Below are 57,671 nucleotides of genomic sequence, written 5' to 3'. Positions count from 1 at the left end.
CCACCTTTCCCCTACGTTGGTTTTGGCTCACTGTATTTAGTATGACACATTTATTATATATGACATACTAAAGAGAGAGCAATCATTTTCTAGTGCTGATTTCTATTTATCTGGAAACGCTTTCAGCATTAACAGTTTAACATCTCTTTCAAAAAGTTTCGACTAGAATTTGAAACCTTGCTTGACAGAGTAGTTACAACTTTATATCATGTAATTCGTAACGGATACTCTTATTCTGAGCAGGTGGAGGGAACAAGGCCCGAAGAAACCCGGCAACCGTCCTACATTAATTCACATATTAATGAGGGAAAAGGTGCTCTCCTGAAGCGAAGTAAACACTTCGAACGATAAGAGGGTAAAGGAAGAACGCACAACCTTTCCCTGACCATTTTTTGGACTTGGAAAGGTTTTTTTCATTTTACCGTCCCACTCAACTAGGGGAAATGAGTACACCGTCAAATTCTTTTTTGGGAGGGTCATACATGACAAACCTTAATCGCCGACTATTCACGTCGGAGTCAGTCACTGAAGGTCATCCAGATAAAATCTGTGACCAAATTTCGGATTCAATTCTTGATGCAATCCTCGCAGCGGATCCAAACGCGCGTGTTGCGGCAGAAACTTCTGTTACAACAGGTCTCGTTCTCGTTGCAGGTGAGATCACGACATCCACTTACGTCGACATTCCAAAAGTCGTTCGTGAAACGATTCGTGAGATCGGTTATACACGCGCGAAATACGGTTTCGACGCGGACACATGTGCTGTATTGACATCAATCGATGAGCAATCAGCAGACATCGCTCTTGGTGTAGACCAAGCGCTTGAAGCACGTGAAGGTAGCATGTCTGATGCAGAAATCGATGCAATCGGTGCAGGAGACCAAGGTCTCATGTTCGGTTACGCAACGAAAGAAACACCAGAACTCATGCCACTTCCAATCTCGCTTTCACACCGTCTCGCACGCCGTTTGGCAGAAGTGCGTAAAAACGGTCAACTCGACTACCTTCGTCCGGACGGAAAAACACAAGTCACGGTCGAATACAACGAGAACAACGAGCCGGTTCGTGTCGATACGATCGTCATCTCGACACAACACGCGGAAGAAGTTACGCTTGAGCAAATTCAAGCTGACTTGAAAGAACACGTCATCACACCGGTCATCCCGGCTGAATACATCGACGCAGCAACGAAATTCTTCATCAATCCAACTGGTCGTTTCGTCATCGGCGGACCACAAGGAGATGCTGGATTGACGGGTCGTAAGATCATCGTTGATACGTATGGTGGATACGCACGCCACGGCGGTGGAGCATTTTCTGGTAAAGATCCAACAAAAGTCGACCGTTCAGCTGCATACGCAGCACGTTACGTCGCGAAGAACCTCGTTGCTGCAGGTCTTGCAGACAAAGCAGAAGTTCAACTCGCGTACGCAATCGGTGTCGCGCACCCGGTATCAATCGCGGTTGATACATTCGGTACAGGAAAACTTCCTGAAGCACAACTCGTCGAATTGGTTGCTGAAAACTTCGATCTTCGTCCGGCTGGAATCATCAACATGCTTGATCTCCGTCGTCCGATCTATCGTCAAACAGCTGCATACGGTCACTTCGGTCGTACAGATGTTGAGCTTCCATGGGAGCAAACAGATAAAGCAGCAGTTCTTGAAGAACAGGCAAAACGTTTCGCATAATCAAAAAGTCCGAGAACCCTACGCGGGTTTTCGGACTTTTTTGTTTACGTGGAACTTTGCAGGAAACGAATGTTTTTTCTAGAAGAGGGTAAAAGTACATGAGTCGATTCGTATGAATACAAAGGGGGGTTCCGATTATGGAAATACGCGAAGCTATTCCAGCCGATGCAGGACGTATTCATGACATTGCCGTCACATCCTGGTTGGATACGTACGCAGAAATCTATTCCGAGCGCTCGAAAGCGCATTTCGTGCAGGAAGCGTATCCGCAAGAGGAGGTTGTTCGTGCGATTCGGACGGCAGAAGAAGCACGGGGAGAGTATTTTTATGTCGGAATCATCGATGAGGAAATCGTCGGTTTCATTCATGCTGTTGATGTTGAGGGAACGTGGGAAATCATTCGTCTGTACGTCTTACCGAAATATCAGCAAAACGGAATCGGACGACGATTGATCCGTGAACTCGAACGACAAGGAGCCGTCCCACTCGAAGTATATGTGGAGGCACGTAACTATAAAGCGCGTCAGTTCTTGACCTCATTCGGTTTTGAAGAACTCAGTGAGATGACGGAAGAAGTCTTTGGGCAAGTAGAATCTGTCATTCGCCTTCGCCATGTCGCCTCGTGAAATCCGTCTTGGGACGGTTTTGTGTGCGTTTGAAATAAGGTATCGTAAATAGGAAGTATGAAGTGAAGAGGTGAGTTTGTGGTTGAACAACCAACAGGAATCATCGTATTAGTCTATCCGTTACAACTGCGTGCCCGTCCGAGTGAAGCTTTGATTCGGGTACTCGAACGAGAGTATGAAATATTGCTCGTCGACGCCCCACGTCGTATCTCGTTTGAAGAACATGGTCAACTGTTAAAAGAAGCATTACGTGAAGCCGGGAAACGCAAGCTACCGATTCATATCGTCGCCTGTAGCATGGGCGCACTCGTCGTCAATCGTCTGTTGCAAGAATATGAATTACCGGTAGCAAGCCTTGCATTCATTTCACCGTTGTTTGATTGGCACCCTTCGAAACAACTCGGAGGCGTCAAACAAGTCTTCGCAAGTGCGTTCGATCGTTTCCGGCCCGATGCGCCACTCGGTACGTTGCCGTTTGGTCAAAGTACGGAAGATACCGTTCGCATCGGTGAACTGACCTATGCACAGTACCGGGAAATCGAAGAAGAGATCGTCGTACATGACGAAGAACGAAAAAAACTGCCGCGTGTGAACTTGGCTTGTTTTTATGCACCGGACGATCAGTTCGCAGACGTCAAGCTGACACTTGAAGTATGCCGGAAAATGGGTGGCGATCAGATTTACTTACAACGTCTACACGGTTTTCCGCATTTTAGTTTCGAACGGTTGAACACACGGTTTGCAGAAAAATTAATGTTGTTCTTTAAGCTTGTTGAAGAATGAAATAACAAAAGTGATGCCTCTAAAAAAGGGGCATCACTTTTTTGTGCCCATCATCCGCGTACTTTTTTCTCGATCGCGATGATGAACGGGGGATGATTTTGTTGGTTCAAGAAGCGATACTGGAGAACGGCATAATCTTGCTGATCAAGGGCTGTGACGTAATCGAGGACAGCGTCACGTTCTCGTTTTCCTTCCAAGTGACCGTGATAGACGACGAGGACGACAAGACCGCCGGGAGCGAGGACCGGGAGGAGGGCATCGAGTGCTTCAAGCGTCTCTTCTCCGGTCGTCGTGATTGATTTGTCGCTTCCAGGCAGGTATCCGAGATTGAAGACACCAGCGCGGACAGGACGTTGTTCGTCCGAAAGACGGGCACCGACATGGATGTGGCTTTCATGGTAAAGGTCGACGCGTGCTAACATTCCGGCTTCGTCGAGACGTCGCGTCGACTCCTCAATGGCTTGTGCCTGGACGTCGAACGCAAGAACCCTTCCTTCTGGACCGACACGTTCTGCTAAAAACTGTGTATCATGTCCATTTCCGGCAGTCATATCGACGACGCAGTCTCCGGGCTCGATAACGGACTCGAGTAATTGTTTCGTATAAGGTAATACACGGGCAAGTGACATGGCATAGACTCCTGTTCCTATAGTCTGTTTTTCTAGTAATGGTTCAGTATGTGCAAGATTCTTTCTGCATTATATCATTTTTTGATTCGTTGACGAAAAGCGAAGTAGCTTGACAGTTAGGGGACGGATTGCGTAAAGTGGCAAGGTTGAGAATGAAATAGGAGGACCACAGGTATGCCAAAATTACCAAAAGCGGTCTGGATCCTCGTCCTTGCGATGGCCATCAATACGACGGGATCCTCTTTTTTATGGCCGTTTAATACATTATATATTCATGAATATTTAGGAGAGTCGATGACAAAAGCAGGGATGGCATTGTTCGTCAACTCTGCCTTAGCAATCGTCGGAAACTACTTAGGTGGAAAAGCGTTTGACCGTCTCGGTGGCAAGAAGACGCTTGTCATCAGTGTCATCGGACTTGTCCTGTCTTCCGTTGGCTTGTTGCTATTTCATCAGACGTACCTCGGATACGTCGCGATGCTTGGATTGATTGGATTCGTCGGTGGGATGGTTTTTCCGACGATCTACGCGATGACGGGTGTCATCTGGCCGGAAGGCGGGCGCCGTGCCTTTAATGCGATCTATGTCGCACAAAACGTCGGTGTAGCGCTCGGGACAGCAGTCAGTGGTCAAATCGCTGCCTTTTCGATTCAGTACATCTTCATCGCCAATCTCGTCCTCTACATCGCCTTTGCCATCATTTTGTTAGTCGGTTTATCCTGGATTCAGGCACCAGCGCGGATGCATGCGGCACATGACGAGATCGAAACGACACGCACACCCCTTGCGCGCGGTGCGGCACGGACGATGTTGCTCGTCTCGATCGGGTATGCCTTACTTTGGTTCGTTTATGTGCAATGGCAAGGAACCTTTGCCGTACACACGAAATCGCTCGGTGTCACGATTTCCGAGTACTCGATTCTTTGGACGATCAACGGAGCACTCATCGTGTTCGCACAACCTTTATTAACACCAATTCTCCGGTGGTTTGGAGATGACTTGAAGCGACAATTGATGACCGGTACAGGAATCTTCCTCTTGTCTTATCTGATCGTTCCGTTCGCAGGCGGCTTCAAGATGTTCCTCGTCGCGATGATCATTTTGACGATTGGTGAGATGTTCATCTGGCCAGCGGTTCCTGCTATGGCGGCGAGACTCGCGCCAATCGGAAAAGAAGGAGAGTTCCAGGGATACGTCAATATTGCCGCTTCAGCGGGACGGATGATCAGTCCGACCGTCGGAGGGTTGATCTACGATTTATCCGGTATGTCAGCGGTCTTCTTGACATTGATTGGATTGATTCTGTTAGCAGGCGTCGTATTCCTTCGTGCCATTCCTAAAATCACATCATGAGCATCATCTGTAAGACAGCGGACATTAGATTCGCTGTCTTTTTTTTACATCATTAATGCGCTAATTATAAAACAAATCATTATTAATATGGAATATTTCGGCAAAGAAACGGGTACTTTCTAATCAAGAACTTGAAAAGAAAGTTCATGTGAACGTTGCTTCTTTTTGACTGGAGGTGCACGAATGGAAAGGTGTCAATTCATCACAGATGCCGCAACTTGGACGACACACGTACAGCAACAGCCTCTTGATATCTTCTACAGTCACCAATACGTCACGCTTAACGCTAGACCGTCTGAGCAAGCGGTGTTATTCCGTTATGAAGGTCATGCGGGAACACTGTTCTATCCCTTTTTAAAGCGTCGGATTTTTGATACGCCTTATTCAGATCTCATCACGCCGTATGGCTACGGCGGACCGGAAATCGTCGGTCGCTTAACCGCAACTGAAATGCAGCATGCACGTCTATCGTTTGAAAGGTGGGCGGAGCAAGAATCGGTCGTCTCGGAAATGATTCGCTTTAATCCGTTGACGGGCAATGAACGACTCATGCGTAACTGGACGGAAGCTTCTTTCATCCGTCATACGACGAGCATTGATTTGCGCCCCTCACTAGAAGAAATCATGCAGACGTTCCATAAGAAAACGAGAAGTATGATTCGTAAATCGCTCGCTTCACCGTTAACCGTTAGAACAGGAACACGAGACGATTTATCTGTTTTTTTGGCGTTGTATCATGAAACGATGGACCGGAAGAATGCTTCGGCTCATTACTATTTTACGGCGAGTTATTTTGAGCAATTATTTGAAGCGAATCCACTCTGTGAGCCATTGTTACTGATTGCGGAAATCGACGGAGAACCTGTTGGTGGATACTTCGTATTGCTCGGAAAAGAATATGCCCACGGTCATTTGATTGGTTGTAAGCGGGACGAAGCGAAGATGTTCCCGAATCAACGACTTGAGTACGAAGCGATTCTTCAGGCGAAAGAACGCGGTCTCGTCGAACAACATCTCGGAGGTGGATATCAAGAACGAGATAGTCTCTTTGAGAGTAAATGTCGTTACACCGGGTACCGTTTATTTGAGTATCATCAAGGAAAATCGATTCTTCAACCAGCCATATACGATCAGTTGTGTACACGATACGGGTCAGATGCTAATTCGGATTATTTTCCGGCTTACCGACAAACCAGTGTCCAAATGGCGACAAGTTAAACAGTAACTAAATGAAGAAGGTGAAACGACTACATCGTGTAGTCGTTTTTTTGATATGCTGAAATCATGATAGATCAATTGAGGGGGATGTGTCTTGAAAAAACGAGGTCTTATTTTTGATATGGATGGGGTCATCTTAGATAGTGAAATCCGTTACTTTGAGGTCCACCAGCAGATGTTCAAAACGTTATCGATTCCGCTCGATCCGGTTCAGTATGCGACATTCATGGGGAAAACAGGAGATGAGATGTGGGAAGAACTTGTCGCGCAACACGAGCTCCGAGAAACAGCGAGTGCTTTACTTGAGGAAGAACATCGCTTGTTTCAAATTCATGCAAAACCAGAGGCGTGTGGTTTAAAAGAGGGAGTCAAACAAGTCATCGAACAAGCGACGTCTCTTGGTTACGATATCGGGATCGCTTCTTCGAGTTCGCTTCAAAAAATCGAACGCGTCATCCGTCATTACGAGCTTCCAATCACGCATTACGTCAGTGGGGAAGAAGTCGTGCGTTCGAAGCCGGATCCCGCGATTTTTCGACTTGCGGCATCACGAATCGGGCACGCACCTGAGAATTGTCTCGTCATTGAAGACGCTGCAAACGGGATGATCGGCGCAAAAGCAGCAGGTATGGAAGTGATTGCGCTTCTTGATGACCGGATGCCAGCGCAACGCTTAGAACAAGCAGATCATATTGCGCGATCGCATGCGGAAATCGAGGAAATTTTACGGAAGCGTTGACGCTTGAGGAAGAAACAGATTACACTAGGAAAAGATAGTCAAATGCAGGGAACTGAAGTAGTAGGGGAAAGGTGCCGTCAAGAGAGCTGGTGGAAGGTGCGAACCAGTCGGTAACAACCGTGAACTCGTCAGGGAGCACGATTCGTGAAGTCGTAGTAGCGAATCCGGTCCTTCACACCGTTATCTGTGAATCAAGCGGTCTGTCATAGACAGACAACGTGGGTGGTACCGCGGAAGCCAAACCGGTCTTTCGTCCCTATTCCTAGGGGCGGAGGACCGGTTTTTTTTAGATTAGAGGAGGAAAAGACATGCCGTACAATCATCGCGAAATTGAACCAAAATGGCAGGCGCGTTGGGATCAAGACAACGCCTTCGTCACGACAGAAGATCCAGAAAAAGAAGGGTTTTATGCCCTTGATATGTTCCCGTATCCGTCAGGTGCTGGACTCCACGTTGGACACCCGGAAGGCTACACGGCAACGGACATCCTCGCGCGGATGAAACGGATGCAAGGATACAACGTCTTGCACCCAATGGGTTGGGATGCGTTCGGGTTACCAGCAGAACAATACGCCCTCGATACAGGGAATGACCCACGTGAATTCACAGCGAAAAACATCGAGACGTTCAAGCGTCAGCTGAAAGAACTTGGATTCTCCTATGACTGGGATCGTGAAATCAACACGACGGATCCGAAGTACTACAAATGGACACAGTGGATCTTTACGAAGTTGTATGAAAAAGGACTTGCGTTCGTGGACGAAGTCGCGGTCAACTGGTGCCCGGCACTTGGAACCGTTCTTGCGAATGAAGAAGTCATCGACGGATTATCTGAACGCGGAAATCATCCGGTCGTGCGTGTTCCGATGCGTCAGTGGGTCTTGAAAATCACGGAATATGCGGATCGTCTTCTTGAAGATCTCGATGACCTCGATTGGCCGGATTCTGTTAAAGAGATGCAACGGAACTGGATCGGGAAATCAGAAGGTGCTGAGATCGATTTCACGATTGATGGACATAAAAAACAAGTCACGGTCTTTACGACACGTCCGGACACAATCTTTGGTGCGACGTACCTCGTGCTTGCGCCGGAGCATCCATTCGTAGCTGACATCACGACAGCGGATCACAAGGAAGCCGTCGATACGTACATTTCGCAAGTCCAAACGAAGTCAGACCTCGAACGGACGGATTTAGCGAAGGAAAAAACAGGCGTCTTCACGGGTGCTTTCGCCGTCAATCCAATCTCAGGTGATCGTCTTCCGATCTGGATCGCTGATTATGTCCTTGCTTCTTATGGAACGGGTGCAATCATGGCAGTTCCAGGACACGATGAGCGCGACCATGAATTCGCGAAACAATTCGACTTGCCAATCGTTGAGGTCGTCGCGGGTGGGAACGTCGATGAAGCAGCCTATACAGGAGAGGGCGAACACGTCAACTCGCATATGCTTGATGGTCTTGGAAAACAAGAAGCAATCGAGACGATGATTGCTGAACTCGAAACGAATCAAGTCGGACGCAAGAAAATCACGTATCGTCTCCGCGACTGGTTGTTCAGTCGTCAACGGTATTGGGGTGAGCCAATCCCAGTCGTTCATATGGAAGATGGTTCGATGAAGACGCTTAGCCAAGAGGAATTACCGCTCGAACTTCCAATCATTCCGGAGATCAAGCCGTCTGGTACAGGCGAATCACCACTTGCGCTTGCGGAAGACTGGTTGGATTATACGGATCCTGAAACAGGAATGAAAGGGCGTCGCGAGACGAATACGATGCCACAATGGGGCGGAAGCTGCTGGTATTATCTTCGTTTCATCGATCCGCACAATGAAGAGGCGATCGCGGATCCAGAAAAATTAAAATACTGGCTTCCAGTCGATATTTACATCGGTGGTGCGGAACACGCCGTTCTCCACTTATTGTATGCACGCTTCTGGCATAAAGTCTTGTATGATGCAGGCGTCGTGCCAACAAAAGAACCATTCCAGAAGTTATACAACCAAGGGATGATTCTTGGAGAGAACAACGAGAAAATGTCGAAATCACGCGGTAACGTCATCAATCCGGATGAAATCGTTAAATCGCATGGTGCGGATACGTTACGCTTGTATGAAATGTTCATGGGTCCACTCGATGCATCAGTTGCCTGGTCTGAGAACGGACTTGACGGTGCGCGTCGTTTCCTCGATCGTGTCTGGCGCTTGTTCGAACGGACAGCAGACATTCAAGATGTCACAGAAGTCGATGCTGACTTCGAACGGACATACCACCAGACGGTCAAGAAGGTTACGGAAGACTTCGCGAACATCCAGTTCAACACCGGAATTTCGCAACTCATGGTCTTCGTCAACGAAGCAAACAAACAGCCGGTGCTTCCGCGTCACTTCCTTCGTGGATTCATCCAATTGTTAACACCAGTTGCACCGCACCTTGGTGAGGAACTCTGGGAACAACTTGGATTTGAAGAGACATTGACGTATGCGGCATGGCCAACATTCGATGAATCGAAACTCGTCAGCGATACGATGGAATTCGTCATTCAAGTGAACGGAAAAGTTCGCTCGAAAATCGAAATCAACATCGACGCGACAAAAGAAGAAATCGAGGCACTTGCCTTTGCCGACGAAAAGACACAAGAATGGATCGGCGACAAGACGGTTCGAAAAGTCATCGTCGTACCGAAAAAACTCATCAATATCGTCGCGAACTAAGTCATGACCCCTTCCGTTCACTTGATACGAATGGAAGGGGTTTCTTCATTTCCGTCGCAAGTCCGCTTTTTTTTTGAACGTCCTTCTGATACACTGAATCAGAAACCGAGAAAGAAAGGCGATTACCATCAATGAAACGATCTTATATAGTCTATACAACGATTTTTGCCGTCGTTTCGGGTTTGATTCTTTGTGTACTGCTCGTCTTCTCAAAACCAGAGACGATGTCGCGTATTCAGGAAACGTTCGCGAAAATCGAGACGCAATCGAAGCATCAGGCAGCTGTCAAACAGGTGCCGACGAAAACGCCTTCAGCCATTCCGAATCCGGAAGAACCATTAATTAAGAATGTCCAGCAGATGTTATATGATGATTCCATCGGGTCGTACCTCGTCGTCACAGACGATTATCGTTTCTTTGAAATTAGTGGAACAGGTGAGAGGATCAATGCCTCCTTCCAATTAGAAGAAGGGAAATTACTTCTTTCTGGCCTCGATGGCATGACACTCGTTGACGGAGAGACCGTCGCTTTATTGACATCGAATCAGATTCTCGTGACAATCACGCGAAAAGATGGTGTCTGGAGCGAAGAAAAACGTGAAAAAGTACAGGGGACGACGATTCGAGACAGTTTCCATGGGCTTGGATATGATTCGAAGAAAAAGGAATTCTATACGATCAATCATATCCGTGCAATCGGACGTGTGGAATTGACTCGTTTCGCCATGAAAGAGGATAAAATTAAGATTGATCCAGATGCGTCGGAAAAGAAAAAACGCGCTTTAAAGAAAAAGCAAAAGCCGCCGTATTTATCGATCGTAGAACGAAGTAAAATTGAACCGGCGAATGGGATGCGAAGTGATGCGAAGAAAGTATTCGAATCAGACTTCCGACCAATTGGTCTTGCGGAACGACAAGGACGCATCTACACACTTGATTCAGAAGCACTCTATCTCTATTCGATTGATCAGAAAGATCAGACGATCACGGGAGAGACGGCAAGTCCAAAGGTCTATGGTTCAAAAGGGATTTTCGTACAGGATAATGAATTGTTTGCCTTAGTCGAGACAGATAAGTTTTCGAGCCGATCGTTCACACCGATTGACTGATGCATAAAAAGAAAAGACCCGATTCTTCTGATTAACACAGACGAATCGGGTCTTGTTCATATTAAGAGACAGTGTCACGTGCCATTTCTGCAGCGTGGCTACCGGCGCAATGACCCGTCACGAACGCGGCTGTAATGTTGTATCCACCCGTATAGCCGTGAATATCAAGAATTTCACCAGCGAAGAATAACCGTTCGGCTTTTTTTGACATCATTGTTTTTGGATCAATCTCTTTGATCGAGACGCCGCCACCCGTGACGAAGGCTTTATCAAAATCGAGCGTTCCCGTTGCTCTGAGTGGGAATCGTTTCAATTGTTGGAGGAAGTCCGTCCAGTCTTGTTTCTTCACTTGTGTACAGACTTCATCGCCAAAGCCGATTCGAGCGAATAGGAGTTCAAGCAACCGTTCTGGTACGAAACCACGAAGAGCATTGCGGACTGTTTTCTTGGGATTTGCGGCAATGGCTGCTTGGAAACGTTCCGTTAAGGCACCGAGGGATTCGTCCGGGAAGAGATCAATCGATAGATGAACGATCGTTTCTTTCGAACGTTTGCGTTCTTTGATCGTATATTGGCTACACCGTAAAGCAATCGGACCACTTAAACCGAAGTGTGTGAACAGTAGATCACCTGTATGTGTCTTGATCGCCTTATCTTTTTTACCGTGGACCGTTAGAGCGACGTCACGCAGCGACAGCCCTTGTAATGTTTTTTCGTGAATGAACGTATCACCTAACAGAATCGGAACTTCCGTTGGGAAGAGTTCCGTGATCGTGTGACCCGCTTTTTCAGCCCACGGATAGCCGTCACCCGTTGAACCGGTATGCGGAACAGATTGACCACCGACCGCGACGATACAACTTTTCGCTTCAAGACGCATGCCATTCTCTAATATGACAGCTGCAAAAGCACCGTCTGGATGGAAATCGAGCGTAGCGACTTGCGCATCCGTTTGAATCTCGGCACCATGCGCACGGATTTGATCAATCAATACACGAACGACATCCGCTGCCTTATCTGAGACAGGGAACATCCGACCGTTGTCCTCTTCTTTAAGTGCGACGCCAAATCCTTCGAAGAGTTCGATGATCGATTCATTGTTGAATTGAGAGAAGGCGCTATATAAGAAACGTCCGTTTCCCGGAATCGACTGGACGAGCTCGTCGAGTGGTTTTCGATTCGTGACGTTACAGCGTCCTCCGCCAGAGATTGCGAGCTTCCGTCCTAATTTATTCCCTTTATCGAGCAGGAGTGTTCGAGCTCCAGCTTGTAAGGAGGCGAGCGTTGCCATCAAGCCGCTCGGTCCGCCCCCGATTACGATTACATCGTACATATGGTCACCTCATTCATAGAATTCTGCTTGTTTCACTTTAGCAGAAGTTGCGACTGTAAACAAACCGTCTCTTTCAATTCCAGAAAGACAGCGGTATAATGATTTGCAATTGTGTACGAGAGAACTTGTATAATGAGACAGTCATGATTAGAGTGTCGAGTTTAAAAATTAGAAAGCGTGAGGGATGTTACCATGTCCACAGTCAACAATAAACAGTCCACTTCTCCCGGTAATGCGGGATTCGTTCGTGGGACGATGCTCCTATCCGGTGCGTCACTGATTTCCCGCGCACTAGGTTTGATCTACCTCTTTCCATTCCAGTTCATGGTCGGTGCTACAGGTATCATGTTTTATACGTATGCCTACAACTATTACACGATCATGATTGGTGTCGCGACAGCGGGAATTCCCGTTGCCGTCTCAAAATTCGTCGCCAAGTATAATGCGCTTGGGGAATACGATACGAGTGAGCGATTGTATCGATCGGGTTTGAAAATCATGTCCTTGACCGGCGTTGTTTCTTTTCTCGCCTTATTCTTCCTCGCTCCGTATTTAGCCCACCGAGCGATTCCGGGTGGGGACGTCGATTCAGCGGCATACGTCGATGCCGTCACGATGACGATTCGAGGAGTCAGTTTTGCTTTACTCTTGATTCCGCCGATGAGTATGACGCGTGGATACTTCCAAGGATATCAATCGATGGGACCGACCGCGATTTCACAAATCTTAGAACAAATCGTCCGAATCATTTTCTTGCTCGCAGGAGTCAGCATCGCCATCTATCTCTTTGATTCTGGGGTAGCATGGGCAGCGACGATTGCAACATTCAGCGCATTTATTGGAGCAATCGGAAGTATAGTCGTTCTGATTTACTATTTCCGTAAACGTGCGAGTGGATTACGAGAACTCCGTGCAACTCAAACCGTCCGTTCGCCGGATCGCCCGTTAACGGATTTGTACAAAGAGTTGTTAGCCTATGCGATTCCAATCGTCATGGTAGGCGTTTCGACGCCGCTTTATCAAGTCATCGACCAGAATACGATGAATGCAGCATTACAAAGTATCGGTTATACACTCGAAGCTGCTGGAAATGCAACGGCCTATCTGATTGCGGATAGTCATAAAATCGTTCTGATTCCAGTATCTGTTGCGACTGGATTATCGCTTTCTGCGACGCCACTGTTGACAGCGTCATTCACACAGGGAGATATGCGGAAAGTACGGGCTCAAATCTCGCAGATTTATCAACTCGTCTTCTTTATTACGATTCCGGCAGTCGTCGGGATGATTCTCCTCAGTGAAGAAACGTTCCATGTGCTCTTCCCGAAAGATCAGGCAGCATGGGTCTATCTCTTAAGTTATGCGCCAAGTGCGTTGTTCCTCGCCTTGTATTCGGTCACAGCGGCAGTCCTACAAGGAATCAACCGGCAATACTTCACGATTGTTGCGACGATTGCCGGACTACTTGCGAAGTATCTCTTGAATGCACCGTTGATTCATTTGACAGGTGACGGGACAGGTGCCGGTTATGCAACGATCATCGGTTACCTTGTTGCGACGGGATTGATGTTCTTCCGAATCACACAAACAGTGAAGTTTCCATTCAGTACCGTCTTGCGCCGGACATCGTTAATTCTAATCATTAGTGCGTTGATGGGGGCGGTTGTCGCGCTCGTGAAGTGGGGAATGGTGTCCTTCTTACCAGAGACGACATGGGCATCTCTGTTGATCCTGATCATCGGTGCGGTAGTTGGAATCGTGATTTTCGCTGGACTTTCGATTTGGAGTGGTTTAGCAGAGGTCATATTAGGGCGTAAATTTTCATTGAAACGAGGACGAAATCATGCGTCTAGATAAATTGTTATCCAACATGGGGGCAGGCTCCCGAAAAGAAGTAAAACTTTTGCTCAAGGCAGGGGCAATTCAAGTCGATGGTGAGATCGTTCGTGATCCGAAACAACATGTCGATGTCGAGTCACAACAGGTTCTGATGTACGGCGAACCGGTCACGTATCAAAAATACATCTACTTGATGATGAATAAACCACCGGGTGTCATTAGTGCGACGGAGGATAAACGAGATGAGACCGTCATCGATCTGTTGTTTGAAGACGTGACGTATTTCAAACCGTTTCCGGTCGGACGACTTGATAAGGATACAGAAGGTTTGTTGTTACTGACAAACGATGGAGCGTTCAATCATGCCTTGATGTCTCCGAAAAAACACGTTGAAAAAACGTATTACGCGGAAGTGACAGGTGTATTGACGCAAGAAGACGTCGAGGCAATTGCGGCAGGCGTTACCTTAGAAGACGGTTATCAGGCAAAGCCAGGAAAACTCGTCATCTTATCGACGACAGAAACAGATTCAACGCTTGAATTGACGATCACGGAAGGGAAGTTCCATCAAGTCAAACGGATGATGCTTGCCCTAGGTAAAGAGGTCACGTTCTTGAAACGGCGCTCGATTGGTCGTTTAGAGCTTGATTCGGCACTTGCACTCGGGGACTACCGTGAACTGACACAAGAGGAATTGTCGTTATTTGATTGGCAACCTGAATAAGCAAAGCAAAAAGGCGGTGGAATGAATGTACATTCCATCGCCTTTTATTGTGGGATTTAATTATTGATTACGTAGTGCTTCTGCGATCGGATAAGGACCGCTGAGTACTTCGAATACACGAGATTGTGTCGGATGATCAATCAAGTGAACGAACAGCGCTGCTACATCGTCACGAGACACCTTACGATCTTCGTATGAATCAAAATGCTCTTTCGTTTCAACAGTACCTGTTGGGTCATCGTAGCTGAGCGGACCAGGACGGACGATTGTATAGTCGAGTCCACTTTCTTTGAGGTGAGCGTCTGCTGCTGCTTTCGATTCAAGATACACTTTTAGTTCGCCTTTCGGTTCTTCCGTACCGACTGAACTGAGCATCAGGAAACGATCGATCCCGTTGGCTTTTGCTGCATCGATGACTTTGATCGCACCTTCCTGATCGACGGCGCGTGTCAATTCGTCCGATGCGCCACCAGCACCCGCTGCAAAGATGACGACGTCCGCGTTACTGATAACGCCACTGACATCCTTCGTCAAATCCCCAAGTCTGACTTCAGATGCGCCGAGTGCAATCAAATCGTTGATTTGATTTTCTTCCCGTACGACCGCGATCGCTTGGTGATCTCCTTGTTTAGCGATCAATTCGACCATCTTGCGTCCTGTCGTTCCGTTTGCTCCAATGATTAAAATATTCATTCTCATCATCTCCTTCTCCCAATAGCTATACCCCACGTTTTAAAAAAGATAACAAAAAAAGACGCGAAGAATCGCGTCATCGAAAGATATACATAGTGAAACAGTGGATCAACCCGCTTGCTTTTGTTTCTTACTCGACGTCCATGTACCGCGTCGAGGGCTCACAATGAGATTGTTGTATTCAAGCACGTTCAAATCCCGCTGGACGGTCCTTGAAGTGATGCCAAACTCTTCAACCAACTCTGCTGTCGTAGTAGCTCCGTTCTCTTGGATGTAGAGATAGATCGATTTAATCCGGGTCAACATACGGTCTGTAGAATCTTTCATTGGTATAACCACTCCCCCAATGGATAGAATAGTGTTCTAAAGCTTCGGGTGACAAAAGACAATGCAATATCCAGTTGTTTCGCCTTTAGTATAACGTTTTGATATTAAAATGCAAGTAATTTAACCGAACGTTTTCATAAAAAATATATTCAAATGGTTTGTAAAGTCGATGATTTAGGTTTTATTTTAGATTAATGTTCGTCATTTCAATAAATAAAAAAGAAAACAGAATTTGGATGTTCGTATCTGAACGAATATTCGCTATACTAGGAAGGTGTATAGGAAACGAATCCAAAACCCGTAATGAAGGAGCGAAATCAGATGGTGAATTGGAAAGAGGAAGTACTCGCACGTCGCGAGGACTTATTAGAAGATTTAAAAGAATTATTACGGATTCCGAGTGTACTCGACGAATCCACGATCGAAGAGGGCGCGCCGTTTGGTCATGAAGTCAAACGTGCCCTCGATTGGATGCTCGCGACAGGGGAACGCGATGGGTTCACGACAAAAAATGTCGATGGGTATGCAGGACATTTGGAATATGGTCAAGGGGAAGAGTTACTCGGTATTCTTTGTCACTTAGACGTTGTACCAGCTGGTGGCGATCACTGGACATACGGTCCATTCAACCCGACGCTTGTAGATGGAAAACTGTATGCACGTGGAGCAATCGATGATAAAGGACCGACGATGGCAGCTTATTACGCTTTGAAAATCGTCAAAGAACTTGGCTTACCACTCTCGAAGCGCATCCGTCTGATTGCAGGAGGGGATGAGGAGAGTGAATGGCGTTGTGTCAATCATTACTTCAAACATGAAGAGATGCCAACACTTGGTTTTGCACCAGATGCCGACTTCCCGATCATCAATGCGGAAAAAGGACTCTATGATGGGTTATTGATTCAAGGGAAACCAGCGCAAGCATCTGATACAGGCTACCATCTCGTTCGTTTTGAAGGTGGCGAACGTCCGAACATGGTTCCAGGTCATGCCCAAGCGCTTCTTCGTGTCGTCGAAGTAGGAACGCTTGAGACGGATTTCCATGCTTATCTTGAAGAACAAGGTTTGACGGGAACAGTCAAGCAAGAAACGGAAGGTCTCATACTTGATGTCAATGGTGTCGCAGCCCATGCGATGGAGCCGGACAATGGTAAAAATGCTGCTTTACATTTGGCACGTTTCCTCAATACGCTTCACTTGGATTATAACGGTCGTCGTTACATTCAACTCGTGACGCATATGTTCCGGGATTCTCGCGGTGTAGCGATGGGTGTCGCTGCTTCAGACGAGACAGGTGACTTAACGATCAATGGCGGTGTATTCCGTTACGCCGAAGAGCAAGGAACGGCATCAATCAATATCCGTTACCCGTATACAGCAGACTTCACGGAACGTTTGCAAATCATCAAGGAAGCCGCGGCAGGATATGGTTTTGAATTGCAGACGCGGACGCACATGACACCGCACCATGTTGATCCAAACCATGAATTGATCAAGACGCTAAGTGCCGTCTATGAGCGCCATACGAACCAATCAGCTGATCTGATAGCAATTGGTGGCGGCACATATGCGCGTTCATTGACGGCGGGAGTTGCTTTTGGTCCAGTCTTCCCGGGTGGTCCTGAAGTTGCCCACCAAGTCGATGAATATGTTGATTTTGATGAACTATTGCTTGCTGTCGCAATCTATGCAGAAGCGATTTATGAGCTCGCAAAATAATGATTGATGATCCCCGCATCGTAAAGATGGGGGGATTGCTTCTTGAAAGGAAGTTCCGTGTGAAAAATCGTCAAACCTATCATTTCCAAGCCTTATATTTCTTTATTTTCTTTGGACAAGGAGCACTCATTCCGTATCTCGCACTTTATTTCTCGAACGATGCGTTCGGACTGTCGGCTTCAGAGATTGGAACAATCGTTGCGATTGGACCGATTCTCTCCATTTTTCTACAACCTGTCTGGGGAATCGCGGCAGACCGACTCGGAAAACCAAAACGACTCTTACTCGTCGCGATGCTTGCTGCCGGTATTTTTACACTCAGTTACTTACTGACGTCTGCTTATCTACTTTTATTATTGATTTCTTGCGTTTGGGCGTTGTTCCAGTGCGCGCATATTCCGCTCGTGGATACATTAGCGATCGAGTACACGCGAAAGCGTAAAGTGGATTACGGCGCTTTACGTCTTTTTGGCTCAGCAGGGTTCGCTTTAGCTGTTTTTGTTCTTGGGCAAATCACTGAGGGTGGCGGACTAAATTTGATTTTTTACGCAACTGGTGCAGCATGGGTGCTCGGTTTCCTTGTGCTGATCGGCATTGAAGAGACGGGCAGCGTCCATGTTTCACATCAGCAACCAGTACCGTTAAAACAACTCTTCTCGAATCGGCGCTTCTTGTTGTTCCTAGCAGGGGGGAGTTTGATCTTTGGACCAATCTTCGCCAACAATTATTACTTTGGCAGCTACGTCACGATTCGTGGTGAGACGACGGCACTCGTCGGAACATTATTCTTTGTCGCCGTTCTGTGCGAAATTCCGTTCATGCGCATCGCCTCGCGTCTGTTATTACGATTCGGAGCGATTCCGGTTCTGGTATTCGTCTCCTTGTTGTCGGCTGCGCGGACGGCGATGATTGCTTTAGAACTTCCAATCGTCATGCTGTGGGTATTATCTGCGATGCAAGGAATGATCGTTGGTCTGTTGATCCCTGTCGCCTTAGATTATGTGCGATCGCTCGTTCCAGAGACGATGGTCGCAACAGCCGTCAGTACATATATGGCGACGACGACGGGACTCGCGACCGCGTTGTTTAATCTGATGAGTGGTTTTGTACTCGAGGAGAGTACAATCTATACCGTCTTTTGGGTATATACAAGTAGTAGTATCCTAGGCGCGATTCTGTATGGTATCAGTGGTCGTATGAAGGAGTGAGCGCGACGATGAGACAAGAACGACACTTTTTCATTGCTTTGCCGATCCCTTCTAAAGATTTGGCAAATCTTGCTGAACGGTTATCGCTACCTGAGTACTTTCGTAACGTCTATACGTTAGAAGAGTATCATCTAACACTTCGTTTTTTCGGTCCATTGGAGGAAAAAGAACAGCAGTCGTGGAAACAGCAGTTACAGCAGATCGCGCGTACGATGGAACCGTTCGTGCTACGATTCGATCGTTTGATCACGTTCGGTCGGGATGAACGACCACGCGTCGTTGGATTTGGAACGGAATCGGAAGAATTGTTTCAATTAGTGGAACAGATTGATCCGAATTCGACCAGACCATTCGTTCCGCATGTCACGATCGCGAAAAAGTGGCGCGCTGAGGCAGCCGAATGGAAGACGAGTCCGATCCGATCAATAGAGTGGACTGTTCGTGAACTCGTTCTATTTGAAGTACGACCAGAGGTTTCACCGCGATATGAGCCGGTTTATCGGATTCATCTAGGTGAAGAGGAATGAGGTGATCCCCATCGCAATTTTGATGAAACTATATGACTTAGATAGTCGATTTGAAAAAAATCCGCTAGAGATGACGAAACGATTTGTTGAACACCAGGCACTTGATTATACGAACGTTTATCGCAAATGGGAGACAGGAGAATTGTTTCCAGGGGAGACGCTTATCCGTCCGAAGAAGTGGTGGCAAGTGATGAAAAAAAGTGAAGTCATTCAACTTCCGGGTAAACAATTATCTCGAAGAGCGTTTGATAAATGGTACAAAAAACGTCTCGAGTTACAAAAACTCTTGAACGTCGCTGGCGGAGCAGGGGAGGAGGACATTTGGCGGATTCCATTAAAACGTCATTTAGACTTCTATCAGATGTTGCATCTACTAAATGAACAATATGCGATGTTTTATCGGGCGGTCATTCACTATCAAGTCGGAGAAGTCGAGTTGAGTCCATTTGTCGTCGGTCCGTCCGCGATCTATATCATGGAATGGCTCGATGGTGAAGAGAGTATTTATCATATTCGACGAGATAAGTTGTGGCGGGAACAACCGTTCAAAGCATCTGTGAAACAGATTTTGAACCCGAATATCAGTTTAAAACGAACGGAAGACATTTTGCATACGATTCTTGGACGAGATTACGATTTACCGATCGAACGAGTCATCTTAGCTCCAAGTGGTTATTTTGATAAGATTCCAAAAGAAACGACGACGACGTATGTCAATAAAGTGGATTTTCCTAAATGGTTGAATCGTATGAATGGGAATGCGACTCATACAAAAGCTGCTCAAATGCGTGTGTGTGAAAAAATCCTAAAGGAAACCGTATCGATTCCGTTTCAAATGGCGATCCAAAGTGAGGAACAGTCACGCATTCAAGAGTAAGGGAGGGAGCGACGGCATTGTCGTTGCGAAAGAGATGACAAACCAAGAAGTAGCGATACCAGTGATCCGGGCGGAGTTCTCATCGTTCCAAAGCATCCGAGTCGAGGTCGAAGGCAATCCGTCAATCCACTGGTCGCTTGAATGTGATGGACAATCACTTGCGATCCAGCAAGTCGAAACACACCGTGAGGAACAACTGGTGATTTATGAATTGACGGTTCTGGAACCGGTCGAGCTCGAATGCCGATATGAGGTGTTCGGAGCAGGGAGGTCGATTCGCGTCGTTCCTGACCGGTTAGTCCGGACGGAAGCGTTCGAGCGCAAGTACCGTTACGAAGGGAAGCTCGGTGTCTGGGAAGAAAAGGGTACATTTCACTTTGCTGTTTGGTCACCGGTCGCAGAACGGATCATGTGTGTCGTGTACGATCAAGATGAACGGTTGCTCGGAAAGTACGAAATGGAGCGACACGAGCAAGGTACTTATCATCTTCAACTGGAACAAGATATCGCAGAGTGCTGGTATCGGTATGAAGTGACGACATACCTTGGCACACAAGAGGTCGTTGATCCGTACGCTAGTGCGATATCGGAGAATGGTCGATACGGCGTCATCGTTGACGTCGAACGGACGATGACCAAGTGGTTCCCGAAGCGTGTCGCGCGTCCTCTGTTCGTCAAACCGTCAGACGCTGTCATCTACGAAGCGAATATCCGTGATTTCACGATCGATCACTCAGCTGGTTCAAGTTATCCGGGTCAATACACAGGGATGACGGAACGAGGAACGCGCTCTCCTCGAGGTCATGCGACGGGACTTGATTATCTCCTGGATCTCGGGATCACCCATCTGCAATTGCTACCAGTCCACTTTTTTGAGACGACCGATGAACGTACGCGGTCTCCATATAACTGGGGATACGACCCGATGCTTTGGTTCGGGCTAGCTGGGAGTTATGCGAGTTCGGTTGAACCACTCGTTCGTGTCAGAGAATACGCGGAAATGATAGAGCGGCTCCATGAAGCAGGCATTCGTGTCACATTCGATGTCGTCATGAATCACGTCTTCATTCGAGAACGCTCCTCTCTCGAACAGCTTGTCCCTGGTTATTATTTTCGCTACGAAGTAGACGGAACACTATCGAACGGAACAGGTGTCGGAAATGATACCGCATCTGAGCGATTCATGATGCGCCGTCTGATCGTTGACTGTTTGACGTACTTTGCTCGAGTCTACCGGATTGATGCCTTTCGATTTGATTTGATGGGGATTCATGATATTGAGACGATGAATGATGTTCGTGCGGCGCTCGATGCGATTGATCCAACGATTCTGGTGTATGGAGAAGGGTGGGATCTCGCGACAGCGTTACCGGAACGATTAAAGGCGATGAGTGCCTCCGCTGCGCAAATGCCGCGGATCGCCCATTTTAATGATGTGTTCCGTGACGCGTTAAAAGGATCGACGTTCAGTGAATTCGACCGAGGTTTCGTTGCGGGAGATGGCTGGAAGGAAGGGGAGGTCCGAAACGGGATTGCGGGAAGTGTCCATATCGACAATCAAACGTACGGACGTTTTCCGGAACCTACCTATTCCATCAATTACGTCGAGGCGCACGACAATCATACGTTATACGATAAATTAAAGTTATCTTGTCCAGAGGCAGATGAACAGCAATTATTGCGGATGAGTCGCTTAGCTCAGACGATTGCCTTGTTTGCGCAAGGGATTCCGTTTCTTCACGCAGGTCAAGAATTTTTGCGCACGAAACAAGGTGTTGAAAACAGCTATAACGCACCAGACGAGATCAATCGAATGGACTGGGAACGGCGGGATGATCATCTGTCCCTTGTCACATACATCAAGACAATTTTGCAAATTCGTAGAATGCATGGCGGATTCCGTTTGCACCGAGCGAATCAGATTCGCGAGCTGCTTCATTTCATCGACTTACGCCCGGGTGTCATTGCTTATGAACTTGGAGCGGTCCACTCGTACGATGCATGGCAACGCACGCTCATCGTTTACAATACGACGCGTGAAATCGTGGAAGTCTCACTTGATCATTCGCGCTGGAATGTGCATGTACAAGGGGATGATGCATCGGTCGACCCGCTTCTGAAAGGTGTCAACAGGATTCAGGTCCTTCCGTTGTCAACGACGATCGCAACGTGTTAAGATAAGCATTGTGCCTTAGGCAAATCTACTAAAAAAGTTGAGCGGATTATAATGGAATTAGATATTTTAGATGCGCTTGGCGAAGGCTGGACCCTTACGCCAGCAGGTGGAATCACAGGAGAAGCGTACATCGCTTCAACCGGACAATCGAAGTTGTTCTTAAAACGAAATTCATCGCCGTTTTTGGCGATTTTATCCGCAGACGGAATCGTTCCGAAGTTATTATGGACGAAACGGATTTATAGTGGGGACGTCATCAGCGCCCAACAGTTCATTGAAGGCGACGAGTTGGAGCCCGAAATGATGGAACGTCCTGAAGTAGCACGTTTGCTTGGGAAAATCCATGATTCGAAGGAATTACTGTTCATGCTACAACAGCTTGACCAGCGCCCGATCGAACCTGATGAGTTATTGCGACAATGTCGCTTGTACTTCCAACCGGATGATCTAGAGGATCCGGAGCTCGTGGAACATGCGATGGTTTACCTCGAACAAAATCTGGAGCAGGTAAGAACAGATGAGCAGGTCGTTTGTCATTCAGATTTGAACCACAATAACTGGTTGACGGGAGCAGATGGTCAACTCTATCTGAACGATTGGGATGATGCGATCATTGCCGACCGTGCGTACGATCTTGGAATGATGTTATATAGTTATGTCGACGAAGCGGCTTGGCCAGAATGGTTCGAACATTATGGACATCCATTGACGAGTGATCTGAAACAACGAATGCACTGGTATGTCGTAGCGCAAGCAGTATTGTCACTCTACTGGTATGAAGATACGCGTCATCCGGATGTCGACGACAGTTATCATTTTCTTGAACAGCTACTTGAATACTCAAACGACTAAAAAGCGTGTCATTCCGAAAGGGAACGACACGCTTTTTTGCTTAACCTTCAGCGATTTTAATTTCTTTTTCAATATCATGACTTTCGAGATCTGCCGATCGATAAGCCGCTGTCGTCGGTAGACGTAAATCAAGTTGCGGCTTTTCTTCGAATGTGACGGTGACGTTCTTAACTGTGTAGTCAAAGACGTGACCACCACCTGCGCGAGCAGCATCGATGAAATGAAGGTGATATCCGGCGACGGCGATACCGTGACCAAATCGTGGTGTATAGTATCCGGCAAGCGTTCCTTCCGTGTGCTCGAACGTACGAGCGCTTTGAGAAGCGACAGCTTCCGTGATTGGAACGAACGGTTTTTCCTGGCGTGCGACGGTGCGTGTCTGAACCTCCGTGAATGTTCCGTCAATCCGGATAGCATAAAAGCTATTGATCGTTGGGAGTTGTTCGTTCAGCCAGTGCTCAAACGTCGCTTTTGACATCTCTTCCGTCACGGTCAGGGTTTGTTCCGGCTCGAAACGGGTTAATGTCGCGAAAGGTGTCGTCGTCTCAGGTTGGAGCGGTCGAGCACTACCATCTGAGCGGAGTTGATAGAATTGACCATCGAATCCAATCATCTCACCGTCTAAGTGGTCAAACGTTCCGATACCGAAATCACGTTGATCAAGAACGGAAGCATACGTGACTTCACTCTCAAATACCCCGTCGAGCAATGCCATCATCGTTGAAATCTGGACGAGTGTTTTATCGTGTGCCATGTGAATCCTCCTTAGTTCAATTGATCGAGATGAACTTGTTCTCCGAGCGCGATGTTGTCGCGGTAATCAATCGGGACGTCGACGATGACGGGACCGTCTGTCGCGAGTGCTTCATCCATGATCGCGGCTAGTTCAGATGGATGATTGACGCGAAGTCCTTTTGCTCCAAAGCTCTCGGCATATTTGACGAGATCAACGTCACCAAATGACGTACCGGATTTCCGTTTGTATTTCATCTCTTGTTGGAACGCGACCATATCGAATCCGCTGTCGCGCCAGACGAAGTGGACGAGTGGTGAGTTCAAGCGGACAGCTGTCTCAAGTTCCATTGCAGAGAAGAGGAATCCGCCGTCACCTGAAATCGAGACAGCTTTTTTTCCTGGACGTACGAGTGTTGCCGCGATTGCCCAAGGAAGTGCGACGCCGAGTGTTTGCATCCCGTTACTAAAGAGAAGGTGGCGTGGTTCATATGAACGAAAATGACGAGCCATCCAGATATAGTGAGAGCCGACATCGACTGTGACCGTGACATCATCCGCAATTTTTTCGCGTAACGTCTTCATGAAATAAAGCGGGTGCGTCAATGGAGAATCCGCGACTGGAGGAACATCGCGATCAACAAGACGTTGATGTAATCCTTCGAGGAATTGCACGGAACTCTCAGGTAAAGTGAGTGGTTGCAGGCGTTTAGCGATCGCATCGACCGTTTTCGCCATATCACCGACAAGTTCACGGTCTGGACGATAGAAGTGGTCAATTTCAGCGCGCATTTGATCGATGTGGACAAGCGTGCGGTCGTGCGTCGGTTGGTTCCAGAATTTCGGATCATAGCCGATCGGGTCATAGCCGATCGAGAGCACGAGATCCGCCTCTGCGAGTAATGCGTCACCCGGTTGGTTGCGAAACAGTCCGACACGTCCATAGAAATTCGATTCAAGTTCACGTGATAATGTGCCGGCTGCTTGGAATGTCTGAACGACAGGAATCGAGACGTTTTTGAGTAACGAACGAATCGCGTGTACGACATCTGGCTGACTCGCGCGCATACCGAGTAACAAAACAGGCAGCTTCGCATCTTGAATCAAGCGAGCCGTCTCTTCGACCCAAGCTTCTGGTGCAACACCGAGCTTCGGTGCTTCAACCGCACGGAATGCCGTGACGTTCGCTTCGCTCAATCCGACGTCTTGAGGGATACTAACGAAAGCAGCCCCGGAAGTCGTTTCTGCTGTACGGAAAGCATTGGATAATACTTCTGGAATGTTATCGGCATCTTGTACTTCCGCGCTGAAGTTCGTAATCGGTGTAAAGAGTGCCTGATTGTCCATCGACTGATGTGTTCGTTTTAAACGATCGGCCCGTGTGACAGCTCCGGCAATTGCGACAACAGGGTCACCTTCAGAGTTCGCCGTCACAAGACCAGTCGCTAAATTCGATGCCCCAGGACCAGATGTCACAAGGACGACACCCGGTTTGTCCGTCAAGCGTCCGATGGCTTGAGCCATGAAGGCAGCGTTTTGTTCGTGGCGTGCAACAATGAGTTCAGGTCCCCGGTCCTGTAACACATTGAAGACGGAATCGATTTTGGCGCCGGGAATACCGAAGATGTAATCGACACCCTGCTCGATGAGTGAATCGACGACGAGATCCGCACCTGTTTTCTTCTGTACTAATTCTTTTGAATCGCTGTTTTTATTTTCGTTCATTACAATTCTCCTTTTTACCAACGTTTTTGGTGTTCGATAGCTGTAATAAATTATCTGTTTCAGAAAAAGTATACATCTGTTTCATGGTAAAACCAACCTAAAATCATTTAGAAAATAAAAAAAGTACCTTGTGTATGATTACACAAGGTACAGAGATTGCCCTTATTCGACGTCGACTTTTCCGAAAGTCGCCCAGACGAACAAAGCAGTGATTCCCAAGACGAGAACGATGGGAGATGCCCAACTAATCAAGAAATCATCCACAGTATAGCCCTCCTTTTCGGTTCTTACGTACCTTAAGTGTATTAGAATGCTCACTATTTCTCAAGTGACGAACTGCTGAACATTCTTCGATAGGAAACGAAGAAGTTCTTATATAATTACCCGAATCATGATAAACTTATCTGCGGATAATTTAAGTTTGGAAAGGATGAACGATAGTGCGTTTACGACATAAACCATGGGCGCAGGATTATATGAAGGAACAATCCTCGATCTATATAGCAGAACCAGCATCTCTTAAAGGAGCATGGGCTAGCGAGTTCAAGAATGATAACCCGATCTACATCGAAGTGGGATCAGGGAAAGGAGCATTCATTACCGGAATGGCGCACCAACACCCGGATATCAACTTCATCGCGATCGAACTATTCGAAAGCGTTGCCGTGACGATCGTTCAAAAATTGGTCGAAACACCACAATCGAACGTTCGCGTCTTGACGGTCGATGCAAAAGACTTACGTGATTACTTTGAAAAAAGTGAAGTGTCCCGCGTGTACTTGAACTTCTCTGATCCATGGCCAAAGACACGTCATGCGAAACGCCGCTTGACGTATAAAACATTCCTCTCGACATATGAAGATATTTTACCAGCGAAAGGTCAAATCCACTTCAAGACAGATAATCGGAAGTTGTTCGAATCGAGTTTGATGACGATGTCAGCATACGGCATGCGCTTCGACTGGATGTCACTTGATTTACATGCGAATGAACCGGAAGATAACGTCCGAACAGAGTACGAAGAGCGTTTTTCATCAATGGGTCAACCGATTTATCGGATGGAAGCAACGTACCAAAATTAATTTAGACAAAAAGTTTTCTTATTTTCCTGGTATTTCTTTCACACTTTTTTCTTATTAATTGGTACAATGTTGTTGACTGAAGAACTTGTACTTATAGGTAAAGGGGGAATTTGGGGATGTGGCAGAAAAGCTTAGCCTTCGTAACGGCGCTCTTTCTCGCATTAAGTATCGGTCAATCGGTACTTGCTGCGGTTGATACCTCAGAAATGACGAAAGCATTAGATGAGGAATTACCAACGACGCATTACGATTATAAAAAAGGTTCGGTCGAAATCGAGGATCCGAAGACGTTCACGAATGAAAAAGGAGAAGAAGTCATCGGCGGGATCGCTGTCATCGAGACAGTCCGTGACGGCATCTTCATCACAATCAAACGTGAAATCCACTTCTTCAATGCCGATAGCGGTAAATTGTTGACGAGTGCCGATGCTGCAAAAGTTGATGGCGTAAAAGAATACATCGACGGTAACTCGGATAATCTTCAACAAAAAGTCGTCTACTGGTTACCGATGCTCTTGATGTTGTTGATCATCGCTGTACCAGCAGTCATCTTATACATTGTTGTTCCACGTCTATACTCGACGACGGAATACATGAACCCGATCTACGAACGCAACGACAACCCGCGTTAATTAAGAAAAAAAGCCTCTATCCAATCGGATAGGGGCTTTTCTCATGCAAGCAACACGAAGATGAAAGCGAGTATGGCAGGCAAGCCTTGTTTGAGTAAAATGGAGCGATTGGCAGTCACGGCGCCATAAAGCGCAGCGATGATGACACATGCTAAAAAGAACAATTGGACAGCCACATCCTGACGAATCAGACCGAATACGAGTCCGGCTGCTAAAAATCCATTATATAAGCCTTGATTCGCAAAAAGTGTCCGAATTTGTTGTGATGCAACAGCTTCGTCCGTTAAACCGAACGTTCGACGAGCCGCTTTGGAAGAAAGAAAGAACATTTCAAGTGCTAAAATATAAAAGTGTTCCAAAGCAACGAGGATAACGAACAGCGTAGCAAGAATCGACATGAATCATACCTCCTTCAGATGAACGTGGAAAAAAGACCGTACTTCGTCGATCGAAGCACGGTCTTTTGATTAAGCGTATTCGAGTAAAGCGCCAGTTTCGGCATCAACTGTGAATTGATACGTTTTTTCGTCATCACCTTCAAGGACCGAGATGCCACCTTTGTAGCTTTGGTAGTCACGTGACTCATATGCGTAAGCCTCTGGTGTTGCAGAGATCCATGCACCTTGGACACGTCCTTTTGCTGAAAATGTGCGTTTCGTGATTTCGAGCGCTTCCTCGGCAGAAAGTTGTTTGTCATCAACGGCTTTCTTCACTGCGAAAGCGGCGACGACAGCTGCTGCCAATCCGATAATCCAATAGCGTTTTTTCATTAAAATTCCCCTCCTTACAGGTTCTATTCCTACTGTACCAAATAATTCGTTCAGAGAGAAACAAAAGGTTAAGTGATAGAAGCAATTTTTTGTATAATGAGAAGCAGGAGGCGATACATATGAATGAAAAAACGAGAGAGTTATTTCGAACACTGACGGAATTAAATGGGGCACCAGGGTTTGAGCACGACGTTCGTCAGTTCGTTCGCGAGCGCATCACACCTGTCACGGATGAGATCGTTACGGATGGACTTGGTTCGATTTTCGGAAAACGAACAGGCGATGCGACAGGACCGAAAGTCATGGTTGCCGGGCACATGGACGAAGTGGCATTCATGGTGACGCAAATCACGAAGAACGGAATGTTACGGATTCAACCGCTCGGTGGCTGGTGGAGCCAAGTGTTGCTTGCGCAACGCTTCTCAATCTGTACGGATAACGGTGTCATCCCTGGTGTCATCGCATCGATTCCACCACACTTGTTGACAGAAGAAGTACGCAATAAGCCGATGGCGATCAAAGACATGTTCATCGATATCGGTGCAGACTCAAAAGAAGAGGCAGAATCGTTTGGAGTACGTCCGGGTATTCCGGCTGTACCATTCTTCCCGTTCACACCGATGGCGAATCCGAAGAAGATCATGGCGAAAGCATGGGATAACCGCTATGGTGTCGGAATGGCGATTGAATTGTTGGAAGAGACGACAGCGGCGGATCATCCGAACGTTTTGTTCTCGGGTGCAACGGTTCAAGAAGAAGTTGGATTGCGCGGTGCGCAAACAGCGACGGCACTCATCGATCCCGACGTCGCGTTCGTCGTCGACGCTTCTCCTGCCAATGATGCATCAGGAGACAAAACGGAATTTGGTCAACTCGGACAAGGCCCATTGCTTCGAATTAAAGACAGTGTCATGATTCTCTCAAAAGAGATGACGGATTACGTCCTCGATACGGCAGAATCGAACAAGATTCCGTACCAATATTATGTCGGTGCAGGTGGAACCGATGGTGGTGTCATCCATCGTTCGAATAATGGGATTCCAACGACAGTCGTTGGTTTACCAGCACGCTACATCCATACGCATGCATCGATCATGCATACAGATGATTATGACGCGGCGAAGGAATTGCTTCGGAAACTCGTCACGAACCTCGATACGACGACGCTCGCGACGCTACAAGTCAAGTGAATGACATGACAGACAGTGGATGTGAATCCGCTGTCTGTTTTTGTTTAATAAGAACGACGTAAGTACGGACTGTCTTGTCAGTTGAAAAAACAATGTAGTCGGATAGAAAGGAGATTTGATATAATGATACGCGATGTTAAGAAAAGGACGTGACAAGATGTTCAAACAAAAAGGGATTTCACTTAGTCCTAAAGTATATTTCATCACCGTATTAAGTTATATGGCACTTGGTTTATTTAGTTCGTTGATCATGGGTCTCATCATCCGAACGATTGGTGAAGGACTGGTGGGGCGTGGTGTAGAGGCGAAGTTTCTCATTCAGTTAGGAGAGCAGGCGATCGCACTGACTGGACCAGCAATCGGTGTGGCTGTAGCGTTTGCACTTGAGGCACCACCGCTGATCTTGTTCGCAGCAGTTGCCGTTGGTGCGTTCGGATATGAAGCAGGAGGACCAGCAGGGAGTTACATTGCAACGCTTCTTGCGACAGAGGTCGGAAAACTCGTTTCAAAGACGACACGACTCGATATTTTATTGACGCCGTTTGTTACGTTACTAGCCGGATTCGTTGCCGGACGTTACGCGGGAAAGTGGATTGGGAAAGGGATGACGGATCTTGGTGAGTTGATTCGTTGGGGAACGGAACGCGAACCATTATTCATGGGAATTTTTGTTGCTACCGTCATGGGTCTTGCATTGACGGCGCCGATTTCGAGTGCCGCGCTTGGAATCATGCTTGGTTTGGATGGACTTGCTGCAGGGGCAGCGACGATCGGTTGTGCGGCACAGATGATTGGGTTTGGCGTCATCAGTTACCGTGATAACGGAATCGGTGGCGTGGTTGCCCAAGGGATTGGTACGTCGATGTTACAAGTAGGGAATATCATTCGAAATCCTTGGATTCTTCTACCGCCGACTGTAGCCGGCGCAATCCTAGCGCCATTTGCGACTGTTCTGTTGATGCTTGAGAGCAATCCGGAAGGTTCTGGTATGGGCACGAGCGGATTCGTTGGTCCGTTGATGTTATTAAAAACGATGGGGTTCGAAATGGAGTATTATCTAGCAGTCGCTGTCCTCTGTTTCCTTGCGCCTGGCATCATCAGTTATTTCATTTATCGCCTATTACGACGTCTCGGTCGGATTCAAGATGGCGATTTAAAAATCGAATATTAAATACAAAAAGCTGATTCTAAAGGATACGCCTGTTTGACCGGATGGTGGACGAACAAGAATATGACTTTTTGAATCAGCTTTTTTCATAAAGAGAATCCGAATGAACTTGAATAAAAACTCGTAAAGAAAACATAGAGGTAAATGAGGTAAAGTGGAGTCAAATACCGCATGCGTACGACGGGCAATTTTCGAGCGAGTCGTTTTCCGAGTGCTTCGAGTAAAATGATGATCGCAAAACCGACGACCAAATACAAAAAGATTTCGGGTAAGCTTCGTTCGGAATCAATGAAGGAATAGCCGTAACGTAAACAACTCGTCATGCCAACGAAGCCGACGAAGCGTTCGAACGGATGTTTGATTGGTTGATCTGCCATAGTGAAGTCCTTTCCAGGTGTTTTCTAGTTGCAGTATAGCAAACCAAGCACGAAAACGCACAGTCACAATTGAATATGCTATGATGAGGGCAATGACTTCTAGGGAAATCAAAGGAGGAAATCATCATGAAAACATTACAATCCAAACAAGAATTCGATACAGCAAAACAAGGAAATGCCGTCTTTTTATTCTCAGCAAACTGGTGTCCGGATTGCCGCTTCTTAGATCCGTTCATGCCGGAAATCGAGCAAACATTTAACGGCTTCGAGTTTTACTATGTCGATCGAGATGATCATATTGAAATTGCCCAGGAAATGGACATCTTCGGAATTCCGAGTTTTGTTGCATTCCGCGATGGTGAAGAGACAGGGCGTTATGTCGGGAAAGAGCGGAAGACACCAGAACAGGTGACAGCATTTTTAGAGACGGTTTAAGAAAAAAGCGAGCGCTGACTCGCTTTTTTTAATGATAGAAAGGATGAATTCGAATGGAACTACAACAAATCCGAAGAATGATGACACAAACATTTGAAGAAGAAGGGTACACGACATATTTCGATCGTGAAAAGTCTGTATTACGAATTGAGCGAAAGAACGATAAATCAGGCGTTGATGTCGGATTGAATCCGCTTGTCGCAAAAGCAAAACGAAGAGGTGTCATCGCAGTCGAAGAGACGATCGAATATATCCGTGCTGTACTCGGACAAACGGATCAAATCTCACTCGTTGGACAAGAGCAAAAAATCTTTCCTGTCATTCGCGCTAAATCGTTTGCCGATACGACAAAAGAAGGAAAGACGCTTGTCAGTACACCACATACAGGTGAGACGAAAATCATGTACGCGCTTGATCTAGGAGCGACGTATCGTTTGATTGATGAGGAGTTACTGGCGTCTGCTGAATGGACAGCTGAACAGTTATCAGAAGCAGCGCGTTTTAATGTGAAATCGCTTGAAGCGCCATTTAAACAAGATGAAGTCGCGGGGAATATCTTTTATTTCTTGAGTCTCGGCGACGGATATGAGGCGAGTCGTGTTTTGAACAAGACGTTATTAGCAGATTATGCGGCGCAAATCGAAGGAGAATTCGCTGTCGGGATTCCGCATCAGGATGTGCTGATTTTCGCGGATATTCGTAATGACGCCGGATATGATGTCTTACAGCAACTGATGTTTGACTTCTTCTCGAACGGTCGGGTACCGGTCACAGCATTACCATTCTTATATGAAGATGGCAATCTGGAACCGGTCTTCGTCCTTGCGAAAAACAAGCAGCCGAAAGAGTGAAGAATCTGATACAATAGGCATTGTGAGAAAGACGGAAGGGAGTCATGGATTGAATGAATGTGTTTTATAATAAAGAGGGCGTCGGTGACGTCTTAATGATCATTTTGGAAGACGCACCACGTGCGGAAGTGACAGCGACTCGTGAAGGAGACGTAGCAACTATCAAGCATGGTGATCGTGTCGTCGGTTACAACCTGTTTGATGCTTCGACTACGTTTACGATCGAGACACAAGGACCGGTTGAATTGACGGAAGAATTGGCAACACGCATCCAAAAGGAACTGGCGAGTCGAGATATCGAATTGTTACTCGAACAAGTGGATTATTCTCCGAAATTCGTTGTTGGGTTCGTTGCTTCTTGCGAGAAGCATCCGGATGCTGATAAATTATCGGTCTGTCAGGTAGAAGTAGATAACGGAACTTTACAAATCGTTTGTGGAGCACCGAATGTAGCGGCGGGTCAAAAAGTAGTCGTTGCTAAACCTGGAGCGGTCATGCCGTCTGGGTTAATCATCCGTCCTTCGGCGTTACGCGGCGTACCATCAAGCGGTATGCTCTGCTCAGCGCGTGAGCTCGGACTTGTCGATGCACCACAAGAAAAAGGGATTCTTGTACTCGATGATACAAAAGCAGTAGGGGAAGCATTCTCAATCGGTCGATGATTCGACCGATTTTTTAACAAGATGGAGGGGTGAACGTATGAGTAATCGTTATGAACAGTCACTAAAAGAGCAGGCTGCCCGGATTCGTCGAGAGCTTGCAGGGGAACGTGAGACAAAGCCGGTGGAACGTCCGAAAAAAGAGGAGCGTGAAGATCGCTTCGTTTTAACGGATGTGCCTTCACCGATTTATGGATTCCAACGTCCGAAGCAATCTGCATCGGAAACCGTAAAAGCTACGGAAGAAACGGAAACGAGTGAACAGGTTTCGGAAACAGTCGAAGAGGGAAATACTGATGAGGTTGCTTTGACGAATCAAGAACTAATCGCGCCAGAAGTCGCATTAGACGAAGCGGAAGCAGATGCTGGTCTTGTACCGGTGACGGACGTCGAATTACTTATACCGGAACCTCACACAAGTGAAGAGCTCGTAAGAGAAGAAGTGCCGACCGTAACCGAAGTAGAAGAAACGGACGAAACTGAAACATCATCCAACAGTGAGACGGTGGAATTATCAGTTGTTCCGACAGAGACATCAAGTGAAGAGTCTGCTGATGAAAAAGAAGCTGAGCAACAAGCGGAGAGCTTCGCACCGACTTTTGATACATCTGCTATTGAAGTAGATCAAGATCCATCTGTTACTGAGGTCGATAAGCCTGTTCAGTCGGAAGTGAAAAAACCGGTCGGACCGCCTGTTAACGTCGTTATGACGACGAAAGACTTGATGGCGATGTATCGCGCACGTCGAGAACAAAATAATTTACATGGTAAAAAATAAATCGGTTTGCTATAATGGTACAGGTTTTGTACCCGAGCCCGATGGTACGGACCGGAACGTGAATTGGAGGGCTTTTATATGACAAAGTATCATTTTGTTGGAATCAAAGGAACAGGGATGAGTGCGCTCGCCCAAGTACTACATGAGATGAATCATGAGGTGCAAGGTTCAGACATCGAAAAGCACATTTTTACTGAAGACGCGTTACGGGCTAAGGGAATTCCATTTTTCCCGTTCAATGCGGATAACATCAAAGAAGATTATGTCATCATCCAAGGGAATGCTTTTGGAGATGATCATCCAGAAATCGCACGGGCAAATGAACTTGGTTTAACCATCCATCATTATTACGATTTCTTAGGACATCTAGCAAATGAATATCGTTCGGTCGCCATTACAGGCTCACACGGAAAAACGTCGACGACAGGTTTGCTTTCACACGTCTTGAGCGGTATCACGCCGACAGCTTTCTTAATCGGAGACGGGACAGGGGCAGGAGTAGAGGATGCGAAAGCATTCGTCTTCGAGGCATGTGAATACAAACGTCACTTCTTATATTACAAGCCGGACTACGCTATCATGACGAATATCGACTTCGATCATTCGGATTATTTCACAGGAATCGATGACGTCGTTTCGGCATTCCAAGAAATGGCGATGCAGGTTAAGCAAGCGATCGTTGCTTGTGGAGATGATGAGCATCTTCAAAACATTCAAGCGAATGTACCTGTTCTCTATTATGGATTTGGAGAAAACAATGATTTCCGCGCGGAAAACGCGACGTCAACGCCAGATGGTACATCATTTGATGTTTATTTACGTGATGATTTCTACGGCACGTTCCTCATTCCAGGATTCGGTCGTCATCATGTCTTGAATGCACTCTCTGTCATTGCGATCTGTCAGTACGAAGGATTGAGCAAAGACGACGTTGCTGAACGTTTAGCCACATTTGGTGGTGTAAAACGTCGCTTCAGTGAGTCGGAATTCGGCACACAAATCTTAGTAGATGACTACGCGCACCATCCAAAGGAAATCAGCGCGACGATTGAGTCGGCACGGAAAAAATATCCGGACCGTGAAGTCATTGCGATTTTCCAACCGCATACGTACACACGCTTGAAATCATTCATGGATGATTTCGCGACTTCTTTACGTGAGGCAGATGCGACATATCTATGCGAAATCTTTGGATCGGCACGTGAGCAGGAAGGGCAAGTTCGCGTCGAAGATCTGCAGGAGAAAATCCCGCAAGCTTCTATTCTGACGCGCGACAACGTTTCTGTTCTACGTCAGCATGAAAATGCTGTGCTTCTGTTCATGGGAGCGGGCGATATCCAGACGTATCAGCATCAGTATCAAAGCGTAAAATAAGCAACAGATCAAAAAGCGTCACTCGACCGGAGTGGCGCTTTTTTTGTCGTATTTTTGAATTATGATAGTAATTTCAAAAAACCGATGAGGAAAATCTAAAATAGGATTGCATCTTGAAATAAAGTTTGAAATAGTGTGTATGTGTTGAAGTTATTAACGGAAAGGAAAGACACCATGGGACAGATTTTACTCATCTTATTGCTCCAGTTGATTTACGTTCCTGTTTTGACATTACGGACGATCATGCTCGTCAAAGGGCGGACTGTCATTGCTGGATTATTTGGCACAGTCGAAACATTGATTTACATTTTTGCACTAGGAATCGTATTCCAAGACTTAACGACACTCGGTATGGTCGTTTATGCGCTTGGATTTGGTCTAGGAATACTCGTCGGTGGATATGTCGAGCGAAAACTCGCCATCGGTTACAATATGATTCAAGTGCATACGCAAGAATTTCCAGCGGAACTGATTCAAGTCATTCGCGATAATGGTTTCGGTGTGACACATTATCAAGGTCAAGGACGAGACGGTGTCCGTTATCGGTTAGATGTGCTCGCGGCTCGAACACGTATGAAAGTGCTTCGTAATCTCGTCGAAGAATACGAACCGAAAGCATTCCTCGTTGCATTCGATTCCGTCGACTTCAAAGGTGGGTATATGTTGAAAGGATTAAAGCGTCCTCGATAGAGCACTTTTCCTGAGAATGATGTTTATTCTTTGTTATTTAAGGATAAAGATGAAATAGAACGTCATTTGAAATCAGGAAAGGGGAATATCAGATGATTAGTAATCATGCAAAATCAGCTTTGAATCAACAGGTAGCAAACTATGGGGTACTGTTCGTCAAACTCCACAATTATCATTGGTACATTAAAGGACCAGACTTCTTAACGCTTCACGAGAAGCTTGAAGAACTTTATACATGGGTATCTGAACAATATGATGTTGTTGCAGAACGTCTATTGATGAATAACGGAACACCTTCTGCGACACTGAAAGAGTATTTAGAGCAAACGACGCTTGAAGAAGCGAAATCGGGGTTATCGGCAGATGAGATGATTGATTCCGTCATCAAAGACTTCCAACAAGTCCGAAAAGAGATGCTCGATGCGATTGAACATCTTGAGGCACAAGACGTGACGGTTGAAGATGATCTACTTGGTCAAGCGAAGGAAATCGAAAAACAAATTTGGATGCTCCGTGCGACATTGAAAAAATAAGATATAGAAAACGGATGACCCCGTCCTATGTAGGACGAGCCATCCGCTTTTTCTTATTTAAGGTTTTCAGGATTGAGGACTTCGAGTTCTGGAAGAACGAAACGACCGTCTTTACGGATCAATACGTCGTCGAACCAGATTTCTCCACCACCGTAATCGGGACGTTGGATGTTGACGAGATCCCAGTGAACGGATGAGTCATTACCGTTGTAGGCTTCTTCGTAAGCTTGACCTGGTGTGAAGTGGAAGCTGCCATCGATTTTTTCATCGAATAGAATATCCTTCATTGGATGCTGAATGAAAGGATTGACGCCGATCGCGAATTCGCCGACGAAACGAGAACCAGCATCTGTATCGAAGACTTGGTTGATCCGATCCGTATCGTTCGCCGTCGCTTCGACGATTTTACCGTCTTTGAACGTCAGTTTGACGTTTTCAAACGTGAACCCTTGATATGGAGACGGTGTATTGTACGAGATCACACCGTTGACCGAATCCTTGACCGGTGCCGTAAAGACTTCACCGTCTGGAATGTTGGCATTTCCAGCGCATTTGATGGCTGGGATATCTTTGATCGAAAACGTTAGATCCGTTCCTGGTCCGACGAGACGAACACGATCCGTCCGGTTCATCAAGTCAACGAGTGGTTCCATCGCTTGACCCATTTTTTCATAATCAAGCGTACAGACATCGAAGTAGAAGTCTTCGAATGCTTCTGTTGATTGATTGGCAAGTTGCGCCATCGATGCGGTTGGGAAACGAAGGACGACCCATTTCGTTCCTTTGACACGATCTTGTGTGTGCATCTTACCAATCGTTTGACCGTAAAGTTTCATCTGTTCAGCCGGCACATCTGACAATTCATTGATGTTATCACCAGCACGTAGTCCGATGTATGCGTCCATCGCTTGCATTTGCTTGCGTTCGATGTCTGCCATCAATTGGAGTTGCTCTTCTGAAGCATTTCGGTATAATTTTCGTAGGATACGATTATCCTTAAGTAAGACGAACGGATGACCGCCAGCCGCGTAGGCAGCTTCAACAAGTGCCTCGACCAGTTCGCGTTCGATGCCGAAGTTTTCAATCAATACTTTTTCACCAGGTTCAAGGGCAACCGAATAGTTAATGAGATTCGTTGCCAGTTGAGTAAGACGTGGGTCACGCATGAAATTTCCCCCTCGAAATGGATTATGTAGGTTTCATTTATCATTGTAACGGAAATAAACCATTTGGAGTAGCAGGAACGACTTGCTACATGTCGAACTATCAACAAAAGACTATGCAAAAAAATTGGAGGCAAGAACCATGGAAATCACATTAGGCGGAGTCGCCGGATTAGTCGCTGCGATCGCATTCGTAGTGCTCGTCATTTTCCTTGCCCGTGTATTAGGTGCTGCGAGTAAGACGCTCAACAATGTAGCCAACACGACAGCAGGACTTGAACGTCAATTAGACGGTATCATGATGGAGACGACAGCGTTGTTACATAAGACGAATCGTCTGGTCGATACGATTGAAGAAAAAACAGAATTGCTTGCACCTGTCGCAAATTCGATCGAAGAACTCGGTACGTCTTTAAACAAAGTGACAGATTCTGTCCGGACAGTATCCGATACGGTCGCTGGTGCGGCGGATACGAATAAAGAACAGATTGCGCAAGCAGTCCGTTGGGGTTCGGTCGCTGTAGAGTTATTTAAGAAAAATAAACCGGCAGAGACTACGGTTCAAAATCATTCGACGGCAACGACGACGGTCGAGAAAAAGCCACGTCGTCGATTCCGGAAAAAGGCAGAGGCGCCGGTCACACCGGAAGTCGTGTCAGTACCGGACGTTGAAAGCATTCCAGATGAGTTGAAGGGAGATCGTAAATCATGACGAAACAACATCCATATCAAGCACAAGATTCTTCTAAAGGAGGAGGCTTCCTTGCCGGAATCATCGTTGGTGGATTGATTGGTGCTGCGGCAGCTCTCCTTTCTAGCCCAAAATCAGGTCGTGAAGTACGCAATCTGATTGACGAGCGTACGGCTCCTGCCCGTCAACGTTTGACGGAACAGACACAAGTCGTCCGCGAAAAAGCTGAGCCACTTGTAGGTGAGTGGATTCAACTAGCGAAAGATAAGGCAGCACCTGTCATTGAAAAAGCGAAGAACAATCCAACGGTTCAAGAAGCGGCACAATATGCGGGCTTTGAGAAGGATCAGGCAAGCATTGATGCTGCTCTCGCGGAAGCGGAGCAACTCGTACGGGACATTGAACGTGAAATCGGCGACGAAGTCGATGGGGCGTCTGTTGCAGAAGAAATCGACACGGAGACGGTCGTTGAACTTTCGGAGTTACGTGAACAGTTAGCAGACGAACAAGAGGAAGACAATGATCCACAGTCTGATGTGAATCATAAGAAATAATCAATACATGAGGAGCTCTCATCATGAGGGCTCTTTTTCTATGTTTCCTTATAGAGGAAACATCAAAAAATTATATGAAAAAACGTAATTTATTTTCATATTTTAAGAAATCATGCAGCTTCTTTATGTACAACAGGGAAAGAGTTCGCTATAATTAGTTGCTATTACGAGCTATATGCTGATTAGGGAGTGGTAGGACATGGATCAACATGCAGAATTAAAAAGATTACGTGATGAACTCGATTTAGTGAATGCAGAATTATTGGAATTGATGAACAGACGAGGTCAAATTGCCGTTGAAATCGGAAAAGTCAAACGAGCACAAGGGCTTGATCGATACGACCCTGTTCGAGAACGTCAAATGCTCGAATCAATTGCCGCTAATAACCATGGACCTTTTGAAACAGGACGCCTTCAGCATGTATTTAAAGAAATTTTCAAAGCTTCTCTCGAATTACAAGGAGAAGATCGGACTCGGAAATTACTCGTATCACGGAAACAAAAACCGACGAATACGATCATCCGGATCGGAGATGCCGTCATCGGAGACGGTTCACAACAATTGATCGCTGGACCGTGTGCGGTCGAGAGCGAAGAACAAGTATTTGAGGTCGCGGAACATCTCGCGAAACATGGCGTGAAGTTCATGCGAGGCGGAGCGTACAAACCACGTACATCGCCTTACGACTTCCAAGGTCTAGGACTCGAAGGTCTAAAGATGTTGAAAAAAGCAGCGGACGCGCACGGTTTGCATGTCATCACTGAAATCATGACACCGAGCGCCGTTGAATCTGCTTTACCATATGTCGACATCATCCAGGTCGGCGCACGCAACATGCAAAACTTCGATTTACTCAAAGAAGTCGGTCGGACGAATAAGCCGGTTCTTTTAAAACGAGGTCTTTCTGCAACGCTCGAGGAATTCATGTACGCGGCTGAGTACATCATGGCGAGTGGTAACGATCAAGTCATCTTATGTGAGCGTGGTATTCGGACGTATGAACGTGCAACACGGAACACGCTTGATATCTCAGCAGTTCCGATTCTGAAGCAAGAGACGCATCTTCCTGTCATGGTCGATGTCACGCACTCGACAGGACGTAAGGATTTACTCTTGCCAACAGCAAAAGCGGCATACGCGATTGGGGCAGACGCTGTCATGGTCGAAGTCCATCCGTTCCCAGCACTTGCGTTGTCTGATGCGAATCAACAACTCGATTTCCAAGAATTCGATACGTTCATCGAAAACTTGACGACTACCTTTCCGGCACTAAACGTTCAATGATTTCCGAAAAAGGGTAACCTAAAGCGAATGAAAACGTTTTACAATGAAGGAAGAATGGGAAAAGAAAACTATCTTTTCCTGTCTTCCTTTCGTGTTGCCTAAAAATGAAAACGAAATGAAAACACTTGAGATGGATCATACTAAAGGAGGAATTTGTTTTGAATAGTAATATTACGATTTACGATGTCGCGCGAGAGGCTGCTGTTTCGATGGCGACCGTATCGCGTGTCGTCAACGGAAACCCGAATGTCAAACCATCTACACGAAAGAAGGTCCAAGACGCAATCGAACAGCTTGGTTATCGTCCAAACGCTGTTGCCCGTGGACTGGCAAGTAAAAAAACAACGACGGTCGGTGTCATCGTGCCCGATATCTCGAACATCTTCTTTGCGGATTTAGCACGCGGGATTGAGGATGTCGCGACAATGTATAAATATAACATCATTTTATGTAACTCCGACCAAAACCGGGAAAAAGAGATTCATTTGCTCAATACATTACTCGGAAAACAGGTGGATGGAATCATCTTCATGGGTGGACGTTTGCATGAGGATCTCGTTCGTGAGTTCAAAACATCACCGGTTCCGATCGTTCTTGCTGCGACGTTGAATCAAGATTATGATCTTCCTGCCGTCAATATCGATTATGAGAGTGCTGCGCACGATGCTGTTAAGTCTTTGATTGACCGTGGACATGAACGGATTGGATTCATCACTGGACCACTCGAACAGCAAATCAATGGTGAAAAGAAATTTGCGGGTTATCGCCGAGCACTCGAAGAAGCAAATCTTCCGTTTAACGAGCAAAATGTCGTCCTTGGAAACTATACGTATGATTCAGGAATGAAGGCGATGAATCAATTGCTTGAACTTGGAGAAGATTGCCCACGCGCGATTTTTGCTGGAACGGATGAGATGGCTCTTGGTGTCATCCATGCCTTACAGGATGCGGGACACCGTGTACCGGAAGACTTCGAAGTCATCGGACACGATAACACACGTCTTGCAACGATGATTCGTCCGAAACTGACGACTGTCGTTCAACCGATGTATGATATCGGAGCAGTCTCGATGCGTCTATTGACGAAAATCTTGAACAAAGAAGAAATTGAAACGAACGATGTCACGTTACCACACCGGATCGAACAACGGGATTCGACACGTCCTTAATCGAAAAAACGTCTCTTCTCTCAAGCAAGCTGCTTGAAAAAAGAGACGTTTTTTTATTTCGCGACGGTAATAAGTTCATCTTGGTGATGGTGGAGTTGGTCATTTTCGACATGGAGTCGAACCGTCGTCTGACCAGGTGCAGTCAATGTTACTTTCCCGCTGTAAGCATCATCCTTTTTTTCTAGAGGAACGTAGTTATGCTTTTCAATGCCCGTTTCAATGACTTCCACTTGTACGTTCGCTTTTAGCGGTTTCCCATCGAGGAAAACATGAAAGGAGACGGGAAGTTCAGCACCAGCTTTCGCTTTTGTTGCGCCCATGTAATGGACAGACAGACCGTCGACGGCTTCGTGATCATGTCCATGCTCGTGCGATGCTTCCTCTTTTTCATGTGAATGATCCATGACGACGAATGAGATCTTATCCATATGATGGAGTCCTTTTTTATCATTGATATGATACAGTCCTTCATACTCACCTTCAGCAAGTTTAGCTTCTGCTTGATAAGAACCGGTCTTTTTCAAGGTTGCCTTGAACTTTTGATGGGCACCGTCTTGTTTTCCGGCTTCCCAAACTTCAAATGTCACGTCCTCAAGATTGACTGGTTTCTTTTGTTCGACAGCTGACGCTTTAAAAACAACTTTATCTTCTTCCATTGTCTTGGCTGGAACATTAACGTTGACCTCGACCGTCGGTTTTCCTGACCCTTGCATGTTATCGTGATCCATTGCCTGTTTTTCATTGCCGCACCCTGCGAGTACGATCCCCGTCGATAGAATAAGACCGGAATAAAGCCATGCCTTTTTCATGATGATTCCCCCAACTATTATTCATTTACTAAGTAAAAATTCCATATTTAGTATAGCAACAAGTTGTGAACTCCGAACGAAATAAATGTGAAGATAAAAAGTCAATTAATCAATGGAGTAAGGGGAAGTCGCAGTCAATTGTTTCTTACGCTCATCACTTACGAACGGCCAAATCAGTCGTTTGACGGTCTCCCAATTTTTTTCTTCGATTTCAGGTCGTCGCGGAATGGTGGGGTAGAGTGGTGTTGGATCATGCCAGTGTGTTGGTGGGGGTGTTTCTTGTCCACTCCAACGTTTTTGCCATGAAGTAGGAATCTCTCCGTGAAACGGAGCTTGTCCGGTCATGGCAGCAAAAACTTGACTCCACGCGCGGGGGACGACACGATACCAGTCATAGCCACCGCCTCCTAAAGCAACGATTTTTCCATTCGTATATTTATTTGCTGCAGCGACGGCGATTTGAGGGATCTGCTCATAACTTTTCATCGTTAAGGATAAATGAGTCAATGGATCAAGCGCGTGTGCATCGGCACCATTTTGCGTAATGATGAGATCTGGTTGGAACAATTCGCAGGCTTCAAAGAGTGCCGTCTCATACGCGAGTAAAAACGAATCATCTTCCGTAAAGGCGTCCAGTGGCACGTTCCAGCTGAATCCATACCCTTCTTCAGACCCCCGTTCCGTCACCATTCCCGTTCCTGGAAATAAGTAGCGACCCGTCTCATGGAGAGACAATGTCATGACGTCCTTTCGATTATAAAAGGCCCATTGTACACCATCACCGTGATGGGCGTCTGTATCGACATAAAGAATTTTACAGTGATATTTTTCAATCATGGCTGCCATGGCGACAGCGGTATCGTTATAGACACAAAAACCAGAGGCACGTCCACGGAATCCGTGATGCAATCCACCGCCGATATGAAAGGTCCGTTTATATTGACCAGATAAGACGAGATCACACGCTTCGATCGTGCCGCCGACAAGGAGAGAAGCGCCCGAATGCATCCCTTGAAACAAAGGGGTATCTTCTGTCCCAAGACCATACATCTGTGCCTTGAGGGGGGTTAATGCTCCGGTTCCAGCTGCTTTGACGGCGGCAATATAATCCTGATCATGAACGAGTGACAATTCTTCATCAGTCGCATGACGTGGCGCGATACAAGGAATGTCATCTAATTGATGCATCGCTTCAAGCAAGGAAACAGTTAATTCGAGGCGAATCGGATTGAATGGATGTGTCTCCGAAAACCGATAAGTCGCTTCTTCAGGACTGTACAGATAAGCAAAATCCTTCATCTGCTCACATCCGGTCCAAGTACATCGAATCCTTCTTTGCGCAACTTTTCGATGATCCGAATCGGATTCATCGTCTGGACACGAAACGCAACGATCCGGACATACGGATCGTCTGTTGGATATACGAGTACATTTAAGATATTGATATTCGTTTTGGCAAGCAGTGCGGCAATCTTTGCTAATGTTCCAGCAGTGTTCTCAACACGGATTTCGATTTGAGAACTTGGTTCGAGTGCACCTGTCAATTGAACGAATGTCCGCAACAAATCCGTTTCCGTGACGACACCGACAAGGCGTCGACCGCGGACGATTGGCAGACACGTCAATCGGTATTCATAAAACAGCACAGCCGCATCTTCGAGAAAATCGAGCGGATGAGCCGTGACAGGACTTTCAATCATGATGCTTGAGACCGGATACTGTAGGTCTTGTTTTGCTGTATCCGGATGAAAGATACTACTTGCGCTTTGAATTTCCTTTAATCCGACAAGACCGACGAGTTCATGGCGGGCATTGACGACAAGAACATGACGAATCTGATGACGTTGCATGAGTTCGACCGCATGCGCGATGGAATTCGTCGGTTGCATCGTGATGCACGTCGTATTCATGATTTGTTCGATTAACATGACGATTCCTCCTCGAGCTCAGTCATACATGAAGCGTCTTCTCAAGCGTAGCGCATCAAAATGAGCGACGACTTCAGGTGAGACGTGTTTTCCGATACGTGCCATCAGGCAGTTGGCAGGATGGGAGGCGATTTCCGGATCGTCGGTCGGGAAGAAGACAAGACCACCATGGTTCATCATCTTCTCCATGATCTTTCGGTAATCCCAGACCGATAGTCCGCTCCCTTTTAGGTCCCAATGCCAATAATATTCAGTCGTTAAAATCAAATAGTGTTCCATAGCAGGATCGAGCATAGAGATTTCAAGCAATTTTTTACCGATCTGTTGTCCGCGGAACCGAGAGGAGACTTCGATCGCTCCGAGTTCCAAGATGTACGGATTGTTTCCTTCGCTCCACGTTTCGTAAGGGTCAGGGTATAAGTAAGTCACATAACCGATGATTTCCGTTCCTTGACGAGCGACGATGATCCGTCCTTCCTCAAGGTCTGCGATCTCAACGAGTGCTTGATGTTGTTCAGCGGGTGGACGAAAAGCCGTCAACCCTGAATCGAGTGTATACGTTGCTAGTGTTTGACTCGGTACGGGACCTTCGATGTCAACGGGACCGAGTGATGTTTCATGCGTCCGATGATTGAATTGTTTTTCAAACATGTAAGCGTCACCACCTTCCTATTCATTATAGACGAAAGCGCTTGAGCAAAGAGAGGGATTTTTTAACAAATTGACGGCAAATAGATTGAACTGACGGATAACTAGCTTATAATAAAGAGGAAAACATAGAAGGGGAGGAACGAGACATGAAAGTTTTGAAAGCGCTTCCGGGGAAGCATTGGTTAGCAGAGTATGATGAAACGAACACGTACGACTGGAAAGATGCTGAGCAGTACTTTTCATGGGCGACAACGGGGAAAGTCAACATGGCTCATGAAGCAATCGACCGCCACGCAGAAGGCGAGCGAGCGAACAAGGATGCGCTGATCTATTTCGATGGAACGACGGAACAACGATTCACATATGCAGATATGAAACGATTGACGAATAAAGCGGCAAACGTATTAGTCGATGCAGGGGTCAAAACGGGTGACCGGATTTTCATCTTCATGCCACGTTCACCGGAATTGTATTTTGTCTTGCTTGGCGCACTGAAAGTAGGCGCAATCGTCGGTCCGTTATTTGAAGCATTCATGGAACAAGCGGTCCGTGATCGCCTGCTTGATTCTGAAGCGAAGTTACTCGTGACGACGAAGGCACTGCTCCCACGTGTTCCAGTTGGGGAACTGGAATCACTTGAAAAGGTAGTACTTGTCGACGAAGATGTCGAAGAATCGGACACATTACTCGATTTCCGCAAAGCGTTCGAGCAAGCATCCGATGTATTCGAACCGGTCTGGCTAGATCGTGAAGACGGATTGATCCTGCACTACACTTCAGGATCGACAGGAAAGCCGAAAGGTGTGCTCCACGTTCAAAATGCGATGATTCAGCACTTAATGACAGGTCGCTGGGTACTTGATCTCCAAGAAGATGATATCTACTGGTGTACGGCTGACCCGGGGTGGGTCACAGGAACAAGTTACGGTATCTTCGCTCCGTTCTTGAACGGGGCAACGAATATCGTCGTCGGTGGACGCTTCAATCCGGATTTCTGGTACAGTGTCATCGAGAAGTACAAGGTAACAGTTTGGTATAGCGCACCGACCGCTTTCCGGATGTTAATGGGAGCTGGCGCGGATGTTGCGAATCATCATGATCTCTCAAGTCTTCGTCATGTGTTGTCTGTCGGCGAACCGTTGAACCCAGAAGTCATTCGTTGGGGCAAAGAAGCGTTCGATCAACGGATTCACGATACATGGTGGATGACGGAGACAGGCGCGATGATGATTTGTAACTACAAGTCGATGGACATCAAACCGGGATCGATGGGGAAACCGATTCCAGGAACTCAGGCTGCGATCATTGATGATCAAGGAAATGAGTTACCGCCATTCCGGATGGGTAACCTTGCTTTAAAAACACCATGGCCATCGATGATGCGTCAAATTTGGAACAATCCACAGAAATATGAATCGTATTTCTTTAAAGGATGGTACGTTTCAGGAGATTCTGCCTACATGGATGACGAAGGTTATTTCTGGTTCCAAGGGCGTGTCGATGACGTCATCATGACGGCTGGAGAACGGGTTGGTCCGTTTGAAGTCGAAAGTCGTCTCGTCGAGCATCCAGCTGTCGCAGAAGCTGGGGTCATCGGGAAACCAGATCCAGTCCGCGGTGAAATCATCAAGGCGTTCATTGCCTTGCGTGATGGTTACGAGCCGACAGATGAGCTAAAGCAAGAAATCCAAGCATTCGTCAAAGAAGGGCTTGCTGCTCATGCGGCACCGAGAGAAATCGATTTCCGGGATAAATTGCCGAAGACACGAAGTGGTAAAATCATGCGCCGTGTTCTAAAAGCATGGGAGTTAAATCTCGAAACAGGGGATCTCTCGACGATGGAAGATTAAACTTAAAAATAGTTCCAGTAAAATGCAGAGATTAGTAAGTTCAAAAAGTTCTATTATGGAAATTTTATCCCCCTCAAGTAAGGGGGATTTTTTATTACAAAATTTTTAAAAATAGATGATAGAAAGTTAAAAGAGTTCTTTTATGTTATAATTTTACTGAATTATTTTTCCAATAAAAGAGTAGGGAGATGGTTTGTTTGGTTAAAATCAAGACTTTAAAATCTGGTTTAATTCTTTCCACCGTTCTAACTGTATCTTTAGGCGCACCAAGCTTTGCAAGTGCTGATTCAGGGAGTTCAACTCTACCTACAAAAGATTCGGGATTACATGCTATGTATTACAAAATGTATGCTCCAAAATCTCAAACTAAATACAAGCAATTTAGCGTGGCGATCCAAAAAGTAAATAAGATTAATAAAGACAACAATAAATTAATCTTGTACGGTGGCTTAGTAGCTGGAGGAGGAAATCTTGTTACTCAAGTTAATAGTATAAAAAACATGCCTTATGTTGGAACGGCATTAAAGGCTGTGACATCAGGTGGAACTGCAATGGCTTTAGTTGGTACCTATGGAAAAATGACGTATTCTAAGTTTAAAAAAGATAGTTTAATTATGCACAAAACTTATTTCAAATGGACAAACGCTTCCAGACTAGAATATTCTGTAAAAATAGAATCCTGGGCGACGTATAAAGGTAAACCAGTATCTAAAGTAAAAGTATCAACCTTCTCTAAGTCACTCTAAATTAAAACTTTCAAAATGAGGTTGTAATATAATCCAGTTTAATAAACGAAAGACCCTCGAAACGAGTAGTCGTATCGAGGGTCTTTTCCTATAAAATCAGTTAGTTGTGTTCCAACTTCTTTTTATTAGTTTTCAGAAGCATCGTCTTTCTTTTCATCTTGCTTTTTCTGTTGTTCTTGTTGTTTCTTAGCGTCAGCTTCCGCTTTCTTCTTAGCTTCTGCCTCGGCTTTCGCTTTTGCATCGGCAGCACGTTTTGCGTCTTCCTCTGCTTTTTTCTTCGCATCTGCTTCAGCTTGTTGTTCGTTTTGTTGAGCTTCTTGTTTCTGTTCTTCCGCTCTGCTTGCTTCTTCTTCTACTCGCTTAGCTGCTTCTTCTTTCTTTTTCTCAGCTTCCGCTTTTTTCTTCGCCTCTTCGGCTTTTTTCTTTTTATCTTCTTCTTTGAAACGACCACTGTTCTTAAAGTCATTTGCTGTTACAGAAGATGGTTGTGTGAAGCGAGCACCTGATTTGAAATAGCTGTTGTTAGCACCATATGCTGCGTTCGCCATTTGTGACCACAGCGTCTGTGTGCGTTGATAATACGTCGTCGGACCGATAAGTGAGTTGTTTTGGTCATGCCCTGTCCAGACGGCAAGGGTCACACCAGGTGTCGAACCAACGAGGTAAGAGTCTTTGACATCATTGGTCGTACCGGTTTTACCTGCCCAGTCTCCCGGAACATTCAATCGGTCTTTTGCAAATGTTGCCGTACCTTTTGTGAAGACACCGCGCATCATATCAAGCGTCAAGTAAGCCGTTCGTGGTTCGTAAATTCGTTTTTTCTTTGGTTTTGCTTTATAAATGTTTTTTCCGTCTTTCGTGATTTTCGAAATGACGTATGGTTGTACGAATTCACCATAGTTCGCGAGTGTTGCGTAAGCACCAGCAAGTTCGACTGGTGTGATCTCCATCGTTCCGAGTGCAGCCGAAGGAGCATAACGAATCGCATCCGGTACTTCTACGCCCATATCGACGAGTTTTTGAATCGAGTTCGACATGTTCATCTTCTCGTAAATCTTAACAGCAGGTACATTTAATGAGAGTTCAAGTGCGGTGCGAACCGTCACGTTCCCACGATAACGACCGCCTTCGTTCTTGATTGGGCGATCACCTGGTTGACGTGGTACGGTCTGGTAGTAATACTCTTCGTCATTGACGGTCGATCCCGGAGTAATTAAACCGTTCTCGATACCATTTGAATATACGAGAATTGGTTTTGCTGTCGATCCGATTTGACGTTTGGCTTGGAATGCCCGGTTGAAGTCATCCGCTTTCCCATCCATATAGCGCCCGCCGACGAATCCAAGGATACGACCTGTTTCGTTTTGAACCATGACCGCTGCTGTCTCTTCGGGATCTTGTTTCGAAACGGTTTTTTTCGTTTTTGGATCCACGACTTGTTTGTACTGCATGCTGCCAGGGAAGTTTCCATTGTTCTTCGCAGGTTGTTGCATGGATTCATGAATTTTCTTATCCAGCGTCAAGTGAACTTTGTACCCACCTTGACGGAGAGCAACCAGTGCTTGATCCTGGTAGTTTGCTCGAACTTCTGCTAGTTCAGACGGTTTGACTTCATCTTCTTTAATTCCATCTTGTTTCATCAAGTACTTCGTCATGATTTTCGTTGCTTCACGCTCTGCTAAGTCGTAGACATACGGATATGTGTCACGTGAACGTTTCGATTGTTTCGCAAAGTCTTTCGTAATATCGTACTTGATCGCTTTTTCGTATTGTTCTTTTGTGATGTTTTTTGCGACATACATCCGCTTCAAGACGGTTTTCATCCGATTGATACTTGGTGTCAAATCTTTCTTGACGACGCCACCTTGAAGGTACGGTGTGTAATAATAAGGGTTTTTCGGAATGCCGGCGAGGAAGGCTGCTTGTGGTAATGTCAGCTTTTTCGCTGATTTATTAAAGACACCTTGAGAAGCCGCTTCAATTCCAGCAATGTTACGTCCGAGTGAATTTCGACCAAATGAGACGACATTCAAATAAGCTTGAAGAATTTCGTCTTTTGACATCGCATTCTCGAGGCGTAGCGCTAAGATGATTTCCTTTGCTTTGCGTTCGAACGAGACTTCATTCGTCAAAATTTGGTTTTTAATTAATTGTTGAGTCAACGTACTTCCGCCAGTCCGTGACGCGGAGTTTGTCAGCTCTTGCAAGACTGCACGCAATGTTGCTTTTGGGACAACACCATCATGCTGATAAAAATCAGTATCTTCAGTTGATAAGACGGCATCTAATAAATACGGAGAGATATTTTTAATGTCGACAGGCTGACGTTCTTCATCAGTAGAGACGTTCGTCAATTTCTCGCCGCTTCCCCAATAAATCTGACTCGTTACTGCATAGCTATTGACTTGTTGTTTCATTTCCGTCAATGGAGGGGCTTTCGTACCTTTGACAAGGGAAGCGAAGTATCCGCCGGCAGCTCCGACAGAAAAGCTTCCAATGAGCAACACTGCTATGATGAGGAATAAAATGATGTTCCATGAAACATCGTATGTGATATTCGACCAGTGCCGAACGGCTTTCGTCCGGGGGTGATTCCAAAACTTGGACCAGTTCTCGCGCATAAATGATCTCCTTTGCATCTTAAACTTAGGTGTAAATTAATATTAAATCACAGATAGACGTATTATACCATAAATCCATTGCTTAATTTTGGCTTGACAGCGGATTCGCCTTCGACGTATCATGAAACCATCTTATTTTCATATGATACGTTAAACAGTGATCGGAATACAGTAGTAAGTCACTCCCTGTGACAGAGACCTAGTGGTGCTGCGAACTAGGACACAGTGAACTTATGAATTACGCTTCCAGGAGTTTCTTGAGAAATCAAGCGGTCCGTCCCGTTATCGACGAACCAAGTGGTCCTTTTTAAAAGGGCAATCAGGGTGGTACCACGGAATCTTCCGTCCCTTCGTCTTAGACGAAGGGACGGTTTTTTATTGTTAAAAGTGAACTTTAGGAGGAGACACAATGACGTTATTAGAGGATTTAGAATTTCGCGGTTTAATTAACCAGATGACGGATGAAGAAGGATTGAAGACATTACTCGAGACACCAACGACACTTTACACAGGATTTGATCCAACAGCGGATTCACTTCACATCGGACACCTGTTGCCGATCTTAGTCTTAAAACGATTCCAACAAGCAGGACACCATGTCGTAGGTCTCGTTGGTGGAGCAACGGGAATGATCGGAGACCCGAGTGGTCGCGCAACAGAACGTTCGTTGAATACATCGGATATCGTCGAAGAGTTCGCGAATCGGATTAAGGACCAGTTGTCACGTTTCTTACCACTTGAAGGAGAAAACCCGGTCACGATCGCCAATAACCTGGACTGGACGAAAGATTTGACGATCATCGATTTCTTACGCGATATTGGAAAACACTTTCCGGTCAGCTACATGCTTGCGAAAGACTCTGTTGACTCACGACTTCAAAACGGGATCTCATTCACTGAGTTCTCATACATGTTACTTCAATCGTTTGACTTCTTGAAACTCTACGAAGACAAAGGATGCCGCCTTCAAGTCGGAGGTAGTGACCAGTGGGGGAACATCACAGCAGGGATGGAATTGATTCGTCGTGCGGGTCATGAAGAAAAAGCATTCGGATTGACGGTACCGCTTGTTACAAAAGCAGACGGTCAAAAATTCGGTAAGACAGCAGGTGGTGCGGTTTGGTTAGACGCTGACAAAACGTCACCGTACGAGTTCTACCAATTCTGGTTCAACGTTGACGATCTTGACGTCATCAAGTTCTTGAAATACTTCACGTTCTTAACGCACGAAGAACTCGACGCGCTCGCAGAAGAAGTCAAGGCAGCACCAGAGAAGCGTGTCGCGCAACGTCGTCTCGCAGAAGAGATGACAGTTCTCGTCCATGGTGAAGAAGGGCTGACACAAGCGCAACGTATTACGACGGCACTCTTTAGTGGAGACATTAAATCGTTGCAAGTCGAAGATATCGAAGATGCGTTCAAAGGAATGCCACGCTTTACACTCGGTGAAGCGACAAACCTCGTCGACGTTCTCGTTGAGGCGAAGATCAGTCCGTCAAAACGTCAAGCACGTGAAGACGTTACGAACGGTGCGATCTACCTGAACGGAGAACGCGAGCAAGATTTAACGAAAGAAATCACGGAAGCTGATGCAATCGGTCGCTTTACGATCGTACGTCGCGGAAAGAAAAAATACTTCGTCGTCGAGCATGCTTGATGATATACGAAACGCTCCCTGCACTTAGATGCAGAGAGCGTTTTTTTAAGCTGTCCGGAATAAACGGAGTGGCAACAAGCGAACGGCGATTGTTGTGGCGATGACGGCTTTGATCGTATCCCATAAGACAAAAGGATAGTTGATCGCAAAGGCATCTTTGAACGATAGATCGAGTACAGCCATTAAACCGAATGTTCCAAGCAAGTAGACTAAACCAAGTCCGAAGACGATCATCCCGATGAAGAGGGGAACGAAGCGACGCGTTTTTTCAGCAACAAGTCCGATGAAGAATCCAGCAATCGGAAAGGCAATCAAATAACCAACGGTTGGTCCGACGAATGGGGCTAGTCCGCCTTTTCCGCCAAGCACCGGTAGACCAGCTGCTGCCAGTAATAAGAAAATCAAGACAGCGAGTCCACCACGTTTTCCACCGAGAATCGCGCTGACCGTCATGATCGCGAGCATCTGGAGCGTGATTGGAACAGCACCGACAAGTTGAATCTGTGGCAAAGAACTGACGGCTGCGATGATGGCAGCACCAAGGGCGATGAATGTTAAATCTCTTGTTTTCATGAATGAAGTCCTCTTTTCTGTTTGTGTTAACTATGTATATTTAAAGGTTAACACAAACGGATGAATGACGTCACTCTTTTTTTAAGACCAGGTATACATTTTAGTCATAGGCATAAAAAAAGCACCCACCGAAGTGAGTGCTGGAACAATCGATTAACGTGAGTAGTACTCGACGACGAGTTGTTCTTGGATTTGATCGTTCAATTCAGAACGCTCAGGAAGACGGACGAACGTTCCTTCGAGCTTCTCAGCATCGAAAGTAACGAAGTCTTTAGTTGCTGGAGCAACTTCGAGTGCTTCTTTGATAACGACAAAGTTCTTCGATTTTTCGCGAACTGAGATCGTTTGACCTGGTTTCACGCGGAATGATGGGATATCAACGCGTTGTCCATCAACTTGGATGTGACCGTGGTTGACGAGCTGACGAGCAGCACGACGTGTACGAGCCATACCCATACGGTAAACGACGTTATCAAGACGTGCTTCGAGTAAGAACATGAAGTTCTCACCGTGGATACCAGGCATTTTGCCAGCATCGTTGAAGATACGGTTGAATTGGCGTTCGTTTACTCCGTACATGTGACGAAGTGTTTGCTTCGCTTGAAGTTGAAGACCGTACTCAGATACTTTACGACGGCTGTTACCGTGTTGACCTGGTGCGTAAGGGCGTTTTGCGATTTCTTTTCCTGTTTCAGTAAGTGAGATACCGAGACGACGTGAGAGTTTCCAAGCTGGACCTGTATAGCGAGCCATAATAAGACTCCTCCTTATTGTTCGTTATTATTTGCATAAAAATAATAACGCCATCAAACCCACATTACGCCCATTTCATGATGTGGCACCCTCGCTTGATAGCAAAGTTACACGATGCCCCTCCGGTTATTCACCGAGTCATGAAATGTGATACGTAAGCGATTTGACCGCTATCGTTATCATTTCTGCACTTTTACAAGTATACGGTGTGGACAATCGACTGTCAATCAGAATTACAGATGGCGAAGCAGTGTCGTACAGAATGCTTCTAGACCAGCTTGATCGACTTCGTCAAAACGGTTGAATTCTGGGCTGTCGATATCGAGGACACCGATCGTTTGTCCGTCTTTGACGAGTGGAATGACGATTTCTGAATTCGAAGCCGCGTCACATGCGATGTGACCTGGGAACTGATGCACATCTTCGATTCGTTGTGTCGTCTGTTCTGCTGCGGACGTTCCGCAGACACCACGACCAAATGGAATACGGACGCATGCTGGAAGTCCTTGGAACGGCCCGAGGACGAGTTGGTTTTGCTCCGTATCCGTCAAATAGAAGCCGACCCAGTTGATACGGTCGAGGAACTGGTTGAGCAACGCGCTCGCATTCGATAAGTTCGCGACTTGATTGTCTTCTCCCATTAATAGCGCATCGAGTTGTTTTGATAGCATGTCGTATTGTTTCGTCCGGTCACCTTCATATGTCTTTGTTTCGAACATAATAAAAATTCCTCCCGTGAAAAGTGTATTTTTCTTAGTTTAACGAGTTTTCGCGTAGCTGACAAACAATTGATTTTTGGAAAAAGGATTCAAAACAGCGGAAGAAATCAGGAAAAGCCTTTGTAAATCTATGCAAAACGGTTGCGCTATACTATTATAAGGATAAGATTATTGCGATTTAGAGAAAATCTAAAGTCGTAGGACAGAGTGGAGGTCGTGACAAATGTGGGCATGGGTGATCGGAGTCATCGTCATCGTATTACTCGTCATGCTGTTTAGCATGATCAGTCGAAAAAAATACTACACGAAAATCGATGAACTTGATATGCGCAAACAAGGCATCGTCAGTGCATCGATTCCAAAGGAGTTGCAGGACTTAAAGCAACTACCGATGGCGGGTGAGACGGAGACGAAGTTCAGCTCCTGGCATCAAGCGTGGGAAGAGTTATTAACGGTCCACGTCGCCCAAATCGATGAGACACTTTACCGGGCGGAGGAAGCGCTCGATAAATATCGGTTCATCGCCGTCAAGAATGACCTCGAAGTAACGGAACAATTGATTGCAGAACTCGAAGGGTTGATCGATGAGATGCTCGTCGAGATGTCGACGTTCAAAACGAATCAATCGGTTCTAGCCGAACTGAAAGCGCAAGGGGAAGCCGATTCAGGGCAAGTTCGGAAATCATTATTGATTCAAGCGAACTCATTCGGTCCGGCGCTTGCGCGTCTCGAAGAACGAAGTGAAAAAATCGACGCGCACTGGAATGAGATGTGTCAGTACGAAGCTTCAGGTGAAGTGACGAAGGCGTATGAAACAAGTTTGTTACTCGAGCAAGAAGTAGCAACGACGCGTCAACTCGTCGAACTCGTACCGAAACAATGGAAGATTCTCGCTCATGAATTGCGTCAACGGATTGATCAGCTCGGAGCGGGCTATAAGGAAATGTCATTAGATGGGTATCCACTTGAACCACTCGGTCTCCAATCCGAGATCAAACGGTTCGAGGAACAACGTCTGAGCCTTTCTGAAAAAATCGAAATGCTAGAAGTCGACGGTTTGGAAGAGGCGATTCAACAGTTATCGGCCGATGTGGATCAAATGTATGATACGTTCCGTCGTGAGGTCGATGCGCGTCATCAAGTGAAAAAAGAAAACCAATTCTTGAAACAAAAAGCGCTACGGATGCGTGAACGGATTCATCAATTGGCACAAGAGTTCAGCATCCTACGTGAAAAATATGAAATCTCAGCAGATTTAGGGATTCACTATGAGACAATCCAGCGTGACGAAGAGCTACTGTTTGAAGCAGCAAAAGATCTCGATGAGTCGATTGCCGGAAAAATCATCCCGTTCAGTATGCTCGAAGATCAGATGCGCGATGCGATTCGCCTCGAAGAACAGTTGATGATTCAGTACGAACGCTTTACGATCGAACTCCAAGCACTTCGAAAAGAAGAGACGGAAGTTCGCGAACGAATCGTCGAATGGCGTCATCAGCTGTCGCAGACACGTCTCCGTCTGAAACGACTCGGATTACCGAATTTACCGGCTGAGGTGGAAGAAGCGCTCCGAAATGCGAATCGTTCACTGCAGACGCTTGAGACACGGTTAGAGGAGTTACCGTTTAACGTTCGATCGATCGTCGCACAAAGTCAAGACGTCCAAGAAACGTTTAAACATGTGCAAGAACGGTTAGATACATTAGTGTTCGAAGTCACGTATGCCGAACGGCTCGTCCAGTATGCGAACCGGTACCGTCGCCACGACAACGAGATACATATGTCGCTGACGATCGCGGAAACGAAGTTCTTAGCGGGAGACTATGAACGAACGATTGTCTTAGCGGAACGTGTCCTAAATGAATACGATCCGGCCGCGATCGAACGTATTAAACGGTCGTGTGCACCAGAAGAAACATTGCACGTTTAAATCAGGATCGACAATTCAGGGTGACCGTCATGGTCACCCTATTTTTGTAAAAAGAGGAGTGAGTGGAATGGGAACACTATACGTAAACGGATTAATTCGAACGATGGCACACGAAGAGGATGTCCATTCAGCGATGTTCGTCGAGAAGACGCGGATCATCGCGATGGGGGAAGAAGGAAAGCTACGCCGCCGTTTCGGTAGACGTATTGATCAGATTCACGACTTGAACGGAAAAGCTGTATATCCAGCCTTTACGGATGCGCATATTCATCTGATCGGTTACGGGGAAGCGATCAATCGTGTCGATGCCTCGCGTTATACGACGCTTGAAGCGTTAGGACAAGCTTTTCTCAAGGCTGAACCAGTCAATGGGATCCATGTGGCAGAAGGCTATGACGAAACGAAGCTTGATCGTGCACCGACGAAAGCATGGCTCAATCAGTTGTTCCCTGATGCACCTGCCTTGTTGAAACGAACAGACCGGCATACAGCACTTGTCAACGATGTCTTGTTCCAACAGCTCGGATATAAAGCGTCGACTGTCATCGAAGGTGGGAAGGTCGGTTTATCGGATAATGGAGAAGCTGACGGATTCTTGTACGATGCGGCGCTTGAACCTTTATATGCGTTACAAGCTGGAAACTTGGAGCGGAATAAAGCGTCCCTTCGGTCAGCCATTAAGAACTTATACCAATATGGCATCATTGCGGCACACACAGAAGACTTGTCGTATCACGGGGATGTCGCGGACATCTTGCAAGCTTATAAGGAAGTGACGCAAGAGACAGGCTTCCATACGCATCTGCTCGTGCATCATCTTGTCATCGATGAGTTCGTGCAACAACAACCTACTTTACCGTCAACGATGTCAATCGGTGCGATGAAACTGTTCGTCGACGGCGCGCTCGGAGGACGAACCGCTCTTCTCGGTCGTGGTTATTCCGATGATCCGACGACACGTGGTATCGAAGTGCATACGCCAGAACAACTCGAACAACTCGTCAAACGCGCACGTAGTTATGGATTCACAGTCGCGGCACATGTCATCGGTGATTTAGCGATCGAGCGGTTCGTACAGGTGCTCGAGAAGTATCCGGCACCAAAAGGGAAACGCGATCGCATCATTCATGCGACGGTCGTCCGACCAGAAACGCTTGCGCGAATTCGGAAGTTACCGGTCTTGATTGACGTTCAACCAGTCTTTTTACTGGATGACGCCGACTTCATCGTCGATCGACTCGGATTGAACCGCTTAGACTGGAGTTACCGTTTACGTTCGTTAGCTGAGACCGGCGCATTATTGTGCGGCGGAGCAGATGCGCCGATCTCTGACCCCGATGTCCGACGGTCGCTTTATGCAGCAACCGAGGGAACGGCAGGGCGTGTCAATAAAACGAACGAGACGTTATCGATGTTTGATGCCTTGTTGCTCTTTACGAAGAATCCACATCTCGCGACGGAAACACACGGTCGAAAAGGATTGCTTTTACCAGGCTATGATGCCGACTTCGTCATCTTTGAAGAAGACTTCTATCGCTTGCGTGGGGAAGCCATCTTGAATAACCGTTTGGTCGAGACGGTCCAAGCTGGAAAAACCGTTTATCAGGCGGAAGCCGCGTTAGTGTGATGTTCGCGTATAGTGTGAAATAGCTTCCGAATAGAACGTCGATAGTCCGGGGGCATACGCATCGTAATAGGCGCGGAACCGTTCGTCAGACACATACATCTGACCGAGTGAGGCAAAGAGAGATAATGCGCATGGGTAATAGTACGTATCGATGAAATCATGTTGTTCTTTGACGACTTGTTGAACGTCTGGGTCCGTCGCCGCATGCCCGTCGCGGTAAAGGGTCGTCAAGCGCTGATCGAGTTGCTTATGCATGCTGCTCAGTTGTTCTTTCTCATTTGGAGTACGTTGTCGTTGTCTTTTTGCACTGATTCGATAGGCGTCAGTGTCACCGTAGTGTTGTTGGACTTCATCTGCATGTTGTTTTTCATGCGTAACGATCTCTTCATGACGCAAACCGCGGAATAATTGTTCGTCTTTCATCGGGAGTCCTCCTTTTAAGGTGAGTAATGTCTGTTCAGCGAGTCGAGCAAGCATTTGATAACGCGAAGCTTTTTCTTGAAGGAGTGCAATCTGCTTTTTCAGTGTCGTATGATGATTGGAATCAGATTGCGTGAGTAATCTTTGGATTTCTGACAGTGGGAAATCAAGAGAGCGGTAGAGCAGGATTTGTTGTAAACGTAAAAGATCCTCTCTGCTGTAACTTCGGTGACCAGCATTGGTGCGCTTTGGCACGAGGAGACCGATCGTCTCATAATGATAGAGTGTTCGTTTTGTGACGCCGGTCAGTTTGGCGATTTCCTGAGTGGAATACATCATTTGTGTACCTCCTTTGATTGGAGTATAAAGGGTGACGTAACGGAAGACGCAAT

Annotated in this window: 56 protein-coding genes, 1 riboswitch and 2 other annotated features; of the genes, 36 read left to right on the top strand and 20 right to left on the bottom strand. The window is 46.4% G+C overall.

What is annotated here, in order from left to right; all coding sequences use genetic code 11:
• Nucleotides 1-227: 227 nt before the first annotated feature.
• Nucleotides 228-354: riboswitch (SAM riboswitch) on the top strand.
• 128 nt (nucleotides 355-482) lie between these two features.
• From metK to N179_RS15235, 3 genes are all read left to right on the top strand, one after another.
• Nucleotides 483-1,691 (top strand): methionine adenosyltransferase, encoded by a 1,209-nt coding sequence (metK, locus tag N179_RS15245; protein ID WP_023469108.1) that lies wholly within the window; start codon nucleotides 483-485, stop codon nucleotides 1,689-1,691.
• Between the two features lie 137 nt (nucleotides 1,692-1,828).
• Nucleotides 1,829-2,317, top strand: a complete 489-nt coding sequence (locus N179_RS15240) for a GNAT family N-acetyltransferase (RefSeq protein ID WP_023469107.1) — start codon at nucleotides 1,829-1,831, stop codon at nucleotides 2,315-2,317.
• Between the two features lie 78 nt (nucleotides 2,318-2,395).
• Complete coding sequence (locus N179_RS15235; RefSeq protein WP_075643132.1) at nucleotides 2,396-3,100, top strand: serine aminopeptidase domain-containing protein; 705 nt, start codon at nucleotides 2,396-2,398, stop codon at nucleotides 3,098-3,100.
• Between the two features lie 50 nt (nucleotides 3,101-3,150).
• Here the strand turns inward: N179_RS15235 and mnmM are convergent, their stop codons facing one another.
• Nucleotides 3,151-3,750, bottom strand: a complete 600-nt coding sequence (mnmM, locus tag N179_RS15230) for a tRNA 5-(aminomethyl)-2-thiouridylate-methyltransferase MnmM (RefSeq protein WP_255343803.1) — start codon at nucleotides 3,748-3,750, stop codon at nucleotides 3,151-3,153.
• 153 nt (nucleotides 3,751-3,903) lie between these two features.
• On the opposite strand from mnmM, the gene N179_RS15225 reads away from it, so the two are divergent.
• The 5 genes from N179_RS15225 (at nucleotide 3,904) to N179_RS15205 (ending at nucleotide 10,862) form a co-directional block, all read left to right on the top strand.
• The gene (locus N179_RS15225; RefSeq protein WP_058713882.1) at nucleotides 3,904-5,082 is read left to right on the top strand and encodes an MDR family MFS transporter; all 1,179 of its coding nucleotides are present in this window, start codon (nucleotides 3,904-3,906) and stop codon (nucleotides 5,080-5,082) included.
• A 183-nt stretch (nucleotides 5,083-5,265) separates the two neighbouring features.
• On the top strand, nucleotides 5,266-6,300 hold the full coding sequence (locus tag N179_RS15220; RefSeq protein ID WP_075643131.1) for a GNAT family N-acetyltransferase: 1,035 nt from the start codon (nucleotides 5,266-5,268) through the stop codon (nucleotides 6,298-6,300).
• Nucleotides 6,301-6,394: 94 nt separating this feature from the next.
• Complete coding sequence (locus N179_RS15215) at nucleotides 6,395-7,039, top strand: HAD family hydrolase (RefSeq protein WP_055968810.1); 645 nt, start codon at nucleotides 6,395-6,397, stop codon at nucleotides 7,037-7,039.
• Between the two features lie 38 nt (nucleotides 7,040-7,077).
• Nucleotides 7,078-7,300, top strand: a binding site (T-box leader).
• 47 nt (nucleotides 7,301-7,347) lie between these two features.
• The gene (leuS, locus tag N179_RS15210; protein ID WP_029342384.1) at nucleotides 7,348-9,753 is read left to right on the top strand and encodes a leucine--tRNA ligase; all 2,406 of its coding nucleotides are present in this window, start codon (nucleotides 7,348-7,350) and stop codon (nucleotides 9,751-9,753) included.
• Between the two features lie 131 nt (nucleotides 9,754-9,884).
• Nucleotides 9,885-10,862, top strand: a complete 978-nt coding sequence (locus N179_RS15205) for a hypothetical protein (protein ID WP_075643130.1) — start codon at nucleotides 9,885-9,887, stop codon at nucleotides 10,860-10,862.
• Between the two features lie 61 nt (nucleotides 10,863-10,923).
• On the opposite strand, the gene N179_RS15200 is transcribed toward N179_RS15205, so the two are convergent.
• Entirely contained in the window at nucleotides 10,924-12,195 is a 1,272-nt protein-coding gene (locus tag N179_RS15200) for a BaiN/RdsA family NAD(P)/FAD-dependent oxidoreductase (RefSeq protein ID WP_075643129.1), read from the bottom strand.
• A 192-nt stretch (nucleotides 12,196-12,387) separates the two neighbouring features.
• On the opposite strand from N179_RS15200, the gene N179_RS15195 reads away from it, so the two are divergent.
• Together N179_RS15195 and N179_RS15190 are read left to right on the top strand one after the other, a co-directional pair.
• On the top strand, nucleotides 12,388-14,052 hold the full coding sequence (locus N179_RS15195; RefSeq protein ID WP_058264703.1) for a putative polysaccharide biosynthesis protein: 1,665 nt from the start codon (nucleotides 12,388-12,390) through the stop codon (nucleotides 14,050-14,052).
• Nucleotides 14,039-14,758, top strand: a complete 720-nt coding sequence (locus N179_RS15190) for a pseudouridine synthase (RefSeq protein ID WP_023469097.1) — start codon at nucleotides 14,039-14,041, stop codon at nucleotides 14,756-14,758. Before N179_RS15195 ends, N179_RS15190 begins: the two co-directional genes overlap by 14 nt.
• A 60-nt stretch (nucleotides 14,759-14,818) precedes the next feature.
• Here the strand turns inward: N179_RS15190 and N179_RS15185 are convergent, their stop codons facing one another.
• Both N179_RS15185 and N179_RS15180 read right to left on the bottom strand, forming a co-directional pair.
• Nucleotides 14,819-15,451: an SDR family oxidoreductase gene (locus N179_RS15185; protein ID WP_023469096.1), complete on the bottom strand. Its 633-nt coding sequence runs from the start codon at nucleotides 15,449-15,451 to the stop codon at nucleotides 14,819-14,821.
• A gap of 108 nt (nucleotides 15,452-15,559) precedes the next feature.
• A complete protein-coding gene (locus N179_RS15180; RefSeq protein ID WP_023469095.1) occupies nucleotides 15,560-15,778 on the bottom strand; it encodes a DeoR family transcriptional regulator in 219 nt (72 codons plus the stop codon).
• A gap of 321 nt (nucleotides 15,779-16,099) precedes the next feature.
• Between N179_RS15180 and pepV the strand changes: the two genes are divergently transcribed.
• The 6 genes from pepV to N179_RS15150 are packed head-to-tail and all read left to right on the top strand — an operon-like array spanning nucleotide 16,100 to nucleotide 23,137.
• The gene (gene pepV / locus N179_RS15175; RefSeq protein ID WP_023469094.1) at nucleotides 16,100-17,497 is read left to right on the top strand and encodes a dipeptidase PepV; all 1,398 of its coding nucleotides are present in this window, start codon (nucleotides 16,100-16,102) and stop codon (nucleotides 17,495-17,497) included.
• A gap of 59 nt (nucleotides 17,498-17,556) precedes the next feature.
• Nucleotides 17,557-18,705: an MFS transporter gene (locus tag N179_RS15170; protein WP_050678602.1), complete on the top strand. Its 1,149-nt coding sequence runs from the start codon at nucleotides 17,557-17,559 to the stop codon at nucleotides 18,703-18,705.
• An 8-nt stretch (nucleotides 18,706-18,713) separates the two neighbouring features.
• A complete protein-coding gene (gene thpR, locus N179_RS15165; RefSeq protein ID WP_035396473.1) occupies nucleotides 18,714-19,232 on the top strand; it encodes an RNA 2',3'-cyclic phosphodiesterase in 519 nt (172 codons plus the stop codon).
• Nucleotide 19,233: 1 nt separating this feature from the next.
• Nucleotides 19,234-20,109, top strand: a complete 876-nt coding sequence (locus tag N179_RS15160; RefSeq protein ID WP_235515936.1) for a hypothetical protein — start codon at nucleotides 19,234-19,236, stop codon at nucleotides 20,107-20,109.
• On the top strand, nucleotides 20,081-22,285 hold the full coding sequence (gene pulA, locus N179_RS15155; protein ID WP_244150247.1) for a type I pullulanase: 2,205 nt from the start codon (nucleotides 20,081-20,083) through the stop codon (nucleotides 22,283-22,285). Before N179_RS15160 ends, pulA begins: the two co-directional genes overlap by 29 nt.
• A gap of 51 nt (nucleotides 22,286-22,336) precedes the next feature.
• Nucleotides 22,337-23,137: a phosphotransferase family protein gene (locus tag N179_RS15150; protein ID WP_023469090.1), complete on the top strand. Its 801-nt coding sequence runs from the start codon at nucleotides 22,337-22,339 to the stop codon at nucleotides 23,135-23,137.
• A 40-nt stretch (nucleotides 23,138-23,177) separates the two neighbouring features.
• Here N179_RS15150 and budA read toward each other — a convergent pair whose 3' ends face one another.
• From budA to cydS, 3 genes are all read right to left on the bottom strand, one after another.
• Entirely contained in the window at nucleotides 23,178-23,891 is a 714-nt protein-coding gene (budA, locus tag N179_RS15145) for an acetolactate decarboxylase (protein ID WP_023469089.1), read from the bottom strand.
• An 11-nt stretch (nucleotides 23,892-23,902) separates the two neighbouring features.
• Entirely contained in the window at nucleotides 23,903-25,594 is a 1,692-nt protein-coding gene (gene alsS, locus N179_RS15140; RefSeq protein WP_055968796.1) for an acetolactate synthase AlsS, read from the bottom strand.
• A 162-nt stretch (nucleotides 25,595-25,756) separates the two neighbouring features.
• Nucleotides 25,757-25,858 (bottom strand): cytochrome bd oxidase small subunit CydS family protein, encoded by a 102-nt coding sequence (gene cydS, locus N179_RS17300; RefSeq protein WP_023469087.1) that lies wholly within the window; start codon nucleotides 25,856-25,858, stop codon nucleotides 25,757-25,759.
• Nucleotides 25,859-26,034: 176 nt separating this feature from the next.
• Between cydS and trmB the strand changes: the two genes are divergently transcribed.
• A complete protein-coding gene (gene trmB, locus N179_RS15135) occupies nucleotides 26,035-26,676 on the top strand; it encodes a tRNA (guanosine(46)-N7)-methyltransferase TrmB (protein ID WP_058264705.1) in 642 nt (213 codons plus the stop codon).
• A gap of 116 nt (nucleotides 26,677-26,792) precedes the next feature.
• The gene (locus N179_RS15130; RefSeq protein WP_058264706.1) at nucleotides 26,793-27,308 is read left to right on the top strand and encodes a hypothetical protein; all 516 of its coding nucleotides are present in this window, start codon (nucleotides 26,793-26,795) and stop codon (nucleotides 27,306-27,308) included.
• 41 nt (nucleotides 27,309-27,349) lie between these two features.
• Here the strand turns inward: N179_RS15130 and N179_RS15125 are convergent, their stop codons facing one another.
• Together N179_RS15125 and N179_RS15120 are read right to left on the bottom strand one after the other, a co-directional pair.
• Nucleotides 27,350-27,706, bottom strand: a complete 357-nt coding sequence (locus tag N179_RS15125) for a DUF1304 domain-containing protein (protein WP_058264707.1) — start codon at nucleotides 27,704-27,706, stop codon at nucleotides 27,350-27,352.
• Between the two features lie 69 nt (nucleotides 27,707-27,775).
• On the bottom strand, nucleotides 27,776-28,078 hold the full coding sequence (locus N179_RS15120; RefSeq protein WP_023469083.1) for a PepSY domain-containing protein: 303 nt from the start codon (nucleotides 28,076-28,078) through the stop codon (nucleotides 27,776-27,778).
• A gap of 119 nt (nucleotides 28,079-28,197) precedes the next feature.
• Here N179_RS15120 and N179_RS15115 point away from each other — a divergent pair, with 119 nt between their 5' ends.
• Complete coding sequence (locus N179_RS15115; RefSeq protein ID WP_058264708.1) at nucleotides 28,198-29,268, top strand: M42 family metallopeptidase; 1,071 nt, start codon at nucleotides 28,198-28,200, stop codon at nucleotides 29,266-29,268.
• A gap of 157 nt (nucleotides 29,269-29,425) precedes the next feature.
• Nucleotides 29,426-30,439, top strand: coding sequence for a PTS sugar transporter subunit IIC (locus N179_RS15110; RefSeq protein WP_023469081.1), 1,014 nt, complete (start codon nucleotides 29,426-29,428; stop codon nucleotides 30,437-30,439).
• Between the two features lie 83 nt (nucleotides 30,440-30,522).
• Here the strand turns inward: N179_RS15110 and N179_RS15105 are convergent, their stop codons facing one another.
• On the bottom strand, nucleotides 30,523-30,813 hold the full coding sequence (locus N179_RS15105) for a hypothetical protein (protein ID WP_023469080.1): 291 nt from the start codon (nucleotides 30,811-30,813) through the stop codon (nucleotides 30,523-30,525).
• 126 nt (nucleotides 30,814-30,939) lie between these two features.
• On the opposite strand from N179_RS15105, the gene N179_RS15100 reads away from it, so the two are divergent.
• The 7 genes from N179_RS15100 to N179_RS15070 all read left to right on the top strand — a co-directional run bounded on the left by N179_RS15100 (nucleotide 30,940) and on the right by N179_RS15070 (nucleotide 36,133).
• Entirely contained in the window at nucleotides 30,940-31,248 is a 309-nt protein-coding gene (locus tag N179_RS15100; protein WP_023469079.1) for a thioredoxin family protein, read from the top strand.
• Nucleotides 31,249-31,301: 53 nt separating this feature from the next.
• Nucleotides 31,302-32,099 carry a DUF1444 domain-containing protein gene (locus tag N179_RS15095; protein WP_023469078.1) on the top strand — a complete coding sequence of 266 codons (798 nt, stop codon included), beginning with the start codon at nucleotides 31,302-31,304 and terminating at the stop codon, nucleotides 32,097-32,099.
• A 53-nt stretch (nucleotides 32,100-32,152) separates the two neighbouring features.
• Nucleotides 32,153-32,761, top strand: a complete 609-nt coding sequence (ytpR, locus tag N179_RS15090) for a YtpR family tRNA-binding protein (protein ID WP_075643127.1) — start codon at nucleotides 32,153-32,155, stop codon at nucleotides 32,759-32,761.
• Between the two features lie 37 nt (nucleotides 32,762-32,798).
• A complete protein-coding gene (locus N179_RS15085; RefSeq protein ID WP_075643126.1) occupies nucleotides 32,799-33,536 on the top strand; it encodes a hypothetical protein in 738 nt (245 codons plus the stop codon).
• 78 nt (nucleotides 33,537-33,614) lie between these two features.
• Nucleotides 33,615-34,910, top strand: coding sequence for a UDP-N-acetylmuramate--L-alanine ligase (murC, locus tag N179_RS15080; RefSeq protein WP_023469075.1), 1,296 nt, complete (start codon nucleotides 33,615-33,617; stop codon nucleotides 34,908-34,910).
• A gap of 174 nt (nucleotides 34,911-35,084) precedes the next feature.
• The gene (locus tag N179_RS15075; protein ID WP_023469074.1) at nucleotides 35,085-35,600 is read left to right on the top strand and encodes a DUF2179 domain-containing protein; all 516 of its coding nucleotides are present in this window, start codon (nucleotides 35,085-35,087) and stop codon (nucleotides 35,598-35,600) included.
• A gap of 92 nt (nucleotides 35,601-35,692) precedes the next feature.
• Nucleotides 35,693-36,133 carry a Dps family protein gene (locus N179_RS15070; protein WP_023469073.1) on the top strand — a complete coding sequence of 147 codons (441 nt, stop codon included), beginning with the start codon at nucleotides 35,693-35,695 and terminating at the stop codon, nucleotides 36,131-36,133.
• A 53-nt stretch (nucleotides 36,134-36,186) separates the two neighbouring features.
• Here N179_RS15070 and N179_RS15065 read toward each other — a convergent pair whose 3' ends face one another.
• Complete coding sequence (locus N179_RS15065) at nucleotides 36,187-37,299, bottom strand: aminopeptidase (protein ID WP_029342360.1); 1,113 nt, start codon at nucleotides 37,297-37,299, stop codon at nucleotides 36,187-36,189.
• A 139-nt stretch (nucleotides 37,300-37,438) separates the two neighbouring features.
• On the opposite strand from N179_RS15065, the gene N179_RS15060 reads away from it, so the two are divergent.
• The 4 genes from N179_RS15060 to ccpA all read left to right on the top strand — a co-directional run bounded on the left by N179_RS15060 (nucleotide 37,439) and on the right by ccpA (nucleotide 40,995).
• Nucleotides 37,439-38,008: a DUF948 domain-containing protein gene (locus N179_RS15060; RefSeq protein WP_055968785.1), complete on the top strand. Its 570-nt coding sequence runs from the start codon at nucleotides 37,439-37,441 to the stop codon at nucleotides 38,006-38,008.
• Nucleotides 38,005-38,541 carry a YtxH domain-containing protein gene (locus tag N179_RS15055; protein WP_023469070.1) on the top strand — a complete coding sequence of 179 codons (537 nt, stop codon included), beginning with the start codon at nucleotides 38,005-38,007 and terminating at the stop codon, nucleotides 38,539-38,541. The genes N179_RS15060 and N179_RS15055 overlap by 4 nt, the downstream gene beginning before the upstream one ends.
• A 199-nt stretch (nucleotides 38,542-38,740) precedes the next feature.
• Nucleotides 38,741-39,826: a bifunctional 3-deoxy-7-phosphoheptulonate synthase/chorismate mutase gene (locus N179_RS15050; protein WP_075643125.1), complete on the top strand. Its 1,086-nt coding sequence runs from the start codon at nucleotides 38,741-38,743 to the stop codon at nucleotides 39,824-39,826.
• Between the two features lie 158 nt (nucleotides 39,827-39,984).
• Nucleotides 39,985-40,995 (top strand): catabolite control protein A, encoded by a 1,011-nt coding sequence (ccpA, locus tag N179_RS15045; RefSeq protein ID WP_023469068.1) that lies wholly within the window; start codon nucleotides 39,985-39,987, stop codon nucleotides 40,993-40,995.
• A 53-nt stretch (nucleotides 40,996-41,048) separates the two neighbouring features.
• On the opposite strand, the gene N179_RS15040 is transcribed toward ccpA, so the two are convergent.
• The 4 genes from N179_RS15040 to N179_RS15025 form a co-directional block, all read right to left on the bottom strand.
• Nucleotides 41,049-41,804, bottom strand: a complete 756-nt coding sequence (locus N179_RS15040) for a maltotransferase domain-containing protein (RefSeq protein ID WP_143404496.1) — start codon at nucleotides 41,802-41,804, stop codon at nucleotides 41,049-41,051.
• Nucleotides 41,805-41,909: 105 nt separating this feature from the next.
• On the bottom strand, nucleotides 41,910-43,103 hold the full coding sequence (locus tag N179_RS15035; protein WP_055968781.1) for an acetoin utilization protein AcuC: 1,194 nt from the start codon (nucleotides 43,101-43,103) through the stop codon (nucleotides 41,910-41,912).
• Nucleotides 43,100-43,732 (bottom strand): acetoin utilization AcuB family protein, encoded by a 633-nt coding sequence (locus N179_RS15030; protein ID WP_023469065.1) that lies wholly within the window; start codon nucleotides 43,730-43,732, stop codon nucleotides 43,100-43,102. The genes N179_RS15035 and N179_RS15030 overlap by 4 nt, the downstream gene beginning before the upstream one ends.
• 18 nt (nucleotides 43,733-43,750) lie before the next feature.
• Nucleotides 43,751-44,383 carry a GNAT family N-acetyltransferase gene (locus N179_RS15025; RefSeq protein ID WP_023469064.1) on the bottom strand — a complete coding sequence of 211 codons (633 nt, stop codon included), beginning with the start codon at nucleotides 44,381-44,383 and terminating at the stop codon, nucleotides 43,751-43,753.
• 146 nt (nucleotides 44,384-44,529) lie between these two features.
• Between N179_RS15025 and acsA the strand changes: the two genes are divergently transcribed.
• Together acsA and N179_RS15015 are read left to right on the top strand one after the other, a co-directional pair.
• A complete protein-coding gene (acsA, locus tag N179_RS15020; protein WP_075643124.1) occupies nucleotides 44,530-46,233 on the top strand; it encodes an acetate--CoA ligase in 1,704 nt (567 codons plus the stop codon).
• 197 nt (nucleotides 46,234-46,430) lie between these two features.
• A complete protein-coding gene (locus tag N179_RS15015; protein WP_143404495.1) occupies nucleotides 46,431-46,979 on the top strand; it encodes a hypothetical protein in 549 nt (182 codons plus the stop codon).
• Between the two features lie 125 nt (nucleotides 46,980-47,104).
• On the opposite strand, the gene N179_RS15010 is transcribed toward N179_RS15015, so the two are convergent.
• On the bottom strand, nucleotides 47,105-49,600 hold the full coding sequence (locus tag N179_RS15010) for a transglycosylase domain-containing protein (RefSeq protein ID WP_075643123.1): 2,496 nt from the start codon (nucleotides 49,598-49,600) through the stop codon (nucleotides 47,105-47,107).
• A 148-nt stretch (nucleotides 49,601-49,748) separates the two neighbouring features.
• Nucleotides 49,749-49,953: a binding site (T-box leader), on the top strand.
• A gap of 56 nt (nucleotides 49,954-50,009) precedes the next feature.
• Between N179_RS15010 and tyrS the strand changes: the two genes are divergently transcribed.
• Nucleotides 50,010-51,257 (top strand): tyrosine--tRNA ligase, encoded by a 1,248-nt coding sequence (gene tyrS / locus N179_RS15005; protein WP_029342350.1) that lies wholly within the window; start codon nucleotides 50,010-50,012, stop codon nucleotides 51,255-51,257.
• Nucleotides 51,258-51,302: 45 nt separating this feature from the next.
• Here tyrS and N179_RS15000 read toward each other — a convergent pair whose 3' ends face one another.
• The 3 genes from N179_RS15000 to N179_RS14990 all read right to left on the bottom strand — a co-directional run bounded on the left by N179_RS15000 (nucleotide 51,303) and on the right by N179_RS14990 (nucleotide 53,302).
• The gene (locus tag N179_RS15000) at nucleotides 51,303-51,830 is read right to left on the bottom strand and encodes a biotin transporter BioY (RefSeq protein WP_023469060.1); all 528 of its coding nucleotides are present in this window, start codon (nucleotides 51,828-51,830) and stop codon (nucleotides 51,303-51,305) included.
• 153 nt (nucleotides 51,831-51,983) lie between these two features.
• A complete protein-coding gene (gene rpsD, locus N179_RS14995; protein ID WP_023469059.1) occupies nucleotides 51,984-52,583 on the bottom strand; it encodes a 30S ribosomal protein S4 in 600 nt (199 codons plus the stop codon).
• 233 nt (nucleotides 52,584-52,816) lie between these two features.
• Nucleotides 52,817-53,302, bottom strand: coding sequence for a GAF domain-containing protein (locus N179_RS14990; RefSeq protein ID WP_023469058.1), 486 nt, complete (start codon nucleotides 53,300-53,302; stop codon nucleotides 52,817-52,819).
• Nucleotides 53,303-53,525: 223 nt separating this feature from the next.
• On the opposite strand from N179_RS14990, the gene ezrA reads away from it, so the two are divergent.
• The gene (gene ezrA, locus N179_RS14985) at nucleotides 53,526-55,232 is read left to right on the top strand and encodes a septation ring formation regulator EzrA (protein WP_058713900.1); all 1,707 of its coding nucleotides are present in this window, start codon (nucleotides 53,526-53,528) and stop codon (nucleotides 55,230-55,232) included.
• Between the two features lie 67 nt (nucleotides 55,233-55,299).
• Nucleotides 55,300-56,859 (top strand): amidohydrolase, encoded by a 1,560-nt coding sequence (locus tag N179_RS14980; RefSeq protein ID WP_023469056.1) that lies wholly within the window; start codon nucleotides 55,300-55,302, stop codon nucleotides 56,857-56,859.
• On the opposite strand, the gene N179_RS14975 is transcribed toward N179_RS14980, so the two are convergent.
• On the bottom strand, nucleotides 56,851-57,618 hold the full coding sequence (locus tag N179_RS14975; RefSeq protein WP_083639956.1) for a MerR family transcriptional regulator: 768 nt from the start codon (nucleotides 57,616-57,618) through the stop codon (nucleotides 56,851-56,853). The two genes, N179_RS14980 and N179_RS14975, sit on opposite strands and share 9 nt — an antisense overlap.
• Nucleotides 57,619-57,671 lie beyond the last annotated feature (53 nt).

This window comes from Exiguobacterium indicum HHS 31, from assembly GCF_001939065.1.
Classification (GTDB): Bacteria; Bacillota; Bacilli; order Exiguobacteriales; family Exiguobacteriaceae; genus Exiguobacterium_A; species Exiguobacterium_A indicum.
Note: the sequence above shows the minus strand (reverse complement) of the source record. Positions and strands in the feature narration are given on the sequence as shown.

Bases quoted from the DNA above. Each gene is read 5' to 3' on its own strand.
- metK (WP_023469108.1), top strand. From the start codon at position 483: ATGACAAACCTTAATCGCCGACTATTCACGTCGGAGTCAGTCACTGAA.
- N179_RS15240 (WP_023469107.1), top strand. From the start codon at position 1,829: ATGGAAATACGCGAAGCTATTCCAGCCGATGCAGGACGTATTCATGAC.
- N179_RS15225 (WP_058713882.1), top strand. From the start codon at position 3,904: ATGCCAAAATTACCAAAAGCGGTCTGGATCCTCGTCCTTGCGATGGCC.
- N179_RS15220 (WP_075643131.1), top strand. From the start codon at position 5,266: ATGGAAAGGTGTCAATTCATCACAGATGCCGCAACTTGGACGACACAC.
- leuS (WP_029342384.1), top strand. From the start codon at position 7,348: ATGCCGTACAATCATCGCGAAATTGAACCAAAATGGCAGGCGCGTTGG.
- N179_RS15205 (WP_075643130.1), top strand. From the start codon at position 9,885: ATGAAACGATCTTATATAGTCTATACAACGATTTTTGCCGTCGTTTCG.
- N179_RS15200 (WP_075643129.1), bottom strand. From the start codon at position 12,195: ATGTACGATGTAATCGTAATCGGGGGCGGACCGAGCGGCTTGATGGCA.
- N179_RS15195 (WP_058264703.1), top strand. From the start codon at position 12,388: ATGTCCACAGTCAACAATAAACAGTCCACTTCTCCCGGTAATGCGGGA.
- N179_RS15190 (WP_023469097.1), top strand. From the start codon at position 14,039: ATGCGTCTAGATAAATTGTTATCCAACATGGGGGCAGGCTCCCGAAAA.
- N179_RS15185 (WP_023469096.1), bottom strand. From the start codon at position 15,451: ATGAATATTTTAATCATTGGAGCAAACGGAACGACAGGACGCAAGATG.
- N179_RS15180 (WP_023469095.1), bottom strand. From the start codon at position 15,778: ATGAAAGATTCTACAGACCGTATGTTGACCCGGATTAAATCGATCTAT.
- pepV (WP_023469094.1), top strand. From the start codon at position 16,100: ATGGTGAATTGGAAAGAGGAAGTACTCGCACGTCGCGAGGACTTATTA.
- thpR (WP_035396473.1), top strand. From the start codon at position 18,714: ATGAGACAAGAACGACACTTTTTCATTGCTTTGCCGATCCCTTCTAAA.
- N179_RS15150 (WP_023469090.1), top strand. From the start codon at position 22,337: ATGGAATTAGATATTTTAGATGCGCTTGGCGAAGGCTGGACCCTTACG.
- budA (WP_023469089.1), bottom strand. From the start codon at position 23,891: ATGGCACACGATAAAACACTCGTCCAGATTTCAACGATGATGGCATTG.
- alsS (WP_055968796.1), bottom strand. From the start codon at position 25,594: ATGAACGAAAATAAAAACAGCGATTCAAAAGAATTAGTACAGAAGAAA.
- N179_RS15130 (WP_058264706.1), top strand. From the start codon at position 26,793: ATGTGGCAGAAAAGCTTAGCCTTCGTAACGGCGCTCTTTCTCGCATTA.
- N179_RS15125 (WP_058264707.1), bottom strand. From the start codon at position 27,706: ATGTCGATTCTTGCTACGCTGTTCGTTATCCTCGTTGCTTTGGAACAC.
- N179_RS15120 (WP_023469083.1), bottom strand. From the start codon at position 28,078: ATGAAAAAACGCTATTGGATTATCGGATTGGCAGCAGCTGTCGTCGCC.
- N179_RS15115 (WP_058264708.1), top strand. From the start codon at position 28,198: ATGAATGAAAAAACGAGAGAGTTATTTCGAACACTGACGGAATTAAAT.
- N179_RS15110 (WP_023469081.1), top strand. From the start codon at position 29,426: ATGTTCAAACAAAAAGGGATTTCACTTAGTCCTAAAGTATATTTCATC.
- N179_RS15105 (WP_023469080.1), bottom strand. From the start codon at position 30,813: ATGGCAGATCAACCAATCAAACATCCGTTCGAACGCTTCGTCGGCTTC.
- N179_RS15100 (WP_023469079.1), top strand. From the start codon at position 30,940: ATGAAAACATTACAATCCAAACAAGAATTCGATACAGCAAAACAAGGA.
- N179_RS15095 (WP_023469078.1), top strand. From the start codon at position 31,302: ATGGAACTACAACAAATCCGAAGAATGATGACACAAACATTTGAAGAA.
- ytpR (WP_075643127.1), top strand. From the start codon at position 32,153: ATGAATGTGTTTTATAATAAAGAGGGCGTCGGTGACGTCTTAATGATC.
- N179_RS15085 (WP_075643126.1), top strand. From the start codon at position 32,799: ATGAGTAATCGTTATGAACAGTCACTAAAAGAGCAGGCTGCCCGGATT.
- murC (WP_023469075.1), top strand. From the start codon at position 33,615: ATGACAAAGTATCATTTTGTTGGAATCAAAGGAACAGGGATGAGTGCG.
- N179_RS15075 (WP_023469074.1), top strand. From the start codon at position 35,085: ATGGGACAGATTTTACTCATCTTATTGCTCCAGTTGATTTACGTTCCT.
- N179_RS15070 (WP_023469073.1), top strand. From the start codon at position 35,693: ATGATTAGTAATCATGCAAAATCAGCTTTGAATCAACAGGTAGCAAAC.
- N179_RS15065 (WP_029342360.1), bottom strand. From the start codon at position 37,299: ATGCGTGACCCACGTCTTACTCAACTGGCAACGAATCTCATTAACTAT.
- N179_RS15060 (WP_055968785.1), top strand. From the start codon at position 37,439: ATGGAAATCACATTAGGCGGAGTCGCCGGATTAGTCGCTGCGATCGCA.
- N179_RS15055 (WP_023469070.1), top strand. From the start codon at position 38,005: ATGACGAAACAACATCCATATCAAGCACAAGATTCTTCTAAAGGAGGA.
- N179_RS15050 (WP_075643125.1), top strand. From the start codon at position 38,741: ATGGATCAACATGCAGAATTAAAAAGATTACGTGATGAACTCGATTTA.
- N179_RS15040 (WP_143404496.1), bottom strand. From the start codon at position 41,804: ATGAAAAAGGCATGGCTTTATTCCGGTCTTATTCTATCGACGGGGATC.
- N179_RS15035 (WP_055968781.1), bottom strand. From the start codon at position 43,103: ATGAAGGATTTTGCTTATCTGTACAGTCCTGAAGAAGCGACTTATCGG.
- N179_RS15030 (WP_023469065.1), bottom strand. From the start codon at position 43,732: ATGTTAATCGAACAAATCATGAATACGACGTGCATCACGATGCAACCG.
- N179_RS15025 (WP_023469064.1), bottom strand. From the start codon at position 44,383: ATGTTTGAAAAACAATTCAATCATCGGACGCATGAAACATCACTCGGT.
- acsA (WP_075643124.1), top strand. From the start codon at position 44,530: ATGAAAGTTTTGAAAGCGCTTCCGGGGAAGCATTGGTTAGCAGAGTAT.
- N179_RS15010 (WP_075643123.1), bottom strand. From the start codon at position 49,600: ATGCGCGAGAACTGGTCCAAGTTTTGGAATCACCCCCGGACGAAAGCC.
- tyrS (WP_029342350.1), top strand. From the start codon at position 50,010: ATGACGTTATTAGAGGATTTAGAATTTCGCGGTTTAATTAACCAGATG.
- N179_RS15000 (WP_023469060.1), bottom strand. From the start codon at position 51,830: ATGAAAACAAGAGATTTAACATTCATCGCCCTTGGTGCTGCCATCATC.
- rpsD (WP_023469059.1), bottom strand. From the start codon at position 52,583: ATGGCTCGCTATACAGGTCCAGCTTGGAAACTCTCACGTCGTCTCGGT.
- N179_RS14990 (WP_023469058.1), bottom strand. From the start codon at position 53,302: ATGTTCGAAACAAAGACATATGAAGGTGACCGGACGAAACAATACGAC.
- ezrA (WP_058713900.1), top strand. From the start codon at position 53,526: ATGTGGGCATGGGTGATCGGAGTCATCGTCATCGTATTACTCGTCATG.
- N179_RS14980 (WP_023469056.1), top strand. From the start codon at position 55,300: ATGGGAACACTATACGTAAACGGATTAATTCGAACGATGGCACACGAA.
- N179_RS14975 (WP_083639956.1), bottom strand. From the start codon at position 57,618: ATGATGTATTCCACTCAGGAAATCGCCAAACTGACCGGCGTCACAAAA.